Consider the following 55,510-nt stretch of genomic DNA (forward strand, 5'->3'; position numbering starts at 1 on the left):
GGCTTCTTTCACCGCCTTGACGGTGTCGGTGGGGATCGCCGTGAGCGGGAACTGTTCGGTCAGGCGCAGGCTGGGACGGGCGACTTGCAGCAATTCAAGCAGGCGATAGGAGCAGTTTTCGTCGAAGAAGAAATAGTCGAACTGGATCTGCTTGAGCTCCCACACATGCTCGACCATCCGTTCGGTTTCCGCCTGGCTCAGGTTCAGGCGGTATTCCCATAGGTCGCGATTCTCGAGGCTGCGGTATTCGGAGAGTTTTTCCTGGTACGGCACCAGGGCGAACAGGCCAGGGTAGCCGCCCATCAGGCCCTTCCAGGCGTAGAGGATGCTGTTATCCGAACCTTCAATGTAGGCGCCGAAGTTGATCGCGTAGCTGAGCAGCGCGGTCTTGTCGCTTTGCACATCGGCCTGGTCGATGCGCAGCAACGTATGGCCGAACATCGATGACGGGCTGTTCAGGTACGCGGCCGGGAAGATCATCACCGCGCTGTGGGGCGAAACGTCCTTGAACCATTGGGTGTAATCGCTGCAATTGACCGAGGGCAGGTCCGTCAGGTCGAGCTGCGCCTTCAGCCAGCGGGTACGCGCCGGGTACACGCACTGGGCATGCTGCTGGCCGGCACTGGCCGGGCCGTACAGGGCTTGCAGCGTGGCGGTCAGTTCGCGGTCGGGATGCTCGTTGCCGTCGGGTGCGAGGAAGAATTTCTTGTCGCTGATGTAGCTGCGCCAGCCGCCGAGCTTGGCGGTTTCGTAGTGGCCAAGGGAAATCCAGAAGCGGTCATTGGCCAGTTGCTGCAAACGTTGAGGGTCGACATGAGGCGCGGCGGATAGCGGGGCGCACACACAGAGCGCCAGCCAGGCAAGGCGTTTGAGCATAGTCGGCTACTTGGAAGATCGAAAAATAAAGACCGAGAGGGCCCCAGAAAGAAAACCCGCTCCCCGAAAGGAGCGAGTGGTGTCGAGCTTAAGCTTGAGTCGCGTACTTGGCCAGGCGAGGGTCGTTTTTCAGAATGGCCAGGGTGTTGGCATGCACGTCTTCTGCGGTCACATCAGCCTTGCTGAAGATCTGCTGGAAGTGCTCGTGGGTCACAGCGGAGAAGTGAGCGCGATCTTCCGGCGCCACACCCAGTACCACGGCGTAGGTGGTCAGCGCTTCGCCCTGACCCTTGGCCATGTCTTCGGACAGCTCGTTCATCATGCCATTCATGGCCAGCCAGGACTTACCACCGTAGGTCAGTGCTGCGTTGGTCGAGCAGCCGTTGGTGCCGGAGGTCATGCCGAAGGTGGCGTTGCCGGAGGTGCCGTTGGTGGTGGATGCGAGGAAGTGGGCCGGGGTGCCACGCTGACCTTCGAACAACATGTTGCCCCAACCGCAATCCGGGCCGCCCGGCGCCTGAGCCATGGCGTTGATGGATACAGCGGTGAAGAGAGTACCGAGAAGAATCCGTTTCATAGCTATGTTCTCTTTATGTGCATACCAATGGACAGGGTCTGGCCCCTACAGGAGCCAGTGGGCCGGTTATTGTTCCAGCCGCGCAGTTTGGAGTTTAGGCACGATCCGAGGGTTCCGTGACATTTTGCAAAAACATTACTGCAAACCCGTTGCTTGCGGGGCTCTGCGCTGGGTTTTTCCCTCGACTATGCTTTGGCCTGAGACGCTCCTTGCCAGTCAGGTATAGGCAGCGCCAGAATGCCGCTATCTGCCCCGCCTGATGTAAGGAAGCCCGATGCCTGATCCTGTTGCTGCCAGCTTGCGTCTAGCGCCCGAAGCGCTGACCCGTCCGTTTTCCGCTGAACAGTTCAGCTTCTCTACCACCAATGATCTGGAGCCCTTCCGCGGTGTGCTTGGCCAGGAGCGTGCGGTCGAAGCATTGCAGTTCGGTGTGGCGATGCCACGCCCCGGTTACAACGTATTCGTCATGGGTGAGCCCGGTACTGGCCGGTTCTCTTTCGTCAAGCGCTACCTCAAGGCCGAAGGCAAGCGCATGCAGACCCCGTCGGACTGGGTCTATGTCAATAACTTCGATGAGCCTCGCGAGCCACGCGCCCTGGAGCTGCCCTCGGGTACGGCGGGCACGTTCATTGGCGATATCAATGGCCTTATCGACAATCTGCTGGCGACTTTTCCGGCCGTGTTCGAGCACCCGTCCTACCAGCAGAAAAAAAGCGCCATCGACCGCGCCTTCAACCAGCGCTACGACCGCGCTCTCGATGTGATCGAGCGCCTGGCATTGGAAAAGGATGTCGCGCTGTACCGTGACAGCAGCAACATCGCGTTCACGCCGATGAGCGAGGGCAAGGCGCTGGACGAGGCGGAGTTCGCCCAACTGCCGGAGGCCGAGCGCGAGCGGTTCCACGAAGATATTTCCGGCTTGGAGGAGCGCCTGAACGAAGAGCTCGCCAGCCTCCCGCAGTGGAAACGCGAATCCAACAACCAGTTGCGTCAGCTCAACGAAGAAACCATCACCCTGGCCTTACAGCCTTTGCTGGCGCCGTTGTCGGAAAAGTACGCCGAGAACGCCGCGGTTTGTGGATATCTGCAAGCCATGCAGGTCTATCTGCTCAAGACCGTGGTCGAACAACTGGTGGACGACAGCAAGACCGACGCCGTCGCCCGCAAGCTGCTGGAAGAGCAATACGCGCCGAGCCTGGTCGTCGGCCATCCGGCGAGCGGTGGCGCGCCGGTGGTGTTCGAGCCGCACCCGACCTACGACAACCTGTTCGGGCGCATCGAGTACAGCACCGACCAGGGCGCGCTCTACACCACGTATCGGCAGTTGCGCCCAGGCGCCTTGCACCGTGCCAACGGCGGTTTTCTGATCCTGGAAGCGGAAAAGATGCTCGGCGAGCCGTTCGTGTGGGATGCGCTCAAGCGTGCCCTGCAGTCGCGCAAGCTGAAAATGGAGTCGCCACTGGGCGAGTTGGGGCGGCTGGCGACGGTCACCCTGACGCCGCAGCACATCCCGTTGCAGGTCAAGGTCGTGATCATCGGCGCGCGCCAGCTCTATTACGCCTTGCAGGACCTGGATTCGGATTTCCAGGAAATGTTTCGCGTACTGGTGGACTTCGATGAAGACATCCCGATGGGCGACGAGAGCCTGGAGCAGTTTGCCCAGTTGCTCAAGACACGCACCTCGGAAGAGGGCATGGCGCCGCTGACCGCCGATGCGGTGGCGCGCCTGGCGACTTACAGTGCGCGTCTGGCCGAACACCAGGGACGCCTTTCGGCGCGTATCGGTGACCTTTTCCAACTGGTCAGCGAGGCGGATTTCATCCGCCAACTGGCCGGTGACGAGATGACCGATGCCGGTCACATCGAGCGCGCCTTGAAGGCCAAGGCCACCCGCACCGGGCGTGTCTCGGCGCGAATCCTCGACGACATGCTGGCGGGGATCATCCTCATCGACACCGACGGCGCGGCCGTGGGCAAGTGCAACGGGTTGACGGTACTTGAGGTGGGCGACTCTGCGTTCGGTGTCCCGGCGCGCATTTCGGCCACGGTATATCCCGGCGGCAGCGGTATCGTCGACATCGAGCGAGAGGTCAACCTCGGCCAGCCGATCCACTCCAAGGGTGTGATGATTCTCACCGGCTACCTGGGAAGCCGGTATGCCCAGGAATTCCCGCTAGCGATCTCGGCCAGCATCGCCCTGGAACAGTCCTACGGCTATGTGGACGGCGACAGCGCATCCCTCGGCGAAGCTTGCACGCTGATCTCGGCCTTGTCGAAGACGCCATTGAAGCAGTGCTTCGCCATCACCGGCTCGATCAACCAATTTGGTGAAGTGCAGGCGGTGGGTGGGGTCAACGAGAAGATCGAAGGCTTCTTCCGCCTCTGTGAAGCCCGCGGGCTGACAGGCGAGCAGGGGGCGATCATTCCCCAGGCCAACGTTGCGACCCTGATGCTCGATGAAAAAGTGCTGGCCGCCGTGCGCGCCGGGCAATTCCACGTCTACGCCGTGCGCCAGGCCGACGAAGCCCTGAGCCTGCTGGTGGGCGAACCCGCGGGCGAGCCGGACGAGAACGGCGAGTTCCCGGAGGGCAGCGTCAATGCGCGCGTGGTGGAGCGGCTGCGGGTTATCGCGGAAATGATCAGCGAGGACGATATCAAGGAGGCGGAAAAGGAACTGGCGCAGCAGGCGCTGGCGGAGGCCAAGCCGGCTTGAGGTTTTTCTCGATATCGGAAACCTAATTGTGGGAGCGAGCCTGCTCGCGATAGCGGATGGACAGTCGACATCATTGTTGCTGTCCATCCGCCTTCGCGAGCAGGCTCGCTCCCACACTGTTTTGTTGTGGATCATTTTTTCTTAATGCGCCACCAGTTTGGCGTCAATATTCACACTGTGACCGCTCGGCGCATTCTGGTTTCAAAATCCTTCGCCGCCGGAACTTTTCTCCTATCCTCAGTTCAAGGATAACGAGAGCCATCATTGGATCGAAACAGCCCCGCCTGGGCTGAATACCGGATCTACCGAGGGGCGCCGCCATGTCGCGCAACCTTTGCCTTACCCGCCAGTGCCTGGGCCTGGTGACCCGCATTGAATGTGCTGTCCGTCCGCTCGCTGGAGACACGGGCATGTGGACCGTGCTCTTCGCCGCCGGAATGGCCGGCGAGCAACCTTCCGCCATCAAGGCCCAGGGGCCGTTTCCCGGGCCGACCGCCGCAGAAACCATACTCGACACCATCGTCCAGAGCCTGACAACCCACGGTTATGAACTGGCCGACGATCCGCAGATCTGGTCCCTGCACATGCAGGCGCAACTGCGGGAGATCAACGGAGGGCGTTGTCGCAACGTTGGCGGTTTCGAGTTTCGTCCGCTTCAGTGAGTCGTCCAAGGGCATGCTCAGCCAGTAGAACCGCAGGCCGGACCGGCGTTTGTCGGTAGGGGCGTGGCTGGTATACTCGCCGCGTTTTTTCAGCCCTGGTGTGAGACTCAATGGAACGCTTTATCGAAAATGCAATGTACGCCTCCCGTTGGCTGCTGGCGCCGATCTACTTCGGGCTGTCTCTGGGCTTGCTGGCCCTGGCGCTGAAATTCTTCCAGGAAGTCTTTCACGTCATCCCCAACGTGTTTTCCATGGCCGAGTCCGAGCTGATCCTGGTACTGCTGTCGCTGATCGACATGGCGCTGGTGGGCGGTTTGCTGGTCATGGTGATGATCTCCGGCTATGAGAATTTCGTCTCGCAACTGGACATCGATTCCGACAAGGAAAAGCTCAACTGGCTGGGCACCATGGACTCTTCATCCCTGAAGATGAAGGTGGCCGCGTCGATCGTAGCCATCTCTTCCATCCATTTGTTGCGTATCTTCATGGATGCCAAGAATGTCGATCCCGACCACCTGATGTGGTACGTGATCATCCACATGACGTTCGTGGTGTCGGCCTTCGCCATGGGGTATCTGGACAAGCTGACCAAGCACTGAGGTTCGTCACGCGCTGCGGCATCTGTGCTAGTCTGCTCGCCCTTTTGGTTCCGGGCGCTCCGGGAGGCGCTGTGTACGCACGGCAACTTCCCGGGCCGTCCGCACAGCGGAGCAGCATCATGTCCGAAGTTAACCTGTCCACCGACGAAACACGCGTCAGCTACGGCATTGGCCGTCAGTTGGGCGACCAACTGCGCGACAATCCGCCACCGGGCGTGAGCCTGGACGCGATCCTGGCCGGCCTGACCGACGCGTTCGCCGGCAAGCCAAGCCGCGTGGGCCAGGACGAGATGTCCGCCAGCTTCAAGGTCATCCGTGAAATCATGCAAGCGGAAGCCGCCGCCAAGGCTGAGGCCGCTGCGGGCGAAGGTCGTGCGTTCCTGGCTGAAAATGCCAAGCGCGATGGCATCACCACCCTGGCCTCCGGCCTGCAATTCGAAGTGCTGACCCAGGGTGAAGGCGCCAAGCCGACCCGTGAAGACCAGGTGCGCACCCATTACCACGGCACCCTGATCGACGGCACTGTGTTCGACAGTTCCTACGATCGTGGCCAGCCAGCCGAATTCCCGGTAGGCGGCGTGATTCCTGGCTGGACCGAGGCGCTGCAACTGATGAACGCCGGCAGTAAATGGCGTTTGTACGTGCCTAGCGAGCTGGCCTACGGCGCCCAGGGCGTTGGCAGCATCCCGCCGCACAGCGTGCTGGTGTTCGACGTCGAGCTGTTGGACGTATTGTAAGACCCTGTCCGGTTTTACAGCCGGACAAAAAACTGTGGGAGCGAGCCGCACCATCGCTCCCACAGGTTCTCCCACAGGTTATTTATGCTCATCCATGGAATCTGCCGCTGAAGTCACCCGTTGGGCGCAACGCCCGGGCGTAGCAGAACAGGAACAGGTTTCGCACCAACTCCTTTAGCACCAGCGGTTCGCTGGAGTTGAGGCTGTTGAGGTCCAGATCCCCCTGGTCCTGCAGCTCATTCAAGGCTTCTTCTTCAAGCACCGCACAGACTTCCCCGGTTTCCCGGTGCAGGATCCTCAGGTAGGGATGTGGACGGTCCAGCCAGGCATCGATCAAATAAGTCATGGTTCTCATCTCCTTGATGGGTTCGATGAGAATAATTCTTATTCGCTAAATAGCAAGTCTCTATTGGCGCAACGGTTTTTTTCTGACGATGGGTTGTGAAAGCCCAAGCGGGTGGAATCCCGTGGGGCCGCACAAAATAGGGTTGGGGAGGGGGAAGGCAAGCACCATCCCACGCGGGGCATGGGATGGGAAATACAACAGATTCAGACTTTTCTGACGAACTCGGATTTAAGCTTCATCGGGCCGATGCCGTCGATCTTGCAGTCGATATCGTGATCGCCATCGCATAGGCGGATGTTCTTGACCTTGGTGCCAACCTTGACCACCAAGGAAGTCCCCTTGACCTTGAGGTCCTTGATCACGGTAATGGTATCGCCGTCCTGCAGGACGTTGCCAACCGAATCCTTCTTCACGATGTCGTCGGACGGCGCTTGCGCTTCGCCGCCGGCGGACCATTCATGGGCGCACTCCGGGCAGACCAGCTGGGTACCGTCTTCGTAGGTGTATTCGGAATTGCATTTCGGGCAGGGAGGCAACGTGCTCACTAAGGTTCCTTGGTATCAGGAGGGCAAAAGGGCGCACATTGTATAGGGTTTTGTTGCCAGGAGGGTGATACGGGGCTTTTGTGGCGAGGGAGCTTGCTCCCGGTGGGCTGCGCAGCCGCCCCCTTATGGCACTTGCGGTCGCTGCGCAACCGAGCGGGAGCAAGCTCCCTCGCCACAAAAGCTCGCCGTTTTCATGCAATCAATGGGTGCGGGCGACCGCAAACTCGCTCAGTTCCACCAGCGCATCGCGGTACTCGCTGGCCGGTAGGGCGTCGAGGCACTTGATTGCGCGGGCGACGTAGTCCTGGGCCAATTTCGCGGTGTATTCCAGCGATCCGGAAGCTTCGACCGCGATCCTGATGCTCTCTAGGTCCTCGATCCCGCCTTTCTGGATCGCCTGGCGTACCAAAGCTGCCTGTTCAGGTGTGCCTTCACGCATGGTGTAGATCAGCGGCAGGGTCGGCTTGCCTTCGGCCAGGTCGTCACCGACGTTCTTGCCCAGGGTCTCGGCGTCGCCCTTGTAGTCCAGCAGGTCGTCCACCAGCTGGAAGGCCACGCCCAGGTGGTCGCCAAAGGTGCGCAGGGCTTCGCTCTGCTCGGCGGTGGCACCGGCCAGGGCGGCGGCGCTGTGGGTCGAGGCTTCGAAGAGCATCGCGGTCTTGCCGCGAATGACCTCCATGTAGGTTTCTTCGGTGGTGCTGGCATCGCGCACCTTGGACAACTGCAGCACTTCGCCTTCGGCGATGATGCGCGTGGCCTGGGACAGGATCTTCATTACCGGCATCGAGCCCAGCTCGACCATCATTTCGAACGAGCGCGAGTACAGGAAGTCACCCACCAGCACGCTCGGGGCGTTGCCCCACATGGCGTTGGCGGTCGAACGGCCACGGCGCATGCCGGACATGTCGACGACGTCGTCATGCAGCAGGGTCGCGGTGTGCAGGAATTCGATGGTGGCGGCGAGCAGGCGCATGTCGTCGCCTTCGCGACCCAGTGCCTTGCCGCACAATAGCACCAATAAAGGACGCAGGCGCTTGCCGCCGGCCGACGTGATGTAGTCGCCGATTTTCGATACCAGCGGCACGCGGGACGTCAGCTGCTTCTTGATGATACCGTCGACGGCACTAAAATCGTCCGCCACTGCGCGGTAGAAAGCTTGGGGTTGCATCAGCGACAGGCGCTCCAGAAGGGTTGCGCGGCATGCTAGGACCCACGTCCGCAGGTGTCAAGGCGCATGCTTCTACAGTGCGGGGCGGCCACTTGCAAGGCTCGGTCAGCTTGCGTACAATCGCGCACCCTGAACTTCCTGGGCAGCACCTGCCTTACGCAATTGCATCCGGGCCTTCCAGCCCATGCAGCCATGCCAGCCAATACCTCTTCTTATAAAGCGCTGGGTGAGCAGGATTATCGGAGAAATACCATGTCGTATGCAGTAATCGTTACTGGTGGCAAGCAATACAAGGTCGCCCCAGGTGAATACCTGAAGATCGAAAAACTGGAAATCGCTACCGGCGAATCCGTGACTTTTGATCGCGTTCTGTTGGTCGCCAATGGCGATGACGTGAATATCGGCGCTCCAGTCGTTGCTGGCGCTACCGTTGTGGCTGAAGTGATCTCCCAAGGTCGTCACGATAAAGTCCGCATCATCAAGTTCCGTCGTCGTAAGCACCACATGAAGCGTATGGGCCACCGCCAGTGGTACACCGAGATCAAAATCACCGGTATTCAGGCTTAATTTCAGCCTAATTCCTCACTAGGAGAATTGAACTCATGGCACACAAAAAAGCTGGTGGTAGTACCCGTAACGGTCGCGACTCAGAAGCCAAACGCCTTGGCGTGAAGATGTATGGCGGCCAGGCTATCAAAGCGGGCAACATCATCGTGCGTCAGCGCGGCACCCAATTCCACGCTGGCTACGGCGTTGGCATGGGTAAGGATCACACCCTCTTCGCTAAAATCGAAGGCGTGATCAAGTTCGAAGTAAAAGGCGCCTTCGGTCGTCGTTACGTAAGCGTTATCGCAGCTTAATTGCGAGACCGCTGGAAAAGCCCTGTCTTGCGACGGGGCTTTTTCGTTTGTGGGGTGAGTCTCTTGCAAAACTGTTTGTATGGGCTGTCGGCGCTGCGGTTGGGGCGTGTTTTGAGGTCGCTGCGCTCATTTTTGCAAGAGTCTTATGTCTTGTTTTTTTCGGCTCGTCCGTACGGCGAGAGGCGTGTGTCATGAAGTTTGTTGATGAAGTATCGATTCGAGTAAAGGCTGGCGACGGCGGCAATGGCTGCATGAGTTTCCGTCGGGAAAAATTCATTGAAAACGGTGGCCCCAACGGTGGTGACGGGGGCGACGGCGGCTCGATCTACATGCTCGCCGATGAAAACCTCAATACCCTGGTGGACTACCGTTACACCCGGCACTTCGATGCAGAGCGTGGCTCCAACGGTGGCAGCACCGACTGCACCGGCAAGAAGGGCGAAGACCTGATCCTGCGCGTGCCGGTCGGTACCACGGTGATCGATTCCGCCACCCAGGAAGTCATCGGCGACCTGACCAAGGCTGGCCAGCGTTTGCTGGTGGCCCATGGTGGCTGGCACGGTCTGGGCAACACCCGTTTCAAATCCAGTACCAACCGCGCGCCGCGCCAGACCACGCCAGGCAAGCCCGGCGAACAGCGTGACCTGAAGCTGGAAATGAAAGTGTTGGCCGATGTGGGTCTGTTAGGTCTGCCGAATGCCGGTAAAAGTACCTTCATTCGCTCGGTGTCGGCGGCCAAGCCTAAAGTGGCCGACTACCCGTTCACCACCCTGGTGCCAAACCTGGGCGTGGTCAGTGTCGACCGTTGGAAAAGCTTCGTGATCGCCGACATTCCGGGGCTGATCGAAGGCGCTTCCGAGGGTGCCGGCCTGGGCATTCGCTTCCTCAAGCACTTGTCCCGTACCCGCCTGTTGCTGCACCTCGTCGACATGGCGCCTCTGGATGAAACCAGTGCTGCCGATGCTGCCGAGGTCATCGTCAACGAGCTGACCAAGTTCAGCCCGGCCCTGGCCGAGCGCGACCGTTGGCTGGTGCTGAACAAGTGCGACCAGATCCTCGAGGAAGAGCACGAGGAGCGGGTCAAGGAGATCGTCGATCGCCTGGAGTGGGAAGGTCCGGTCTACGTGATCTCGGCCATCGCCAAGGAAAACACCGAGCGTCTGTGCCACGACATCATGCGTTACCTGGAAGATCGCGCCGATCGCCTGGCCAACGACCCGGCCTACAAGGAAAAGCTGGCCGAGCTCGACCAGCGCATCGAAGACGAGGCGCGCGCCCAGTTGCAGGCGCTGGACGACCAGCGTGCCTTGCGCCGCAGTGGCGTCAAGTCGGTCCATGACATCGGTGACGACGATTGGGACGAAGAAGATGTGGATGACGAGGACGGTCCGGAGATCATCTACGTCCGCGACTGATCTTGTGCTGATGCCGGCCGCTTGAAGGCAAAACCTGTGGGAGCGAGCAGGCTCGCTTGTATGGTAGGACTTGAAGGGAGGAGGAGGGACAAGGCTCGATTCTGACTGTTCGCGCAGTACAGACCGTGGGAGATTTCACCCCTCCTCCTTTCACCCAAGCGCCGATAAAGAATGCATCTGGCCTAGACCGACGATAGGAACAAGCCTGCGCCTCTGGGTGAACCCTTCAAGTGTTCAAACCTTAGCGCGGAGGATTTTCAATGGCAATGCCGGTTTCTGTCGCAAAGCCGATCGTGGGGGTTGATGTCGCCAAAGATGAGTTGGTGATTTATCACGCAGAAACAGATCGACTGGAAGCGATCCCCAACACCAAAGCTGCGATCCAGAAGTGGCTCAAGGAATTGCCTGCGCCAGTGGATGTCGCCATCGAGGCCACCAATATCTATCACCAGGACTTCGCCGACCTGGCTTATGCGCAGGGCTGTGTGATCTACATGATCGGCGGCTACGAACTCAGCCATTACCGCAAAGGTGTGAAAGTTCGCGCCAAAACCGATGCGCTGGATGCTCGGTTGTTGGCTCGCTACTTGAACAACGAAGGCCACCAGTTGCACCCGTGGACCCCGCCATCGCCCCTGTATTGCCGGCTTATAAGCCTTTTCCGGCGCCGGGCAGCCTTGGTTCAGGCGCGTGTCAGCCTCAAGCAAAGTTGGTCGAACGAACCGTTGCTCAAAACGGCCTTTGAGAACCAGATAAAGGCCATGCAGCGACTGGAAATCTTGCTTGAGAAAACAATCCAGACGCAATTGGATGCAGCCGGTCTGGGCAGTCAGCTCAAGCGCTGCATGAAAGTCGAAGGAATCGGGCTGTTGAGCGGTGCGCGTTTACTTACGTCGTTTCAGCGTGGAGATTTCAGAAATGCCGATGCCTTCATCGCTTTTCTAGGGCTGGACCTGCGCATATCGGACTCGGGAAAAAAGAAGGGACGCCGCTGCCTGTCTAAGCGAGGTGACCCGGAGGCGCGCCGATTGATGCACAACGCCGCGATGTCGGCGAGCCGCACAGCGGCGTGGAAGGGTTTTTATGGGGCTCTGCGGGCTCGAGGGCTAAGCACAACCGAAGCATTAGTGGCACTGGCCCGCAAGCTTGCCCGAGTGGTATTCGCTCTGTTGAAGAACCAGAGCGAATACCTACCAAAAGGCATCTAAGGCTAGCCATGCACCATAGAATCTCCCACAAGGATTCTCGTGTGGCTGGCATTAACTGGTCCAGGGCGGTGTTATCATCGCAGCCAGCCGGTTTCCAAGGCGCCGCTCAATCGAGCGGCGTTTTGGTATCTGTAAAACGCAAATACGAATAATCCCATGGGCGGCGCTGGGTCGCGCCGTTCGCTGGCAAAGGTTGAAGAAAATGCGGAGCAAGGTGACGGGTGCGCAGCGCTGGGTCGTCAAGATCGGCAGCGCACTGCTGACGGCGGATGGCAAGGGCCTGGATCGCACGGCTATGGCGGTGTGGGTCGAACAGATGGTGGCCTTGCATGAGGCGGGTGTCGAGTTGGTGTTGGTCTCTTCCGGGGCCGTGGCTGCCGGCATGAGTCGCCTGGGCTGGACGTCGCGACCCAGCGCGATGCATGAGCTGCAAGCTGCCGCCGCCATCGGCCAGATGGGCCTGGTCCAGGCTTGGGAGTCGAGCTTCGCCGAGCATGGTCGCCACACGGCGCAGATCCTGCTGACCCATGACGACCTGTCCGACCGCAAGCGCTACCTCAATGCCCGCAGTACGTTGCGGGCGTTGGTCGAGCTGAAGGTTATCCCGGTGATCAACGAGAACGACACGGTGGTCACCGACGAAATCCGTTTTGGCGACAACGACACCCTGGCCGCGCTGGTGGCGAACCTGGTGGAGGCGGATCTGCTGGTGATCCTCACGGATCGCGACGGCATGTTCGATGCCGATCCACGCAACAATCCCGACGCCAAGCTGATCTACGAGGCCCGCGCCGATGATCCGGCGCTGGATGCCGTGGCGGGTGGCACCGGCGGGGCTTTGGGGCGTGGCGGCATGCAGACCAAGCTGCGCGCGGCGCGCCTGGCGGCCCGCTCCGGGGCGCATACGATTATCGTGGGTGGTCGGCTGGAACGTGTATTGGATCGCCTGAAGGCTGGCGAGCGTATCGGAACATTGTTGTCGCCCGAGCGCGGCATGCTGGCGGCACGCAAGCAATGGCTGGCCGGGCATCTGCAAACCCGTGGCACCTTGGTGCTGGATGCGGGGGCGGTGTCGGCCTTGTCCCAGGGCAACAAGAGTTTGCTGCCAGTGGGCGTGAAGCTGGTCCAGGGCAGTTTTCGTCGCGGCGAGATGGTGGTATGCGTCGCGCCGGACGGTCGCGAAATCGCCCGCGGCCTGGCCAACTACAGCGCGTTGGAAGCGCAGAAAATCATCGGCCAGTCGTCTGATGCGATCGTCGGCTTGTTGGGTTACATGGCAGAGCCCGAATTGGTCCACCGTGACAACCTGATCCTCGTCTAAGGAAAAAACATGGGTATGGCAAAAGGATTGATCGGTTTGCTACTGGCACTGCCGCTGCTGGCTTCGGCCGAGGAAATCGGCCAGGTCTCGACGGTGTTCAAGTTTGTCGGGCCGAACGATCGGATCGTGGTCGAGGCGTTTGACGATCCCAAGGTGGACGGCGTGACCTGTTACCTGTCGCGAGCCAAGACCGGTGGTGTAAAAGGTGGTCTGGGCCTGGCCGAAGATCGCGCCGAGGCGTCCATCGCCTGTCGGCAGGTCGGGCCCATCAGCTTCAAGGGCGACCTCAAGGACGGCGAAGAGGTGTTCCGCGAGCGCACTTCGTTGGTGTTCAAGACCATGCAGGTGGTGCGGTTCCTCGACAAGAAGCGCAATACGCTGGTGTATCTGGTCTATAGCGATCGCGTGATCGAGGGCAGCCCGCAAAATGCGGTGACGGCGATTCCGATCCTGCCGTGGGCTCGGGCTCAATAACCTACGCTCAATGCCCCTGTGTGGGAGCGAGCCCGCTCGCGATACGGTGTGTCAGGTGGCATCAATGCTGCTGGCAGACAGCATTCGCGAGCAAGCTCGCTCCCACAGTTTTTTGCGGTGTGGCTGATAAATCCCAGGCAATAAAAAACCGACCCTGAGGTCGGTTTTTTAACGAGCGCGTCGCTTAGGCAGCAGCGGCAACGTTCAAGGCCTTTACGTGGCCATTCAGGCGGCTCTTATGGCGAGCAGCCTTGTTCTTGTGGATGATGCCTTTATCGGCCATGCGGTCGATAACTGGCACAGCCAGAACGTAAGCAGCTTGTGCTTTTTCAGCGTCTTTTGCGTCGATGGCCTTGACTACATTCTTGATGTAGGTACGGACCATGGAACGCAGGCTGGCGTTGTGGCTGCGACGCTTCTCAGCCTGTTTTGCACGTTTTTTGGCGGAAGGTGAGTTGGCCACCGTCGAGCTCCTCGAAAGACTTTTTAGGAAATAGCAAACAAAATAGGCCGCGAATCATGCCGATGAGTTGAGGTCTTGTCAAGGGCGGGTGACACGTTCCGCTGAATGGCAGGTGCGGCGCACCGAATGATTTCTTTCCGGCGTGCGACCTGTAAACTCGCGGGCTTTGGCGCTGTGCTGTTTAGCGGCGCGGAGTATCGCACAAGTGGGCGCATTGTTCGCCTGCTGTTTATCGACAGGCAAAAACTCTTTTCATGAATCTGCTTAAATCGTTGGCTGCCGTCAGCTCTATCACGATGCTTTCCCGTGTCCTGGGGTTCGTTCGCGATACGCTGATCGCCCGGATATTCGGTGCCGGAATGGCCACCGACGCCTTCTTCATTGCGTTCAAATTGCCCAACCTGCTGCGGCGAATCTTTGCCGAAGGGGCTTTTTCCCAGGCCTTCGTGCCGATCCTGGCGGAATATAAAAGCCAGAAGGGCGACGAGGCGACCCGCACCTTCATCGCCTATGTAACGGGGTTGCTGACGCTGGTGTTGGCACTTGTCACGGCCGCCGGCATGCTCGCCGCGCCTTGGGTGATCTGGGCCACCGCGCCAGGGTTCACCGACATGCCGGAAAAGTTCCAGCTCACCTCGGATCTGTTGCGGGTGACCTTTCCTTATATATTGCTGATTTCCCTGTCGTCGCTGGCCGGGGCGATCCTCAATACCTGGAACCGCTTTTCGGTGCCGGCCTTCGTGCCGACGCTGCTCAATGTCAGCATGATCGTGTTTGCGTTGTTCCTGACGCCGTATTTCGATCCACCGGTAATGGCTCTGGGATGGGCGGTATTGGTGGGTGGCCTGGCGCAGTTGCTCTATCAACTGCCGCACCTGAAGAGGATCGGCATGCTGGTGCTGCCGCGGCTGAACCTGCGCGACAGCGGCGTGTGGCGCGTCATGAAGCAGATGCTGCCGGCGATTCTCGGTGTCTCGGTGAGTCAGATCTCGCTGATCATCAACACCATTTTTGCCTCGTTTCTGGTGGCTGGCTCGGTGTCGTGGATGTACTACGCCGACCGCTTGATGGAGTTGCCGTCCGGCGTGCTGGGCGTGGCGCTGGGCACGATTCTGCTGCCGACCCTGGCCAAGACCTACGCCAGCCAGGATCGCCATGAGTACTCGCGGATCCTCGATTGGGGCCTGCGCCTGTGCTTCGTGCTGGTCCTGCCTTGCGCGCTGGCGTTGGGGATCCTCGCCGAGCCGCTGACCGTTTCCTTGTTCCAGTACGGTCAATTCAATGCATTTGATGCCCTGATGACGCAGCGGGCACTGATTGCCTATTCGGTGGGGCTGCTCGGGATCATCGTGATCAAGGTCCTTGCGCCAGGTTTCTATGCCCAGCAGAACATCCGCACGCCGGTGAAGATCGCGGTCTTCACGCTGGTGATGACCCAACTGTTCAACCTGCTGCTCATCGGTCCCCTGGCCCATGCCGGCCTGGCCTTGGCAATCAGTGCAGGGGCCTGCCTCAACGCTGGGCTGCTGTTCTATCAACTGCGCAAGCAGAAGATGTATCAACCGCTGCCGGGCTGGGGCAAGTTCGGCCTCAAGCTGCTGGTCGCCGTGGCGGTGATGTCGGCGGTATTGCTGGCTGGGATGCACTTCATGCCGGCTTGGGGCGAAGGGCAGATGCTCGAGCGTTTCCTGCGCCTGGGCGTGTTGGTCGTGGCGGGCGTGGTGGCGTATTTCGGCATGTTGCTGCTGATGGGGTTCCGTTTGCGCGACTTCAATCGCAAAGCCTTGAACTGAGCACCTGCTCTGTATGATCACGGGCCCGACGGCGGTTTTGTCGGTTCGATCACTTTGGGTTACGGTGTTGCCTGTCACCGACCGCCGGGTGTGGTTATAATCGGCCACTTTATGAGCAAGAAGCGCGTTATGCAGCTGGTTCGAGGCCTTCACAACCTGCGTCCCCGCCATCGGGGCTGTGTCGCCACCATTGGCAACTTCGACGGTGTCCACCGTGGTCACCAGGCTATCCTGGCGCGGCTGCGCGAGCGTGCGCTGGAATTGGGCCTGCCCAGCTGCGTGGTGATCTTCGAGCCGCAGCCCCGGGAGTTTTTCGCCCCGGACACCGCTCCGGCCCGCTTGGCGCGGCTGCGGGACAAGCTGCAGCTGCTGGCCGCCGAAGGCGTCGACCGGGTCCTGTGCCTGGCCTTCAACCAGCGCCTGAGCAAACTCAGTGCCGCCGAATTCGTCGATACCATCCTGGTGGATGGTCTCGATGTGAAACACTTGGAAGTCGGCGATGACTTCCGTTTTGGCTGTGATCGGTCCGGAGATTTTGATTACCTGCAACAGGCAGGTATCGCCCAGGGCTTCACGGTTGAAGCGGCGCAGACCGTCGAGATGGACGGTTTGCGCGTCAGCAGCACCCAGGTCCGCAACGCCTTGGCGGCCGCCGACTTCGAATTGGCCGAGCGCTTGCTCGGCCGGCCGTACCGGATTGCCGGGCGGATCCTGCATGGGCAGAAACTGGCGCGCCAATTAGGCACGCCAACGGCCAATGTGCAGCTCAAGCGCCGTCGTGTGCCGCTCACCGGGGTGTTCCTGGTGAGTGTCGACATCGATGGCAAGACCTGGCCCGGCGTCGCCAATATCGGTGTACGGCCGACGGTCCAGGGAGATGGCAAGGCCCATCTCGAAGTACACATTCTGGATTTTGCCGGCGATCTGTATGACCGGCGTTTGACGGTGGTTTTCCACCAGAAGCTGCGTGAAGAGCAGCGTTTTGCCTCTCTGGAGGCGCTCAAGACGGCGATCCATGCAGATATCGCCGCCGCCCGTGCCCTTGTCGCAACCAGCGCCAATCGCTAATGAAGAGCCTTAAATGACCGACTATAAAGCCACGCTAAACCTTCCGGACACCGCCTTCCCAATGAAGGCCGGCCTGCCTCAGCGCGAACCACAGATTCTGCAGCGTTGGGACAGCATTGGCCTGTACGGAAAGTTGCGCGAAATTGGCAAGGATCGTCCGAAGTTCGTCCTGCACGACGGCCCTCCGTACGCCAACGGCACCATCCACATCGGTCACGCGCTGAACAAGATTCTCAAGGACATGATCATCCGCTCCAAGACCCTGTCGGGTTTTGACGCGCCGTATGTCCCGGGCTGGGACTGCCACGGCCTGCCGATCGAGCACAAGGTCGAGGTGACCCACGGCAAGAACCTGGGCGCGGACAAGACCCGCGAGCTGTGCCGTGCCTATGCCACCGAGCAGATCGAAGGGCAGAAATCCGAATTCATCCGCCTCGGCGTGTTGGGCGACTTCGCCAACCCGTACAAGACCATGAACTTTGCGAACGAAGCCGGCGAAATCCGTGCCTTGGCGAAAATCGTCGAGGGTGGCTTCGTGTTCAAGGGCCTCAAGCCCGTGAACTGGTGCTTCGATTGCGGTTCGGCCCTGGCCGAGGCGGAAGTCGAGTACGAAAACAAGAAGTCCTCGACCATCGATGTCGCATTCCCGATCGCCGATGAAGACAAGCTCGCCGCCGCGTTCGGCCTGGGCAAGCTGGCCAAGCCGGCGGCTATCGTGATCTGGACCACCACCCCGTGGACCATCCCGGCCAACCAGGCGCTGAACGTCCACCCGGAATTCAACTACGCCCTGGTCGATGTCGGTGACAAGCTGCTGGTGTTGGCCGAAGAGCTGGTCGAATCCTGCCTGGCCCGTTACGGCCTCGAAGGTTCGGTGGTTGCCACCGCGCCAGGTTCGGCGTTGGAACTGATCAATTTCCGCCATCCGTTCTACGACCGTCTGTCGCCGGTGTACCTGGCCGACTACGTGGAACTGGGCGCGGGCACCGGCGTGGTTCACTCCGCGCCGGCCTATGGCGTTGACGACTTCGTGACCTGCAAGAAATACGGCATGGTCAACGATGACATCCTCAACCCGGTGCAGAGCAATGGCGTGTACGTGCCGTCGCTGGAATTCTTCGGCGGCCAGTTCATCTGGAAAGCGAACCCGGCCATCGTCGACAAGCTGACCGAAGTCGGCGCGCTGTTGCACACCACCGTCATCGAGCACAGCTACATGCACTGCTGGCGCCACAAGACCCCGCTGATCTACCGTGCCACGGCGCAGTGGTTCATCGGCATGGACAAGCAGCCCACCAGCGGCGACACCCTGCGCCAGCGTTCGCTCAAGGCTATCGAAGAGACCCAGTTCGTGCCGGCCTGGGGCCAGGCGCGCCTGCACTCGATGATCGCCAACCGTCCGGACTGGTGCATTTCTCGCCAGCGCAACTGGGGCGTGCCGATTCCGTTCTTCCTGAACAAGGAAAGCGGCGAGCTGCACCCGCGTACTGTCGAGCTGATGGAACAAGTTGCCCAGCGCGTCGAAGCCGAAGGCATCGAAGCCTGGTTCAAGCTGGACGCCGCCGAGCTGCTGGGCGACGAAGCGCCGCTGTACGACAAGATCAGCGACACCCTGGACGTCTGGTTCGACTCCGGCACTACCCACTGGCACGTGCTGCGCGGTTCACACCCGATGGGCCACGAGACCGGCCCGCGCGCCGACCTGTACCTGGAAGGTTCGGACCAGCATCGCGGCTGGTTCCACTCGTCCTTGCTGACCGGTTGCGCCATCGACAACCACGCGCCGTACCGCGAGCTGCTGACCCACGGCTTCACCGTCGACGAGTCCGGCCGCAAGATGTCCAAGTCCCTGGGCAACGTGATCGCGCCGCAGAAAGTCAACGACACCCTCGGCGCTGACATCATGCGCTTGTGGGTTGCGTCCACCGATTACTCCGGCGAGATGGCGGTTTCCGAGCAGATCCTGCAACGCAGCGCCGACGCCTACCGGCGAATCCGTAACACCGCGCGTTTCCTGCTCTCGAACCTGACCGGCTTCAACCCGGCCACCGACCTGTTACCGGCCGAAGACATGCTCGCCCTGGATCGCTGGGCCGTGGACCGTACCTTGCTGCTGCAACGCGAATTGCAGGAACACTACGGCGAATACCGTTTCTGGAACGTCTACTCCAAGATCCACAACTTCTGCGTGCAGGAGCTCGGTGGTTTCTACCTCGACATCATCAAGGATCGCCAGTACACCACCGGCGCCAACAGCAAGGCGCGCCGTTCCTGCCAGACCGCGCTGTTCCACATCAGCGAAGCGCTGGTGCGCTGGATCGCGCCGATCCTGGCGTTCACCGCCGATGAGCTGTGGGAATACCTGCCGGGCGAGCGCAACGAGTCGGTGATGCTCAACACCTGGTACGAAGGCCTGACCGAACTGCCGCAAGGCTTCGAGCTGGACCGTGCGTACTGGGATCGAGTGATGGCGGTCAAGGCAGCGGTCAACAAGGAAATGGAAATCCAGCGGGCGGCCAAGGCCGTCGGCGGCAACCTGCAGGCCGAAGTGACGCTCTACACCGAAGACGCCCTGGGCGCCGACCTGGCCAAGCTGGGCAACGAGCTGCGCTTCGTGCTGATCACCTCCACCGCCAGTGTCGCGCCGTTGGCGCAGGCGCCGGCCGATGCTGTGGTCACCGAAGTGAGTGGCCTGAAGCTCAAGGTGGTCAAGTCGAGCTTCGTCAAATGCGCCCGTTGCTGGCACTGCCGTGAAGACGTCGGCGTGAACCCGGAGCATCCGGAAATCTGCGGTCGTTGCGTCGACAACATCAGCGGCACAGGCGAGGTTCGCCACTATGCCTAATGTGGCGGGCCGTTTCGGGCGGCTGGGCTGGCTCTGGTTGAGCGTGCTGGTGCTGGTGATCGACCAGGCCAGCAAGTACTACTTCGAGGGTTCGTTGACCCTGTACCAGCAGATCGTGGTCATTCCTGACTACTTCAGCTGGACACTGGCCTACAACACCGGTGCAGCGTTCAGCTTCCTGGCCGACAGCTCGGGCTGGCAGCGCTGGCTTTTCGCGCTGATCGCCGTGGTGGTCAGCGCCGTGCTGGTGGTCTGGCTCAAGCGCCTGGGGCGTGACGAAACCTGGCTGGCGGTGGCGCTGGCCTTGGTCCTGGGTGGGGCGCTGGGCAATCTCTACGATCGGATTGCCTTGGGCCACGTCGTCGATTTCATCCTGGTGCATTGGCAGAATCGCTGGTACTTCCCCGCGTTCAACTTTGCCGACAGCGCCATCAGCGTGGGCGCCGTGATGCTCGCCCTGGATATGTTCAAGAGCAAGAAAACCGGAGAAGCCGTCCATGACTGAGCAGCGTATCGCTCAAAACACCGAAGTGAAGCTTCACTTCGCCCTGCACCTGGAAAACGGCGACACGGTCGACAGCACTTTCGACAAGGCGCCGGCGGTGTTCAAGGTCGGCGACGGCAACCTGCTGCCGGGCTTCGAGGCGGCGCTCTTCGGTTTCAAGGCCGGCGACAAGCGCACCGTGGTCGTTCCACCGGAAAATGCCTTTGGTCAGCCCAACCCGCAAAACGTGCAGACCATGCCACGCTCGCAATTCCAGGACATGGAACTGTCCGAGGGCTTGCTGGTGATTTTCAACGATGCGGCCAACGCCGAGCTGCCGGGTGTGGTGAAGGCTTTCGACGATGCCCAGGTGACGGTGGACTTCAACCATCCATTGGCGGGCAAGACCTTGAGTTTCGAAGTGGAAATTCTTGAGGTCAAGGCGGTTTAAGGTTTAACGGCAATTATCGCCCCCACAATACCTGTGGGAGCGAGCCTGCTCGCGAAAGCTGAGTCAAAGTCGCCATCGAGTTGACTGATCCACCGTATCGCGAGCAGGCTCGCTCCCACAGACACGAGGCACAGCATGCAAATCAAACTCGCCAACCCCCGTGGCTTCTGCGCTGGCGTGGACCGGGCGATCGAAATCGTCAACCGCGCCCTGGAAGTCTTCGGGCCTCCGATCTACGTGCGCCATGAAGTGGTGCACAACAAGTTCGTCGTCGAGGACCTGCGCAGTCGCGGGGCCATTTTCGTCGAGGAACTGGACCAGGTGCCGGACGACGTCATCGTGATCTTCAGTGCCCACGGCGTTTCCCAGGCGGTGCGTACCGAAGCCGCCGGTCGCGGCCTGAAGGTGTTCGACGCCACATGCCCATTGGTCACCAAGGTTCACATCGAGGTGGCCCGCTACAGTCGTGACGGCCGTGAATGCATCCTGATCGGGCATGAGGGCCATCCGGAAGTTGAAGGCACCATGGGCCAGTATGACGCCAGCAACGGCGGCGCCATCTATCTGGTCGAGGACGAGGAAGACGTGGCGGCCTTGCAGGTGCGCAATCCTGAAAAGCTCGCTTTCGTCACCCAGACCACTCTGTCCATGGACGACACCAGTCGGGTGATCGATGCCTTGCGTTCGCGCTTTCCGGCTATCGGCGGACCGCGCAAGGATGACATCTGCTACGCGACCCAAAACCGTCAGGACGCGGTCAAGCAACTGGCCAACGAATGCGATGTGGTCCTGGTGGTCGGCAGCCCGAACAGCTCCAACTCCAATCGCTTGCGCGAACTGGCCGAGCGCATGTCCACCCCGGCCTACCTGATCGATGGTGCCGAAGACATGCAGCGCAGCTGGTTCGACGGCGTCGAGCGGATCGGCATCACCGCCGGTGCTTCCGCGCCGGAAGTCCTGGTACGTGGCGTAATCGAACAGTTGCAGGCCTGGGGCGCCACCGGGGCTGACGAGCTGGCCGGTCGCGAGGAAAACATTACGTTTTCGATGCCGAAGGAACTGCGCGTCCGCTCCCTGCTTTAAGTCCTTTTGCGCACAGGGCCTGTTCGGCTTCGATACTTTCCAGACGGACGCGGCCGGAGGGCGCCAATATCACCTGGTGATGGCTGACCGGTTCGCGCTTGGCGCAGACATGCAGCGTGCCGGCCTGGAAAGAGCCATTGAGGTGCAGCGCTTCCCCCTGGCTGCCGAATCTCACCCTGCGTTTGACCGTCGAGTTGCCGATCACCCGAGCGTGTGCGCTGCGCTCCATCAGCAAGGTTTTCTCCTTGTTGTCCAGCGTGATCCGCCAGCCTTTGCCCCAATCGTTGTCTATTCCTTGTATCAGCACCCGGCGGTTGCGCGTGATGGCTTCGCTGCGGGCGCTGCGCAACCCGCTGAGCAGCAAATGCGCCGTGTCCTCGCGCTGCATGGATTCGATCAGCTCTTTGCAGCTTGTGCCGGCCCACGGCAGAACAATCGCGGCAATTGCCAGTCCCATGAGCAGTTCGAGCAGGCTGAAGCCTTGTTGGTACATGACGTCTCCTCCCTGGAGAGTATGAAGCGGCGCGATTGGCAGGAAGCATGTTGTGGCGAAGGCGCAAGCTCCCTCGCCACAAGCGGTGGTTTGTTCTAGCGTTGTAGAAGCAGGTATAGCCGACGGCAACGGAGGGCATCGATGGATCTTCGTACAAAAGGTTTCACGCTGATCGAGCTGCTGGTGGCCCTCGGTGTGCTGTTGATCCTGATCACCATGGCGGTGCCGTCGTTCACCGGGTCGCTGCAAAGCAGCAAGGCCGATACCGAGATCGGCGACTTGCGCCGTGCCTTGAACTTCGCGCGAATGGAAGCGATCAATCGTGGCATTACCACGCGAATTCGTCCCACCACGCAGGGTGGAGCCTGGAGTGGTGAGTTGACCGTGTATGACAGCACCGGCAATCCGGCCAATGTGTTGCGGGTTGTTCCAGCGATGGGCAGCGGCGTGACTCTGACGCTAACCTCAGATGTGACCAGTATCGATTTCAACAACCTGGGCGGATTATCGGCACCGGCCACGCCGGTGAGTTTCAGTTATGTACGGGGGGCGCAGAGCAGGACGCTCAGTGTTTGCCTCAATGGACGAATTGTATTGGATGGAAGTTGCGGATGAAGGGTTGCAGTAGACGGGCACAGGAGGGCATGACGCTGATCGAGGTGCTGGTGGCGGTGCTGATCCTTGGCGTGGGCCTGTTGGGGGCGGCGATGGTCCAGCTCAATGCGCTCAAGTACACCGACAGCTCGCGCATGACCAGCCAGGCCAGCTTCATCGCCTACGACCTGATGGACCGTATCCGCGCCAATTCAGCCGCCGACTACACCATCACGCCGCCCAGCTCACCCAATTTCAGCGTGGCCCGGGACCAGGACCTGTACGACTTCAAGACCAACATCGTCGCCTTCGGCGGCGCCACGGCCACGGGCACTGTCGCGCTGAATCAGCGGGTCTACACCATCACTGTTTCCTGGGACGATGCCCGGGCCGCCAACACGACAAACACAGCGCAGGCCAGGCGTAGCTTCGTATTGACCAGCCGTGTCGCCGTCGACCCGGTGGCGACGCCACCATGAATAGAAGCAACCGGGGATTCGGCCTGATTGAATTGATGATCGCGCTGGTGATCAGCCTGGTCGTGGTGTTGGGCGTCGTGCAGATTTTCATCTCGGCCAAGAACACCTATGCCAGCCAGAACGCTGCGGCGGTGATGCAGGAGGACGCACGGTTTGCCTTGAGCAAGATGATCCAGGAGATTCGCATGGTGGGCATGTTTGGCTGCCTGGCGACCATCACCGATGCCTCCTCGAACAATGATTTCGCCGCCAGCCAGCTCACCCCGATTCGCTGGGACAACGCCAACCGAAGGTTGACCCTGGTGACGGCCGACATCGGCAACAGCGGCGGCACGCCGGCCTGGACGATCATTTCCGACTGCCGTAACACGGCGACCGCCTACACCGGGGCGCGATTACCGGCGAGCGGGCAATTGGCTTTTCCGATTCGTCGTTTGATCTACGGTTTCAGCAACAATCAACTGCTCCTGGGCAGTGGCCGCGGCAACCCGACCATGGCGGTGCTGGTGGACAACGTGCGGGCGTTCGACGTGACCTTTGGCGTGGCCGACAGTGCGACGGATATCGCGGCCACCAACTACAGCGCCAACCCGACCGACCCGGCGCTGATTCGCAGCGTGCGCTTGACACTGACGCTGTTCGATCCGAGGAACAGCGTGCGCGATCAGACCTTCAACGTGGTTGCCGCCTTGCGCAACCGGCTGCCATGAGGGAGCGACCGATGACTTCGACAGGCCTCGGACATCGCCAGCGCGGCATGGCATTGCTGGTCAGCCTGGTTTTTTTGCTGCTATTGACGCTGATCGGCCTGTCGTCGATGCAGAGCGCCACGCTCCAGGAAAAAATGACCGGCAGCGTCATGCAGCGCAACCAGTCGTTCCAACTGGCCGAGGCTGCGCTGAGGGTGGGGGAAAGCGCTGTGCAGGTCGAGACGTATTCATTGCCGGTCTGTAGCACCCCTGCACAATGTGCTCCACCGGCCGAGTCGGCGACGGTGACAGGCGCGGGGCGTAATTCGTCGTCGGGGGTGCTCTGGGTGGCCGCCGCGGGCGGCTTTTATGGGGTGCAGAATATCGGCACGACCCTTGCGGCAGTCAACGTGCCGGTCAATACCTCGGCGACGTTGTATCGGATCACTGCGGTGGCTGTAGTGGGCAACAATCAGCGCAGCGTGGTGGAGAGCATCTATGCGAAGTATTAGGGCGCTGCTCGGTTCGTTGTGGGGGGCGTTGCTCAGCCTTTACCTGGCGGCGCCGGTCTATGGCTTCACGCCTTCGGAGTCGCCTCTGTTGAGCGCGGCGGCGGTGACGCCCAACGTGATGCTGCTGATCGATGATTCCGGGAGCATGAACAACATCATCTGGGCCGCCGGCTTTGATCCGGCGGCGACGCAGACGCGCACCTTTGCATGTAACTCCAGTAACAACTGCAACGACAGGTATGAGCTGGATCAGGACGATTCGAACATTCTGTTGGTGAGCCTGTTGCGGGGCGGCTGCTTGTCTGGCTGGTACGGCTTCTATCGGACCGGCATCGGGCGAATCTGCCTGCGACTGCCAGATCCGGTGGGCGGGGGTAATACCCGTTACGCGGGGAAGTACCTGGCCTATCTGGTAACCCTGGCCAACGGTGCCAGCCGGGACTTCACCACGGGGACGATTCCCAACGATTATCGCATCAACGTTGCACGGGATGTCTCGACCGACCTGGTCGCCAATAACCGCGCCCTGCGCATTGGCCTTGCCACCTTCAACCCGCCCAACAGCAGCAACTCCGGCCCGGGCGGCTACATTGCCCGGGCCATCAGCGATCTTTCTTCAGTCAGTGGCAGCGTGACCCAGGCCCAGGCCAACAATAACTACAGCGCCTTGATCAACGCCATCAACGGCTTGGGCGCCGTTGCCAACACGCCTTTGGCCGAAAGTTATTACGAAGTCACCCGCTATTTCCGAGGCATGGCGCCGTATTACAACGGTACACCCAGCACCTATACCAGCCCGATCCAATACCGATGCCAGAAGAACTTTGGCGTGGTGATCACGGATGGCCTGCCCACCTATGACCGCACGTTTCCAACCAACGACCCCCTAGGGGGCAACCGCTTGCCGAACTGGGATGGCATCAGTGCCAACGATGGTGCCAGCTCCAGCGGCGATGCGGAGGGCGACACGCTTTATCTGGATGACATCGCCAAGTTCGCCTTCGACATTGACATGCGCACCACAGGCACCGATGTCACGGGCAAGAGCTGGGATGGGGCCGAGTTTCGCCGGCAGTACCTCAACACTTATACCGTTGGGTTTGCCGTTACTAACCAGATGCTTTCCGACGCCGCTCGCTATGGTGCGGGCAAATATTATCCGGCCACCGACAGCGAGGGCTTGAACTCGGCGCTGTCATCGGCCCTCAGCGACATCACCTCCAAGGCCGGTTCGGGAGGCGGCGGCACCAGCAATGGCGCCACGCTCTCAAGCACCTCCAGTTACTACCAGACCACCTATGACCCCAGGGATTGGCGCGGGACCATCAAGGCGTTCGGTTTCAACACCACCGGGACGGTCAACACGGCGGCGGTTCAATGGACCACCGACACCGCTATCGTGCCCGGCGCGACGGCGCCGATCTATCAGTCCTGGAACACCGCCACCAACGTGCCGGTAACCCTGGCCTACGGGAACTTCTCCCCGGCTCAGCAGACCAGCCTGAGCCAGGGCCTGCCTACAGGGGTCACCGGCAACGATTTGGTGGAATGGAGCAAGGGCATCAACAAGACCGGGCTGAAAGCGCGCAGCGCCTTGCTCGGGGACATCATCAATTCACCGCTGCTGCTGGCTTCGCCCAACGACCAGACCGCCTCCGACCTGGTGAATGACACCAGCTACAGCGCCTACCTGACGACCAAGGCGGCGAACATGAACGCCAGCCTGGTGGTGAACGCCAACGATGGTTTCTTCAGCGTCATCAACAGTACGAACGGCACCCGGCGTTACGCTTACATGCCATCGAGCGTCCTCCCGTCGTTGCAGCTCATCGCCGACCCCAGCTACGTCAACGGCGTAAGCCACAAATTCCTGGTGGATGGGCAGCTCGGCGTTTTTGATGCACAACTGGGCTCCGTCTGGAAAACCCTTGCCCTGGGCGGAACCGGCGCGGGTGGCCGGGCTTTTTATGCGGTGCAACTGTTCGATGCATCGGCGGGCAACGCGATTCGGGCGTTGTGGGAAATCAGCGCGCCGACGGTCGCCAACACAGCGCACCCCTTCAATGACCTGGGCTACGCCTACGCACGCCCCGAAGTGGCACGGTTGGCGGATGGCCGTTGGGCCGCGTTCATTTCCAATGGTTACGGCAGCAACACCGGTGTGGCCGCGCTGTACGTGGTGGATATTCGCGACGGTTCGCTGATCCGGAAAATCATCGTCAACAGCAGCGAAACCAATAACGGGCTGTCGTCGGTCAAGCTTCGGGTCAATTCCCAGAATGTGGTTCAGGCCGCCTATGGCGGTGACCTGAGAGGACGGATGTGGAAGTTCGACCTCAGTGGCACCTCACCGAACACTTGGGGCCTGGCATTCGCCGGTCAGCCATTGTTCACCACCCCCGGCGGGACGACCCAGCCGATTACCGCCCAACCTTTGCTGGCGGAAAATCCCCAGGGCGGCATTCAGGTGTTTTTCGGCACGGGCAAATTCAACGAGTCCGTGGACAAGCTCAACAAGGATCTGCAGGGGTTCTATTCAATCTGGGACGCCACTGGCGGCACGGGGCAGATCACCGTCTCGAGCCTGCAAGCCCAGTCAATCACGGGTATCTTTTCCGGCGCTACGGGGCAGTTCATAACGACCAGCGAGACCGACGTGGCCTATCCCACGAAGAAAGGCTGGTATCTGCCGCTGACATACAACAATGCACTCACCGGCGAGCGTGTCATCAATCCGGCCAACCTGGTACTTGGTCGCGTTGTCTTCACCACGGCCGCCGTGGACACCACCGACCCATGCGCCAGCTTCGGTACCGGCAAATTGATCGAAGTGGATGCGTTCAACGGTAAGATGCTCAACTATGCGGTACTCGATACCAATAACGATGGTTCGCTCAACAGCCTCGACACGATTTCCGCCGGCGTGGTGTTCACGGGCGGGATCCCGACCCTAAGCGCGGTGGTCAGTGCCAACGGGGCTACTAATATGATCGTGAACGACTCCGGTGGTGGTATCACCGATCTGCTGGGCAAAGCCGTCGGCGGCAGCCGCCGCATCATGTGGCGACAAATACAGTGAGAGGCAAGGCATGCACAGATCCAACCGAGGTTTCACCTTGATCGAAATCATGATTGTCATCGCGATCATCGGTATCGTGATCACCATCGGCTACCCGAGCCTGACCGAATACATTAAAAAGGCCCGGCGTACCGAGATTGCCTCGCTGCTGTCGGAGCAGGCGCAGATCCTCGAGCGTCACTACTCGAAGAACAACGTCTATTCCAACGCGACCGGCCTGAGCACTGGGAATGACTTCTACACCATTATCCCTACGACCTTGACGGACCAGACCTTTACGTTGACGGCCGCGCGCAGGAGCGGCTCGTCCATGGCCGCGGACAAGTGCGGTGATTTCACGATCAACAACACGGGCAAGCGGGACATCACGAACGCCGCTGCCGGGGTGACCGTCAAGGACTGCTGGGGCCGCTGAGTTTTCTATTGATGGGCGCGGCGTTGCGCCCTTTGTCTAATGAGTCGAAACAGAACATGACCAGGCAACAGCAAGTGGTGATCATCGGCGGTGGGGTGATTGGCCTTCTGACCGCATTCAATCTGGCCTGCGAGGGGCAGCGCGTCGTGCTGCTGGATCGCTCCGGCGTTGGGCAGGAGTCATCCTGGGCGGGTGGCGGTATCGTTTCGCCGTTGTACCCGTGGCGTTATAGCCCGGCGGTCACCGCGCTGGCCCATTGGTCACAGGATTTTTATCCACAGCTGGGCGAGCGCTTGTTTGCCGCCACCGGGATTGATCCACAGGTGCATGTCACCGGGCTGTATTGGCTCGACCTCGATGACCAGGACGAAGCGCTGGCCTGGGCCGAGCGGGAAGGGCGTCCGTTGCGCGCCGTGGATATCTCGGCGGTTCACGACGCCGTGCCGGTGCTGGGCTCAGGGTTTTCCCGGGCGATCTACATGGCCGACGTGGCTAACGTGCGTAATCCCCGGCTGGTGAAATCCCTCAAGGCCGCGTTGGCAGCGCTGCCCAACGTCACGCTCCATGAGTACTGCGAAGTCCGGGGATTCATACGCGACGGTGAGCGCGTGGTGGGAGTGGACAGCTCGGCTGGAGCGATTCGCGGCGATCAAGTGGTATTGGCGGCTGGCGCCTGGAGTGGCGAGCTGCTCAAGACATTGGGCTTGAAGTTACCGGTCGAACCGGTGAAGGGGCAGATGATCCTGTACAAATGCGCGGAGGATTTTTTGTCGAGCATGGTCCTGGCCAAGGGGCGCTACGCGATTCCACGTCGTGATGGGCACATCTTGGTTGGAAGTACGCTGGAGCGTGAGGGCTTTGACAAGACGCCGACCGATGCCGCGCTGGAGAGTCTCAAGGCTTCGGCGGTGGCGCTTATTCCTGAGCTTGCCGATGCCGAGGTGGTTGGGCACTGGGCGGGGTTGCGACCTGGGTCGCCGAAAGGGATTCCCTATATTGGCGAAGTGCCAGGGTTTGCGGGGCTTTGGTTGAACTGTGGGCATTATCGCAATGGGCTGGTGCTGGCGCCGGCTTCGTGTCGGTTGTTTGTGGATTTGATGTTGGGGCGCGAGCCGGTGGTTGATCCTGTGCCTTATGCGCCGGCTGGGCGGTTGTAGTTGTGACCGGGTACATATCCATATCTGCGGTAATGGCTGCTTAGGGTTCCGCCCTTACGGCGGGTCACTTTTTTCAGACGCCAAAAAAGTAACCAAAAAGGCTTTGCCCCACCACTCGGTGCCTCGCCTAGGCTCGGCATGCCTTCACTCCGGCCTTGCTCAGCGGGCCGCCGCGAAGGGCCATCCATGGCCCAGCGCGGCTACCTCGGCATCCATGCCGAGATGCCCACTGCGCAAGGCCTGCGTTCAGCCATCGTGGTTAACGGGGCGCCTCAGATCAAAATCAAAATCAACGGCAGTCACACTCCAATCCAAATTGTGGGATTTGCGGTGGCCCACAAATCTGTAGATCGTCATCAAGCTAATGCGGGGCCGTCCGCTGTTGCTGTTGCTGTTGCTGTTGCTGTTGCTGTTGCTGTTGCTGTTGCTCTGCTTTTGATTTTGATCTATACGCCCCGTTAAACCACGCTGGCCGAACGCAGGCATTGTGTAGTGGGCATCCCGGCATGGATGCCGGGATAGCCGCGCTGGGCCATGGATGGCCCTTCGCGGCGGGCCCACGGAGCAATGCCGGAGTGAGGGAACACCTCGCCTAGGCGAGGTGCCGAGTGGTGGGGCAAAGCGCTTTTGGTTACTTTTGGCGCTCTTCCAAAAGTGACCCGCTGTAAGAGCGGAACCGCCCGTGGTCGTTACCGCAGAAACGGATATACACACCAGCGATGGAGGCCTAAACAACTGGCCAAAATTTGTCGGAATGGTCGGACAGCGTCCTCAATCAAGCCGAATTATCCGACAAGGTCTGGCGGTTGCCGGGTGGGAAGAACTCTCGCTAACCTATTCCCGTCGCTGCCAATTCAGCGTCCGGGCGTCGCGGCCCGCTAACTTGGTAATCCATTCCTCTTTGGAGTACCGCAATGTATGACAAGCCTTCTTCACCTTCAGAAAACAATAAAGCCTCTCCTGACGCCAGCCTTAACCCAGAAGGGCTCGATGAAGCCACCAAGCGCACCATCGACAAATCGCCCTGGGCGTACAGCAACTGATTGAACTGGGTGAATTGCTCGCCAATCGAGTGCTGGACGAGCAGGTGCCGGTGACCGGGCGGTAGACGGCGCCTCTGCGGTAATCACAACCCATGTGGCGAGGGAGCTTGCTCCCGCTGGGCAGCGCAGCAGCCCCAACAGCAACGACTCGGTCCGCCTGATACAGCGAGGTGCCAGATTAGGGCTGCGTTGCAGCCCAGCGGGAGCAAGCTCCTTCGCCACGGGATGAGCATGAACCCCAAGCTTTGAGCTAATCCAACCCCAACTTCTTCAACCGATATCGCATCGATCGAAACGACAACTTCAATCGTTGTGCCGCCGCCGTGCGATTCCAGCGGGTTTCCTCCAGCGCCTGGAGGATGACCTTGCGTTCAACGTCTTCGAGGTAGTCTTCCAGGTTGTCGACCCGCACCAGGTCGGCATTGGCCACGTCGCCACCCGCGTAGCTCTCGGCAAGGCGCAGGTCATCGGCCTCGATCTGATGGTGTTCGCAAAGGGTATAGGCCCTTTCCAGCATGTTTTCCAATTCCCGCACGTTGCCCGGAAAACGATAGTTGCGCAGAGCCTCGAGTGCTTGTGGGTGCAGCTTCGCCACAGGGTTGCCAGTGCTGGCGGCCAGGCGCTGGAGCATGTGGTTGGCCAGCGGTTCGATGTCTTCACGGCGTTCGCGCAGGGGCGGGACGCGCAGTTCGATGACGTTCAGTCGGTAGTACAAATCCTGGCGAAAGCGCCCGGCGGCGACTTCAGCGTCCAGGTCTTTATGGGTGGCACAGAGGATTCGTACGTCCACCACTTCTTCCTGCTGGCCTCCGACGGCGCGAACGGCTTTCTCCTGGATGGCGCGCAAGAGTTTGACCTGCATCGCCAGCGGCAGGTCGGCCACTTCATCGAGGAACAGCGTTCCGCCGTGCGCGGCCTGGAACAGTCCGGGTTTGTCTTCGATGGCGCCGGTAAAGCTGCCTTTTCGATGGCCGAAAAACTCGCTTTCCATTAGCTCATTGGGAATCGCCCCACAATTGACAGGCACGAAGTGCTGACTGGCACGGGGCCCTTGCTCGTGGATCAGGCGGGCGACCAGTTCCTTGCCGCAACCCGATTCGCCGCTGATGTACACCGGCGCCTGGCTGCGGGCCAGTTTTTCGATGTGCTTGCGCACGCTGCGCATCGGTGGCGAATCGCCCAATAGACAGCGTTCGACGGTGGCGGCGGGCGGGATGCCGGCTGAAAGGCGCAGGGCGCTGCCGACCAGTTCCCGCAGACGAGTCAGGTCTACGGGCTTGGTCAGGAAATCGAAGGCGCCGGCCTTGAGGGCGTCGATGGCGACGTCCAGGCTGCCGTAGGCGGTGATCATCGCCACGGGCAGTTGGGGATAACGTTTCTGGATATGTTTCACAAGTTCCAGGCCGGTGCCATCGGGCAGGCGCATGTCGGTCAGGCACAGGTCGAAGGCTTCGCCCGCCAGGGCGGATTGCGCCTCGGCCAGGTTCTTGGCGCTGCGGGTGTCGAGTTTCATCCTTCCCAGGGTCATTTCCAGGAGTTCGCGGATGTCCGGCTCGTCATCGACGACCAGGATTCGTTGCCGTGAGCGTGTATTCAAATCTGTTTCCGTCCGTGAGCAAAGGTGATGCGAAAGCAGCCGCCGCCTTGGCGTGGTTTGAAGTCTAGGCGGGCCTGGTTGCTTTCGCACAGCTCACGGGACAGATAGAGCCCAAGGCCGGTGCCCTGGTTGCTGGTGGTGAAGAACGGTTCGAACAGGTGTGTCTGCTGGTCAGGTGTCACGCCGGGGCCGTTGTCGCGGATGTCCAGTGTCGCCAGTTGACTGCGGGGATCGATGAATAGCTCCAGCCACGCCTCGGCCTGTTCATGGGCCATTGCGCTGTGGCGCCAGGCGTTGCGCAGCAGGTTATCCAGCACCTGGGCCAGCTGGCCGGGGTCCATCAGGGTGATGTAGTCGCCTGGAGCGATGTCCAGGTGCAACTGTTGGTGTTGCGCGGCGCTTTCCCTGGCCTGTTGGACGAATTGCTCCAACCAGGTGCGTAGATCCAGGCGTTGGGGCGCGGTTTGCTGGCGGCGTGACAGCTGCAGGACATTCTCGATGACGCGATTCATACGTTGGGAGTGATCTTGAATAATCTGCGTCAGACGCCGGTCCGCGTCGTTCAGTTCCTCGGACTCGCGCAGCAATTGCGCAGCGTGGCTGATCGCTCCCAGCGGGTTGCGGATTTCATGGGCGATACCGGCGGTGAGGCGACCGAGGGAAGCCAACTTCAGTTGCTGGGCGTGTTGGGCCACCTGGGCCAGATCTTCGAGAAATACCAGGATCTGCTGCTGATCCTGCGATCCCAGGGCGATAAAGCTGGGCTGCAACGTCAGGCCGCTGCCGCTGATGGTCAGGCTTTGCGGCCGCAGGCTGGGGTTGTTCAGCCATAGTTGCAGTCGTTCGACCAGGGCGCTCGATGAGTCGTCGATTCGCTGGCCGATCAGGTCATGCATGCCCAGCAGGTTCAAGGCGCTTTCATTGGCCAGTTGGACCCTGCGTTGACGATCCAGGACCAGGATGCCGGTGCGCATGCGTTGCAGGATCAATGCGTTGAGCGCTTCGAGGCTGAGCACTTCGCTGGCCCTTTGCTCGGCGAGGATCTCGCTCGCTTCCAGTCGTCGGGTCAGGCGCTGCACGAGCAACGCGGCGGCAAAGCACAAGGCGCCCAGGGTGCCCGCCTGCAAATAACTGCTGGGCCGGCTCGAATCGCTGAGGCCGAGCACGAAAGTCGAGCCGACGATTCCGAGGGTGGCCACGGCGGCGAGCAGAAGGCCGATTCGGCCGCGCAGCAAGGTGTTGCCGATCGCCACCGACACAATGATCAGGTTGCCGATGGCGCTGGGGGCGCCGCCCGCGACGAAGAACAGCCACGACAGCAGCAATATGTCGGTCAATGCCAGGCCAAACAGTCGCGGGGGGTGGCGAGTGTTCTCCAGGAACACTACCAGCAGGATGTTCAATATCAGGTATAACCAACTGCCACTGCGTAGCAGGTCGTCGTTGGCGAACTCCAGCAGGCGGTTGTCCATGTTGCTGGAGATCAACAGCACCAGGGTGATGCCGATGCTGAGGCGGTACAGGTGATAAAGGCGCAGCAGGCGCTGCGCCTGTTTGACGCGAGGGCGTTCGTCCTTAGCGATCACGAGTGCCCGGGCCTTGCTCGAGATGAGCCTGGCTGCAGTACCATTGTTGCTGGAGCTCCAGCGCCCGGTCCCGTGGCAAGTGAACGCCGCAATGGGCGCAGCGAACCATCGGCGGCGCGTCCTGCTCCCGGGGCGAGTTGGACGCGGAGGAGGCACCCTTGAACTTGCGCCACAGCCATATCGCGGCGGCAATCAGTACGATCCAGAACAATAGACGAAGCATGGTGGGCGACTTTTTGGCTAGAGATCAGGCAGTTTAGCCAAGGACAGGAACGGCGCACAGCGCAATAAAACCCAGGCACAAAAAAGGAGACTCGCGAGTCTCCTTTTTCATCGGGCCGTGTGTCAGTCGAACAGGCCGAAGGTCATGTAGCTGAACCAGGAGCGGTCGCTGGACTCGCTTTCAGGCTCTGGCTCTTCGATCACGTCGCCATTTTCATCCTTTGGCTTGAGCTCGTTCGGAATGGCTTCCTTGGCATCCTGGAACTGACGCTGTACGTCCTGGTTGGCGCGGGTTTCGCCCGGTGGCAGCGGAGGACGGGACTCGATCAGGCCAAGGGTCGCCTTGCTCAGCCACGAACGGTTGTCGGCTTCGTCGACGCGTGGGGTGAATTGGCCGTCGACCAGGGAAGGGTGGTCGGGGTAGTTCAGCTTCAGGGTTTCCAGGCTGGTGGCCGCAAGTTCGTCCAGGTGCAGGCGCTGGTAGGCTTCGGTCATCACCGCCAGGCCGTCGCCGACCGATGGGGTTTCCTGGAAGTTTTCCACCACGTATCGGCCACGGTTGGCGGCGGCGACGTAGGCCTGGCGAGTCAGGTAGTAATCAGCCACGTGGATTTCGTAGGACGCCAGCAGGTTGCGCAGGTAAATCATGCGCTGCTTGGCGTCGGGCGAATAACGGCTGTTGGGGAAGCGGCTGGTCAGCTGGGCGAACTCGTTGTAGGAGTCGCGCGCGGCGCCCGGGTCACGCTTGGTCATGTCCAGCGGCAGGAAGCGCGCCAGCAGTCCGACGTCCTGGTCGAAGGAGGTCAGGCCCTTGAGGTAGTAAGCGTAATCGACGTTCGGGTGCTGCGGGTGCAGACGAATGAAGCGCTCGGCGGCGGACTTGGCAGCTTCCGGCTCGGCGTTCTTGTAGTTGGCGTAGATCAGCTCCAACTGCGCCTGGTCGGCGTAGCGACCGAACGGATACCGCGACTCCAGCGCCTTCAGCTTGGCGGTGGCGCTGGTGTAGCTGTTGTTATCCAGGTCGTTCTGCGCCTGTTGGTACAGTTCGACTTCGCTCAGGTTTTCGTCTACGACTTCCTTCGACGAGCAAGCAGCAGTCAATGCGAGGATGGCGATCAGCAGCAGGTGTTTCACTTGCATGGCGGCTTGCGTCCCTATGACGGCCGCTGTCTTGGGCGGGGCCGTCCTGTTATGATGAGCGCCCCGTTGAAAGCCTCGGGGCAAAAGACGCCGTATTTAACCACAAGCGCGCAGCCGAAACCAAAGGCTGTGCCGACGCCCAGTCCGAGCATGTCCGATAAAATAGAACTTCGCGCAGAGGTGCCGTCCGAATTGGGCGGCCAACGCCTCGATCAAGTCGCCGCCCAACTCTTCGCCGAGCACTCGCGCTCGCGCCTTTCCGCCTGGATCAAGGACGGCCGCCTGACGGTGGACGGGGCGGTGATCCGCCCGCGCGACATCGTCCATGGCGGTGCCGTCCTCGAGCTGACCGCCGAGCAGGAGGCCCAGGGAGAATGGGTCGCCCAGGACATTGCCCTGGACATCGTCTATGAAGACGACGATATCCTGGTGATCAACAAGCCTGCGGGCCTGGTGGTCCACCCGGCGGCCGGTCATGCCGACGGCACGCTGCTCAACGCCTTGCTGCACCACGTGCCGGGCATCATCAATGTGCCGCGCGCCGGTATCGTCCATCGCCTGGACAAGGACACCACCGGCCTGATGGTGGTCGCCAAGACCATCCAGGCGCAGACGCAACTGGTGACACAGCTGCAAAGCCGGAGCGTCAGCCGCATCTATGAGTGCATCGTGATCGGGGTGGTCACCGCCGGTGGCAAGATCAACGCGCCGATCGGCCGTCACGGCCAGCAGCGCCAGCGCATGGCCGTGATGGAAGGCGGAAAGCAGGCCGTCAGCCACTACCGCGTGCTTGAACGCTTCCGTTCCCACACCCACGTGCGGGTCAAGCTGGAAACCGGCCGGACCCACCAGATCCGCGTGCACATGGCTCACATCAATTTCCCATTGGTGGGCGACCCGGCCTATGGCGGTCGTTTCCGTATTCCACCGGCTGCCAGCCAGACCATGGTGGAATCACTGAAGAATTTCCCTCGACAGGCGCTGCACGCGCGCTTCCTTGAGCTCGATCACCCGACGACCGGCAAGCGCATGAGCTGGGAATCGCCGCTGCCGGATGATTTTGTCTGGCTTTTGACGTTGCTCAAGCAGGACCGCGAGGCGTTCATCGGATGAATGACTGGCTGCTCCCCGACTGGCCCGCGCCAGCCCGGGTCAAAGCCTGCGTCACCACCCGCGAAGGCGGCGTCAGCCTGGCGCCGTTCGACAGCCTCAACCTGGGCGACCATGTCGGCGACGACCCCGCGGACGTCGCTGAAAATCGTCGCCGCCTCACCGACCGATTCGCGGTCACTCCAACCTGGCTGCAGCAAGTCCACGGTATTGACGTGGTCGAGGCTGATCCGACCCAGGTGGTTACCGCTGATGCGAGCTGGAGCGCCACGCCGGGTGTCGCTTGCACGGCAATGACGGCCGATTGCCTGCCGGTGTTGTTCTGCAACCGCGCCGCAACCCATGTCGCGGCGGCCCATGCCGGGTGGCGCGGACTGGCGAACGGTGTGCTGGAAGCCACCCTCGATAGCCTTGCCATGCCCGCGGATGAAATCCTTGCCTGGCTCGGCCCGGCCATCGGTCCGCAAGCGTTCGAAGTCGGGCCGGAAGTGCGCGAAGCCTTTATTACGCAACTGGCCGACGCAGAGCGAGCCTTCGTACCCAGCCACAACACCGGCAAGTTCCTGGCTGATATCTACGGGCTGGCGCGCCTGCGTCTGGCGGCACGGGGCGTTACCGCCGTGTACGGTGGCGGCTTGTGCACCGTGACCGACCCACGCTTCTTTTCCTATCGCCGCAACGCGCGCACCGGTCGCTTCGCTTCCTTGATCTGGCTCGAACGCTAGACTCTCCTGATCTGTATCAACAGTGCGCTGCTTGAATCTTCCAGAATCGGCCACATCTATAGCGGTATCTGGCAGGTTTCTTCATTCAGGATGTTTCTTAGGTCCGGCCTGCTCAAAAGGAAGGTGACCCATGCGTATTGACCGTTTAACCAGCAAATTACAATTGGCCTTGTCCGACGCCCAGTCCTTGGCCGTCGGGCTGGACCATCCCAGTATCGAACCGGCGCATTTGATGCAGGCCATGCTCGAACAGCAGGGCGGCTCGATCAAGCCGCTGCTGATGCAAGTGGGCTTTGACGTCAACAGCCTGCGCAAGGAACTGGCCAAAGAACTCGACCAGTTGCCCAAGATCCAGAATCCGACCGGTGATGTGAACATGTCCCAGGATCTGGCGCGGCTGCTCAACCAGGCCGACCGCCTGGCCCAGCAGAAGGGCGACCAGTTCATTTCCAGCGAACTGGTGTTCGCCGCGATGGACGAGAACAGCAAGCTTGGCAAGTTGCTGCTCGGTCAGGGCGTGAGCAAGAAAGCCTTGGAAAACGCCATCAACAACCTGCGCGGGGGCGATGCGGTCAACGACCCGAACCACGAGGAAGCGCGCCAAGCCCTGGATAAATACACCGTCGACCTGACCAAGCGCGCCGAAGAAGGCAAGCTCGACCCGGTGATCGGCCGTGACGATGAAATCCGTCGAACCATCCAGGTCCTGCAACGGCGCACGAAGAACAACCCGGTCCTGATCGGTGAGCCCGGCGTGGGTAAGACCGCCATCGCCGAAGGCTTGGCCCAGCGCATCATCAACGGCGAAGTGCCGGATGGGCTGAAGGGCAAGCGCCTGCTGTCTCTGGACATGGGGGCGCTGATCGCTGGCGCCAAGTATCGCGGTGAATTCGAAGAACGGCTCAAGGCCCTGCTCAATGAACTGTCGAAGCAGGAAGGCCAGATCATTCTATTCATCGATGAATTGCACACCATGGTTGGCGCCGGCAAGGGCGAAGGCTCGATGGACGCCGGCAACATGCTCAAGCCTGCGCTGGCCCGTGGTGAGCTGCATTGCGTCGGTGCGACCACGCTCAACGAATACCGCCAATACATCGAGAAAGACGCGGCGCTTGAGCGGCGATTCCAGAAAGTGCTGGTGGATGAGCCCAGCGAAGAAGACACCATCGCCATCTTGCGCGGCCTGAAGGAGCGCTATGAGGTCCACCACAAAGTGGCCATCACCGATGGCGCGATCATCGCGGCGGCCAAGCTCAGCCATCGCTATATCACCGACCGTCAGTTGCCGGACAAGGCCATCGACCTGATCGACGAGGCCGCCAGCCGTATCCGCATGGAAATCGACTCCAAGCCCGAAGTGCTGGATCGGTTGGAGCGACGCTTGATTCAACTCAAGGTCGAGTCCCAGGCGCTGAAAAAAGAAAGCGACGAAGCGGCGAAGAAACGTCTGGAAAGGTTGCAGGAAGAAATCGTTCGTCACGAGCGCGAATATTCCGATCTCGAAGAGATCTGGAATTCGGAAAAAGCTGAAGTCCAGGGTTCGGCTCAGATCCAGCAAAAGATCGAACAATCCCGCCAGGAGCTGGAAGCGGCTCGCCGCAAAGGTGACCTCAACCGCATGGCCGAGCTGCAGTACGGGGTCATCCCGGACCTGGAGCGCAGCCTGCAGATGGTCGACCAACACGGCAAAAGCGAAAACCAGCTGCTGCGCAGCAAGGTCACCGAGGAAGAAATCGCCGAAGTGGTGTCCAAGTGGACCGGCATTCCGGTCTCGAAGATGCTCGAAGGCGAGCGCGACAAGCTGCTGAAGATGGAAAGCCTGTTGCACCAGCGTGTGATCGGCCAGGAAGAAGCGGTGGTGGCGGTGTCCAACGCCGTGCGCCGGTCCCGTGCCGGGTTGTCGGACCCCAACCGTCCGAGCGGCTCGTTCATGTTCCTCGGCCCGACCGGTGTGGGTAAAACCGAGCTGTGCAAGGCGCTGGCCGAGTTCCTCTTCGATACCGAGGAAGCCATGGTGCGCATCGACATGTCCGAATTCATGGAGAAGCACTCCGTGGCCCGCTTGATCGGCGCACCGCCGGGCTATGTTGGATATGAAGAGGGCGGTTACCTGACCGAGGCCGTGCGTCGCAAGCCGTACTCGGTGATATTGCTCGATGAGGTCGAGAAAGCGCACCCGGATGTCTTTAACATCCTGCTGCAAGTGCTGGAGGACGGTCGCCTGACCGACAGTCATGGGCGCACGGTGGACTTTCGCAACACGGTGATCGTGATGACCTCCAACCTGGGCTCGACGCAGATCCAGGAGCTGGTCGGCGATCGCGAGGCGCAACGTGCCGCAGTGATGGATGCGATCTCCACGCACTTCCGGCCGGAGTTCATCAACCGTGTCGACGAAGTGGTGATCTTCGAGCCGTTGGCCCGGGATCAGATCGCCGGCATCACCGAGATCCAGCTGGGTCGCCTGCGCAGCCGCCTCACCGAGCGCGAGTTGAAGCTGCAACTGAGCGACGAGGCGTTGGACAAGCTGATCGCGGTGGGTTACGACCCGGTCTATGGCGCGCGGCCGCTCAAGCGAGCGATCCAGCGCTGGATCGAAAACCCGTTGGCGCAGTTGATTCTGTCCGGGCGGTTCATGCCGGGCGAAACCGTGACCGGTACCGTGGAAAACGACGAAATCGTCTTCAACTGAAGGCCGGCATCGCCGGATATTGGAATGGCCTTGCATTGCGAGGCCATTTTTTTCATCAGGCCGTTGAACTCAAAGGAAAAGACTTGTAAAGTGCGCCCCGCAGTACGTCACCCCAAGGGCGACTTCTCTTTGGGAAGGAACCTAAAATAAGTTGCAAATCATTGTCTTGAAAGCAATTTAAGGGGTTGACAGAGGTTACGAAGATTGTAGAATAGCGCGCCTCAGACACACGAACGCAGCGATGCTGACGGGTAGAAGAGGTTGAAGCTGGCTTCAATGTTGTAGCTTCAAATAGCAGTAACTTGAAATATCAGTTCCGTGATAGCTCAGTCGGTAGAGCAAATGACTGTTAATCATTGGGTCCCAGGTTCGAGTCCTGGTCACGGAGCCATTTCAATCGGGGTATAGCGCAGTCCGGTAGCGCGCCTGCTTTGGGAGCAGGATGTCAGGAGTTCGAATCCCCTTACCCCGACCATATTTGGGTCGTTAGCTCAGTTGGTAGAGCAGTTGGCTTTTAACCAATTGGTCGTAGGTTCGAATCCCACACGACCCACCATTTTTGAAACCAGTTCGCTGGAATCGAATCTTAAGATCAGAGGCCAAAAGCGCTGATCGAGGAAGGCGACTTGCGAAGGTCGCCTTTTTTTTACCGGGGTATAGCGCAGTCCGGTAGCGCGCCTGCTTTGGGAGCAGGATGTCAGGAGTTCGAATCCCCTTACCCCGACCATATTAAGAATCCCCGTATCGAAAGATACGGGGATTTTTTTTGCCTGCGGAAAAGCCGATGACTTCAAGTCGTCGTACAACCTGCCGATAACCCGCCAACAGGGCAAGCATCGATCGCCCACCTTCAGGCCAACAACAAGAAAAGGCGCCCGATATGTTCCTTCGCCAACTGAATATTGCCCGCCGCGCCGCGCTGGGTTTTGCCTTGATCGCCGTCCTGGTGGCGCTGCTCGGGGTCTTTGCGCTGGGACAGATGTCGAGCATTCGCGACAGTGAGGTCGCGGTGGAAACCCAGTGGTTGCCCAGCATCCGTGGCGGAGACGAGATCCGTGAATTGATGCTGCGCATTCGCACCATTTCCCTGCGCATGGCCTTGGACCAGGACCCGAAAAACATTGCGGTGTATCGCGGCCAGATGGATACCCGGGATAAAGAACTGAGCGAAAAAATCGCCAGTTACGACAAATTGGTCGTCACGCCGGAAGGCAAGGCGCTTTACGACCAGTTCAAACAGACTTTCGCCGCCTATCGCTCGGGTATCGCCCAGTCGTTTACCTTGGCGGAGCAGGGGCGTCGGGATGAGCTGATCAAGTTGTTGCTGGTGGACATGAAAACCGTGGTGGACGGTTCGGGCAAACAGCTCAATGATCTGGCGGAATTATTCTCCAAGCAGGTGTCGATCGAGAGCCAGAAGTCCCAGGAGCACTACGTCAATTCCCGCATGATCGTCAGCCTGTTCATTGTGCTTGCCGCCCTGGCTACGGTGGCCCTGGCCATGTTGCTCACCCGCAGCATCGTCAAGCCCCTGGGCGAGGCGCTGAATGCTGCGCAGAGCGTAGCCCGGGGTGACCTGACCCGGCCGATCGAGACCCACGGCAACGATGAAGTCAGCCGTTTGCTCATGGCGCTGGCGGCCATGCAGCAGAATCTGCGTGAGACGTTGCAGGGCATCAGCGGCTCGGCCGCGCAACTGGCCACGGCAGCCGATGAGCTGAACGCCGTCACGCTCGACAGCACCCACAGCCTGCAGCAGCAGAACAACGAAATTGAACAGGCTGCCACTGCCGTCACCGAGATGACCACCGCCGTGGAGGAAGTCGCGCGCAACGCCGTTTCAACCTCCGACGCCACCCGCCAATCCAGCGAATCGGCGACGTTGGGGCAGGAGCGGGTCAGCGACACCGTCGACGCCATCAGCGCGCTCGCCAACGATGTTCAGGTTACCGGCGGCCTGGTGCAGTCACTGGCCAGCCAATCCCAGGATATCGGCAAAGTGCTGGATGTGATTCGGGCCATTGCCGAGCAGACCAACTTGCTGGCCCTTAACGCGGCCATTGAAGCGGCCCGGGCGGGAGAGAGCGGGCGGGGGTTTGCGGTGGTTGCCGACGAGGTGCGGGCGCTGGCGTATCGCACGCAGCAATCGACCCAGGAGATCGAGCAGATGGTCCAGGGCATGCGCAGCGGTGCCACCCAGGCGCTGGATTCCATGCAAGCCAGTTCCAGCCGTGCGGCGAGCACCCTCGCGATGGCGGAGCGGGCAGGGGAAGCGCTGCAAACCATTACGGCATCGGTCAGCGAGATCCATGAGCGCAACCTGGTCATCGCCAGTGCCGCCGAAGAACAGGCGCAAGTGGCTCGCGAGGTTGATCGCAACCTGGTGAATATTCGCGATTTGTCCGTGCGCTCGGCTTCCGGCGCGGATCAGACCAGTGCCTCCAGCCATGAATTGTCGCAGCTTGCAAACTCGCTGCGCACGATGGTGCAGCGGTTTCAGGTTTGATTGACGACTAAGTGCTGGACGGGCGGTGTTCCCACGCGAAGCGTGGGAACGATCGTCATGTCAGTGCAGTTTCAACCGTGGCTCGGTCCCACGCCCGATCTTGCTACCCAGCATCAGCATCGCGGTACGGAACATCCCGTACAGCGCCATCTGGTGCATGCGGTACAACGACACATAGAACATCCGCGCCAGCCAGCCTTCAAGCATCACGCTGCCGGTCAGGTTGCCCATCAGGTTACCCACCGCCGAAAAGCGCGACAGCGAGATCAGCGAGCCGTAGTCAGTGTATTTGTATTCAGGCAAGGCCTTGCCCTCGATCCGCAACTTCAGCGATTTAGCCAGCAGCGAGGCTTGCTGATGCGCTGCCTGGGCGCGGGGTGGGACGTTGCGGTCGCTGTCCGGTTGCGGGCAGGCGGCGCAGTCGCCGAAGGCAAAGATGTTGTCGTCGCGAGTGGTCTGGAGTGTCGGCAGCACCTGCAGCTGGTTGATCCGGTTGGTCTCCAGTCCGTCGATGTCCTTGAGGAATTCTGGCGCGCGGATCCCGGCGGCCCAGACTTTCAGGCTCGCGTCGATCACTTTGCCGTCCGCCGTAATCAAGCTGTCGGCAGTCACCTGGCTGACGGAGGCGTTGGTCATGACATTCACCCCAAGTTTTTCCAGGGTTTTGTGCACTGGCCCGCCGATCCGCTCTGGCAGTGCCGGCAAGACCCGTGGGCCCGCCTCGATCAGGGTGATGTGCATGTTCTCCGGTTTGATCCGGTCCAGGCCGTAGGCATGCAGTTCGTGGGCGGCGTTGTGCAGCTCGGCCGCCAGTTCAACGCCGGTCGCACCGGCGCCGACGATCGCAACGCTGATGCGCTCGATGGTATCGGTCTGCCCGGCGTGAGCGCGCAGGTAGTGGTGAAGCAACTGCTGGTGGAAGCGCTCGGCCTGCTTGCGGGTATCGAGGAACAGGCAATGCTGCGCCGCGCCCTCGGTGCCGAAATCGTTGGTGGTGCTGCCCACCGCGATCACCAGCGTGTCGTAGCCCAGCTCCCGGGCTGGCAACAGCTCGACGCCCGCCTCGTCATAGGTGGCGGCCAGTTGGATTCTCTTGTTCTCGCGATCCAGGCCGCTCATGCGCCCGAGCTGGAACTCGAAGTGGTTCCATTTCGCCTGGGCCACATAGTTGAGTTCGTCTTCGGAGGAGTTGAGGGAGCCGGCCGCTACTTCGTGGAGCAACGGTTTCCAGATGTGGGTCAGGTTCGCGTCGACCAGCATCACACTGGCCGTGCCACGCTTGCCCAGGGTCTTACCCAGACGGGTAGCCAACTCCAGACCGCCGGCGCCGCCGCCAACGATGACAATACGATGAGTCATGGGGATATCTCGCAAGGCTAAAGGAATTCGGTGCCGTTACCTGCGCGAGCGTCAATGACAAATAGCGGCTCATAGCGTCAGGTAACTGATCAATCGGCTCAACAGGCCCAGGCCAATCGTGATGGCCAGTACCACCACCAGGAGCATCCACGGCCGGAAAGGCCGGCGCTCGACTCGGTGCTGGGACAGTTGCAGGTACTCTTCGACATGCTTCTGGTCATCTGGGTTCAGGCGGCTGGTCATAAAGGCCTCGTCAGGTAGACGTTGCGGAATGTGAAGACGTTACAGTGTCTGGCTATCCGGCGTATACAGCCCTGAGACGACAAGCGAATCACAGGCTGATCCCCACGTCGAAGACAATGCTGCGGCCCAGGTTGCCTCGCAGGAAGTCCGGCGCATCGGGGTGGGCGAACAGCACCCGGGCGAACGTCGGCCCCACCAGCGACAGCGAGCGCCAGCCCTGGCGCAGGTATTCGGTCGGCGGTGGGAAGTGGCTGTTGAGGTCCAGGACTTCGCGCTTGAGGCTGGCGAACGCGATGATGTCCAGTTCGCCCAGGTCCATGCCACGCTCGGTGTAGTTATGGGCTTTCTTGCGTAGGGTCGGTGCCAATCTCATCAGAAACTCATTGGCGGGAATTCGTCGGGGCTTGGCCTCGCGCCGCACCAGTTGGCTCAGTGAGAAGGCACTACGACGACGCTGCAGTTCATCGCGCCATTCGTCATTGAGACGACGGCCCTCGTCGAGCACAAAAAATACTTCGAAATTGGCGTCGCGAAACAGCACATCCGGCGGCTCTCCGGCCGGAGCGAATTCGTCGGCGCGATAAGGCACGTTGAGCCCTTGCAACAGGCGCTGGCAGACCCACCGCTCACGCTCCCATTTGCGGGCGTTGGAGAGAAAGGCGTTGGCCTGCTCGGCCGCGATGGTCAGCAGGCGTAAATAATCGGAATCATCCATGAACCCAAGCTTAGCGTTCAATTGCTACAAGCCCAAAGCGTTGCGTTGATTAATGGCGTCCCGTGGGGAGGTGTAGACTGCCAGCTTGAATCTCGGGGCGACCACGGGGTCTGTGTTGCACGGGCATGCCAAAGGAGTAGATCGATGATCGGAGCCGAATTGCTCTCGTCGCAGACCTTGGTGGCCGGCTGGCTGATCTATGTGCCGGCGCTGGCCTGGGCGGTGGCGCGTGCTCCGTGGGTCGAGCTGTTTACCGACGGTCGTCGCCAGCATCTGTTGTTCGGCACGGTGTTCGCGCTGTTCATGTTGTGGCTGGTGCGACGAGACTTCGACACGGGCGTTTCGTATCACTTCATCGGCCTGACCGCCGTGACTCTGCTGTTGGACTGGCCGCTGGCGATCCTTGGTGGCTTGTGCGCGCAGCTCGCGCTGGTGCTGCTGGGCCGTCAGGACATGATGGCGGTCGGCATCAACGGCGCGCTGTTGGTTCTCCTGCCAGTGCTGATCACCGAGTGTTGCGCGATCCTGGTGGAGCGTGCCCAGCCGCGCAACCTGTTTGTGTATATCTTCTGCTCGGGGTTCCTGGCTGCCGCGCTTTCGGCGCTGGTCTGCCTGCTGCTGGGGCTGGGCCTGCTCTGGCATGACGGCATATTTGCCATGCCTTACTGGCTGGGGGATTTCATCGGCTACCTCTGGCTGATCATTTTTCCCGAGGCTTTCATCAACGGCATGGTGGTCAGCGCGTTGGTGGTGTTCAGCCCCGAATGGCTGGAGACTTTCAACCGCACGCGCTACCTGTCGGCACCCTGGAACGACGACGACAAGCCTTGATTGCGCCGTTTAATGGTGGGAACGAGGGTTGAAGTCTTCGCTGAACAACTCATCCTCGGCATCCGGGGCCACGGGGATCTTGTGTTCTTCCGACGCCCAGGCGCCCAGGTCGATCAGCTTGCAGCGATCTGAGCAGAATGGCCGGAATTTACTTTCAGGGGTCCACTCGACCGGGGCGCCACAGGTTGGGCAATCGACGATGGGGGGTTGGCTCATGGTTGGCCTCCACGCAAGGTAAGGTAAAAGTGATGCAGGCGCTCGACCTCGCTGTGCAGCCAGGTGAGATCGCGGTCGTTGACCACCACATCGTCGGCATGGTTCAGGCGGTCCTGACGGCTGGATTGGGCCTTGAGGATCGCCTGGACCTGCTGTTCGCTGGTCTGGTCGCGCTGCAAGGTGCGTTCGATCTGCAGTTGTTCAGGCGCGTCGATCACCAGGATCCGCTGGGTCATTGCGTATTGTCCCGACTCGATCAACAGCGGTGACACCAGGATCGCGTAGGGCGATTGGGCCTGCCCCAGATGATGGGCAATTTCCTCGGCAATCAGCGGGTGCAGCAGCTTTTCCAGCCAACGACGCTCATCGGCATTCTCGAAGATCAGCGTGCGCAGCGCCGAGCGATCCAGCGCGCCGTCTGCCTGCAACACGCCAGGGCCGAAGTGCTCGGCAATGCTTGCCAGTGCCGGGCGTCCAGGTTCGACCACCCAGCGTGCCGCATGATCGGCATCGATCGCGTGCACGCCCAGGTCGATGAAATGCTGGGCGGCGGCGCTCTTGCCGCTGCCGATGCCGCCGGTCAGGCCGAGAATCCAGGGTTTTTTCGCAGGGCTGTTCATTAGAAACCGACTGACTGCCAATAGAAGTCGGTTATTTGACCACCCCAGAGCAGCGCAATCCAGCCGGCGATGGCCAGATAGGGGCCGAAGGGGATTTGTGTCGAGGCCGGCGCGTCCCGCATGCGCAGCACAATAATGCCAACGACGGCGCCCACCAGCGAAGACAGCAACAGCGTCAGCGGCAAGATTTGCCAGCCCCCCCAGGCGCCCAGCATCGCCAGCAACTTGAAATCGCCGTAGCCCATGCCTTCCTTGCCGGTGATCAGTTTGAAGACCCAGAACACCGACCACAGCGCCAGATAACCCGCCACCGCGCCCCACAATGCCTGGTTCAGCGAGACGAACAGCTCGAAGCTGTTGACGATCAGCCCCAGCCACAACAACGGCAGTACGAGGGTATCGGGCAGCAGCTGATGCTCGGCGTCGATCAGGCTCATGGACAGCAGGCCCCAGCTCAGCACCATCGCCATCGCGGCGTGCCAGCCGAAGCCGAAATGCCAGGCAACGAAAGCCGACAGCGCGCCGCAGGCCAGTTCGGTCAGTGGGTAGCGCTTGCCGATGGGCGCGGCGCAACTCGAACAACGGCCGCGCAACATGAGGTAGCTCAGCAGCGGAATATTTTCCCACGCCCGGATACGGTGGCCGCAATGAGGGCATTGGGAATGAGGCAGCATCAGGTTGTAGACCGGGCCAGGGGCCTGCGTCGGCAGGCCCAGCAGGTCCTGGGCTTGCAGGCGCCATTCACGGTCGAGCATCTTGGGCAGGCGCCACGCCAGCACATTGAGAAAGCTGCCGACGATCAGCCCGAGCAGCAATGCGGTCAGCACGAAAGCCAAGGGGTAAAGCACGAAGAATTCGCTCAGGGGCATGTCAGATCGCAGAGCCGAGTTGGAAGATGGGCATGTACATGGCAACCACAAGGCCACCGACCACCACCCCCAGGATTACCATGATGAAGGGTTCCATCAGGCTGGTGAGGTTGTCCACCAGATTATCCACCTCGGCTTCATAAAAACTCGCCACCTTGTCGAGCATGTCATCCAGCGCGCCTGATTCTTCGCCGATGGCGGTCATCTGAATCGCCAGGTTCGGGAAAACGCCGGAAGCGCGCATTGAAAAATTCAACTGCATGCCGGTCGAGACATCCTGCCGGATGCGTTGTACCGCGCGCTTGAACACTACGTTGCCGGTAGCGCCCGACACGGAATCGAGGGCTTCGACCAATGGTACGCCGGCCGCAAAGGTCGTCGACAGCGTACGGGCGTAGCGAGCCACGGCGGACTTGTACATCAAGGTGCCGATCAAGGGCAGCTTGAGCAGCCATTTGTCTCGCCAGTCACGAAATGCCTGGGAACGCTTGAGCGCATATTTCACGCCGAAGAACCCACCCACCAGCCCGCCCAGCAACATCCACCACCACTCTTGCAAGAACTCCGACAAGCCGATGACCATCAGCGTGAAGGCCGGCAGCTTTGCGCCAAAGCCTGCGAATACCGACTCGAACTGCGGCACGACCTTGATCAGCAGGATGCTTGTGACCACGGCGGCAACGGCGATCACCGCGGCAGGATAGGTCATGGCTTTCTTGATCTTGGCCTTGAGGGCCTCGCTTTTTTCCTTGTAGGTCGCGACGCGGTCCAGCAGCGTGTCCAGGGCACCGGCCTGCTCACCGGCATCTACCAGGTTGCAGTACAACTCGTCGAAATACTGGGGGCATTTGCGCAGCGAGGCGGCGAAGCTGTTACCGGCGGCGACCTCCTGCTTCACCTCGTCCACCAACTTGCGCATATTCGGGTTGTCGAAGCCCTCGCCAATGATGTCGAACGCCTGCAACAGCGGCACCCCGGCCTTGAGCATCGTCGCCATCTGGCGGGTGAACAGGGCGATGTCCAACGGCTTTATGCGCTTGCCCTTGCTGAATATTGAGGTGGACTTTTTGCGAACCTTGCCCGGGTTGATGCCCTGCTTGCGCAACTGTGCCTTGACCAGTGCCGGGCTTTGGCCGGTCAGTTCGCCGGACATTTTCGTGCCTTTGCGGTCTTTGCCTTCCCACGTGTAGACGTCGGTTTTTACTGCCTTGACCGCCATGTTCAATCCTTGGTGACCCGGTTGATTTCTTCGAGGCTGGTGATGCCTTGCATCACTTTGAACAGCCCCGAGGTGCGCAAGTCGTTAAAGCCGTCCTTGCGCATCTGCAGGTCGATTTCCAGGGAGTTGCCCTCGGCCATGATCAATCGTTGCAGCTCTGGCGTGTTCTTCACCACTTCGTATACCCCCACGCGACCTTTGTAACCGCTGTTGCACTGTTCGCAACCGACCGGCTCATAGATCGTGAATGAGCCGATGCGTTCCCGGGGGAAACCCTCTTTAAGCAGGGTTTCCTCGGGAATCTCGATGGCTCTCTTGCACTGTGCGCACAGCTTGCGCGCCAGGCGCTGGGCGATGATCAGGTGGACCGCCGTGGCAATGTTGAAGCCGGGGATGCCCATGTTCTGCAGGCGGATCAGTGTTTCGGCGGCGCTGTTGGTGTGTAGGGTGGACAGCACCAGATGCCCGGTCTGGGCGGCCTTGATGGCGATTTCGGCGGTTTCCAGGTCACGGATCTCGCCGACCATGATCACGTCCGGGTCCTGACGCAGGAACGAGCGCAGGGCATGGGCGAAATCCAAGCCCTGGCGCGGGTTCACGTTGACCTGGTTGATGCCTTCCATATTGATTTCCACCGGGTCCTCCGCCGTGGAGATATTGATATCCACGGTGTTGAGGATGTTCAGGCCGGTGTAGAGCGACACGGTCTTGCCCGAGCCGGTCGGCCCGGTCACCAGGATCAACCCTTGTGGTTGCTTCAAGGCTGTCATGTACAGGTCTTTCTGTTCCGGCTCATAGCCCAGGGCATCGATGCCCATTTGCGCGCTGGAGGGATCGAGGATCCGGATCACCACTTTTTCCCCCCACAGCGTGGGCAGGGTATTGACCCGGAAGTCGATGGACTTGGTCTTCGACAGGCGCATCTTCAGTCGACCGTCCTGGGGTTTGCGTCGCTCGGAAATGTCCAGGCTCGCCATGACTTTCAAGCGCGCGGCAATGCGGTTGGCTAGCTGGATGGGAGGCTTGGCGACCTCCCGCAGCATGCCGTCGGTACGCACCCGCACCCGGTAGGTTTTCTCATAAGGCTCGAAGTGCAGGTCGGAAGAGCCGCCCTTGATCGCGTCCAGCAGCATCTTGTTGACGAAACGCACGACCGGCGCATCGTCGCCGTCCTGCCCCGCGATAGTGTCCTGCTTGCGGTCGTCGATCGACTCGATGTCCAGGCCGTCGAGATCGACGTCGGCCATGCCCTCCAGGCCGGTGCTGCTGGATTCGAAGAATTTTTCGATGGCATCGCTGAGCTTGTCGTCTTCCACCAGGATGGCTTCGGTGGTCAGGCCGGTGCTGAACTGGATGTCGTTGATGGCTTGGTGATTGGTGGGGTCGGAAATGCCCACATAGAGCTTGTTGCCGCGCCGCCACAGCGGCAGCACGTGATGCTGGCGCACCAGTTTCTCGCTGACCAGGCCGGCGGGCTGGTTGTCTTTGTCTAGGCTGTTGAGGTCCAGCAGGGCGATACCAAAATGCTCGGAGGCGATTTCCGCCACCTGGCGGCTCTGGATCAGTTTGTTTTGCACCAGGTAGCTGACCAGGGGCACTCGGTTGCGCTGGGCCTGTTGAAAAGCCTGCTGCGCGCTTTGTTCGGTGATCAGTTCAGCCAACACCAATTGCTTGGCCAGGCCGCTGAGGGCGATGTCATTCATGGGGATACCGGACGCGAACTGTTCATGATTTATAGCCTAGTCAAGCATCGGTGGCTGACCAGCGGGCAGAGGTGACAAAAAGCGTCAGATAGTGCGGCTGTTGGGGTAGGACGTTGATCTCATGCGGCAGGGAAAGCCTGGGCTGGCGGGGCTTCCAGGGTTGGCATGTGCCCTGCAATGACCGTTTCAGGTCATGAGATTTCGACTCATGCACGGGAGATGTCTATGAATAAGCAAAAGGGTTTTACACTGATCGAGCTGCTGATCGTGGTGGCGATCATTGGGATCCTGGCGACGTTTGCGTTGCCGCAGTACTCGAAGTACCAGGCGCGGGCGAAGGTGACGGTCGGGCTGGCGGAAGCTTCTTCATTGAAGGTGCCGGTTGAAGACCTTCTGAATAAAGGTACAACGCCAACCGCTGCCAACACGGGCGTACCGGCGTCGAGCAATAACTGCACGATGACCATTGGGGGTGACGCGGCCGCTGGGACGGCCAGCATCACTTGCACTATCAAAGAGGCACCTGCCTCCATCATAGGCAAGACGATCATTCTCAGCCGTGCCGGGACAGGTGCCTGGACATGTACTTCTAACGTTGCGGAAGAGTTCTTGCCTGCGGGCGGTTGCACAGCAGCGGCTGGCGCGGTACCGGGTTGACAGTTGTTGCGAGACTAACCAAAGCCCCGCATCAGCGGGGCTTTGTCATTTAGCGGGGGTAAATCTCCAATATCGAAATAACCTCGGTAATTCATGAGCTTAGCAATCCGGCAAAACCCGCATGTTGCATGTACCAAATCCCTCGGTCATGCAATTTGCATGATTATGAAAATAGCCGCTTCGCTTAACTGATTGATTAATAACGACTTTCTTGTTGTTTCAAAACTGGCACAGCCTTCGCACTACTCCTGACAACCTGCCGCGATGCAATTTCGGCAGTTTCTGAGAAAAACAGGAGTTACTCGTATGAAGAAGTTCGCTATCACTGCCGCTGCTGCCACTGCACTGACCCTGACCATGGCTAGCGCTTTCGCCGAGACCACCCAAGCAACTCAGGCCCCGATGATGCTGGCTGCGGGCGAAGTGACAGAGGCTAAGGAAGACGTTTCCGATACCTGGATCACCACCAAGGTCAAGGCCGACCTGGTGACCGAGAAAGGCATTCCAGGCTCCGACATCAAGGTTGAAACCAACAAGGGCGTCGTGTCCCTGTCTTCGACCGCTGTGTTGAGCGATGCCCAGAAAGACACCGCCGTCGCGATCGCCAAAAAAATCAAAGGCGTACGTGATGTGTCGGCCGATGGCCTGAAATCCGAGTAAGGCAAGGCTTCTCGCCTGGACGGGAGAAGGCGTGGCAAGCGGGCTGTGTTTTACGCTTGCCGATGCTTTGGAGTTCATGCGAAAGGCCACATGGACGTGGCCATTACAGGCCCCCGGCATTCGTGCCGGGGGCCTGTTCTATTCTGGGAGAGGAAATGTGAGCCAGTCAGGGAGACCGAGTTGCCCCCATCGCGAGCAAGCTCGCTCCCACGGCGGACCGAGTTTCTTCAGGTAGAAATGCAATCAAATGCGGGAGCGAGCCTGCTCGCGAAGGCGTAGGCACTGTCGCTGCAGATACCCTGGAATAGCCCAACCAATCACCGCCCACGCTTGCTGGTAATCTCCACCAGCCGATTCCTCTCGAAGCGCAAGTACTGGTACATCCCGCTACGGGGTCCGTAAGTCCATTCCTCCACCGGATACTCCTCCCGGCGGTTGACGCTGCGTTTGTAGCCAAGATCATCACGCGCTGCAGGCTGTCCACATTTTTGCAGCACCTCGCTCGTACGATCACCGATGCTGATCAAATGGCTGCCACAGCGCAACGTATTGGCGGCTGTGGCCTGGCCGGCTGCCAATAGCAGCAGACTCAGGCTGAATCCGTACCAATACTTCATTTCACTCCGCATCCAGATGCATTGGCGTAATGACGGTGCCGTCCTTTTCGGCCTGGCCCAGGCTGGCGTCAATGAAGTACACGCGGTCATCGGCCAGCTTGCCCTTGTCCACGAGGAAATCCTTGATGCTGCTGGCCCGCTCCTGGCCCAGTTCGCGCAACAGTACATCACTGCCGCTCCAGAACTTGATGACGCCTTCACGGAGCTTGTCGATGCGGGCCTGTTTGTCCAGTTGCGTCCATTCAGCCGGTGGCTGGGTCTTCAGGCGGGTGCGGTAGATACCTTCCAGCAGCGGGGCTTTTTCGTCTTCCGGTACTTGCAACAGGGAAGCCTTGGCCGGGACTTTATCGCCCCGGCGCTGCAGTATCTTGTAGTAGTTGTACTGATATTCGCGTTCCAGGCGCTGGGCGGCGAGCAGTGGGCCGTCGCTGCTCTGGGCGGCGGTACCCTCGATCTCCAGGCGCAGTTCCGGACGTTTGCCCAAGGCCTCGGACAACTTCAACAACACGCTTTCGTTGTCCTGGCTCAGGTCGCTTGACCCGGGGGCGAACGCCACGCTGCCCAAGTCTTCCGAACCGCCGCCGGCCACCAGCCCGCCGATGAGCTTGAACGGTGCCTGGGCAGCGCGGACCACCAGGTTGCGCAGGGTTTGCCAGACGATTGGCATCACGCTGAACTGCGGGTCGTTGAGGTTGCCGGAGACCGGCAGTTCAATGGAGATCCTCCCCTCGGAGTCCTTGAGCAGGGCGACGGCCAGCTTCAGCGGCAGGCTCACGGCGTCCGGGCTGTCGACCTTTTCGCCCAATTGCAATTGCTCGACCACGACTTTGTTGTCGGCCTGGAGCTGGCCCTTGGTGATCCGGTAATGCAGGTCGAGGTTGAGCCGGCCCTTGCGGATGCGATAGCCGGCGAACTTGCCGGAGTAGGGCGTCAGGGTCGTCAATTCGACCCGCTTGAAACTGGTGGCGATATCGAGACTGGCCATCGGGTCGAAGGGGTTGACCGCGCCCTTTATGGTCACCGGTGCGTAGCGGTCGACCTTGCCTTTTACGTCCACGGTGGCGGGCTTGGCCTGGCGGCTGTCGATGGTGCCGATCTCTCCGTTGAGCTGCTGGATGGCCGTGGCGAAGTTCGGCGTCAGGCTGAAGTCGGCAAAATTGGCCGAACCGTCATTGATCGCAATGGCTCCGACGTGAATGCCCAGCGGCTTTTCCTTCGATGCCGGTTTGGCCCCGCTGTCCTTGGCCGTGCCGTCGGCGGGTTGCGGGATCAACAGGTCGTCGACGTTGGTGGTGCGATCGTCATTGATCATGAACCGCGCGTAGGGTTGGAGCAGATTGACCTTGGCGATCGACAGGCTGTCGCCATGTTGGTAGTTGAGGCCCTGGAGTTCAAGGCGTTGCCATTTGAGGAAGTCGCGGGTCTTGAGCGTATCGAGGGTGTGCAACTGGTCGACCTGGGCGCGGCCGGTGACGGCCAATGCCAACGGCTCGGTGCTCTTGAGATCCACCACCAGGTCGCTGCCGAGCATCCCGGAGCGTAGCTCCAGGCGAATGAACGGGTTGATGTAGGCCTGGGCGACTCGCAGGTCGATGTCCTGGGTCTTGACGTTGAGCTTCGCGGTGACCGGGTTGAGGTTGACAACGCCATCGGCGAGTACCTTGCCCTGCTTGCCCAGCCCGGTATCCAGCTTCAGGTTGAAGGGCGAGCCGTTGAGGGTGTCGTAGTTTTGCAGGTCGAGGTTCAGTGGGCCAACCTCCAAGGCTACGGGCGGCTGTGCCTGACGGTCGGCCAGGTGCACCTGGTAATCGCGCAACTGCACGTCTTTGAGCAGCACTTGCCACGGTTTGCTGGGTGCTGTCGGCTCAGGCTTGGGCGAGTCGGCGGCTGCCGGGGCCGAGGCGGGTTCGGCCTTGACCTGCGGTTTGGCTGGCTGGCTGGCGAATAGCTTCTGCCAGTCCAATTGTCCGTCCGCTTCCCGAGCGGCCCAGGTTTCCAGCTTTTGACTGCGGATCTTGCCGACGATGACCTGCTGCTTGGCCAGGTCCACGGAGGTTTCGCTTACGTCCAGGCGCTCCAGCCGTGCCAATGGACGGCCGTCAGGCGCCTTCATGGCGAACGGCGCGACGCTGACCGCTGCGTTGCTGAGCAGCAATTGCGTGCCCTGGGCGAGGTTGAGCTTGTAGTCGGTGCTGAGGTTCAGCACGCCGTTTTCCAACACCAGGGGCACCGCGTCACGCACGTAGGGCCACCAGGCTTTCATCTGTCCATCGGTAATTTTCAGTGTGCCCTCGGAGGCAATTGGCGCGAGGCTGAAATTGCCCGTCCAGTCGATCTGCCCACCCTCGGGGCCCGCGGCCACCAATGTCATGTCTGCACTGTCGTCGGGCAGGGTGCTGAGGTTTTTCAGCTCGAAATCGAGGGCGTCGTACAGGAACTCGATGGGCTCGCTGGGGCGCAAGTCCTGGAAATGCACGTAGCCGCCGGCAAGCCTGACCCGATCCACCCGCAGGGGAAACGGCTTGGCATCCGGATCGGCCGGGGTCGGCTCGCTGGGTGGCAGTTTGAACAGGCCCAGCAGGTTCAATTGGCCGTCCTTGGCGAACAACACTTCGGTCTTGGGCTTGTCCAGTTCGATGTCCGCCAGGTGCAGGGCGCCCGTCCACAGGCTGTCGACTTGCAGGTTGGCGTAGAGGCGTTCGAAGCCGACCTGCTCCTTGCCCGGCTCGCCGACGATCAGGCCCCACAAGGTCAATTCAAGGCTGAAGGGATTGAGTTCGATACGCTGGATCTGGGCCGGCACCGTGGCGTGGGCGGCCAGTTGCTGATTGACGATGCGCAGGGCGATGCCCGGCAAGATCAGGAAACCCATCAGGCTGTAGAGGGCCAGTGCGGTCAACAGGGCGCCGAAAGCGCGAATCAATCCTTTGGGCATGTGTGGCTTCGTCTGGTATGAATCGGAGTGCCTTGGAGTATGGCATGCGTTTACGGTTCCGAAGCCACTGTGTTTTATGAGATTTGTCCGTTTTTTTGGTGGGATCGCTGAGGCGTGCTCAGAATTGAAGAATCAGCGTTTTGAGCGGTGGCTGCTGGTCCCGCGACGGGAAATCGTCGCCGGGCGCCAGCACGCTCCACTCGCGGACCGGGCGACCAGCCTTTTGCGCACAACGCAGGACTTGTTCACGCCAGTCCTCCATGGGCACTTTCGCCAGGTTGTTGCAGCAGATCAGCACCCCATCGTCGGCGGTAGCGAGCAGTGCCGGCTTGAGCAGGCTCTGGTAGTCGCGCAATAAATCGACGGTGCCGAATGCGCTCTTGGCCCACGCGGGTGGGTCGAGGAGCACCAGATCGTACTGGCGCTGTTCCAGGCGCACGTAACTTGGAAGTTTCTGTCCGCGCCGTTGGCTGACGGGCAGGCCGGCCAGCTGGCGGATTGCTGGAAAATAATCCGATTGTACGAATTCCATCGTCGGCAGCTCGGGATTGAGCAGGCCATTCTCGCGGCCCACCGCCAGATTGCCTTCGGCAAAATCCAGGTTGCAGACCTCCCGCGCCCCGCCGGCCGCCGCGCTGAGCCCTACACCACAGGTGTAGGCAAACAGGTTCAGCACGCTTTTGTTCCGGCTGTGCGCCTTGACCCAGCCGCGGGCGTTGCGCAAGTCGAGAAACAACAACGGATCCTGCCCGGCATGGCGGCCGCGGACGCGGTAGTTCAAACCCCACTCATGCCCGACGAGGTCTTGCAGGGCGGCCTCATCGGCCTGGTAGACGCTGTCCTGACGGTCGATACGCGAATTGCCCCGGGAGCGGTCGTTATAGACCAGCAGGGTGTCGAGGTGCAGGTGTTCATTGACGATGCCGTGCAGCTGCAGCAAGGGTTCCAGTTCCAGCGACTGATGGAAACTCTGCACCAGCAGTTGCGGGCCATAGCGGTCGACGGTGAGGCCCGGCGCGCCTTCCTGGCTGCCGTGGAACAGGCGATAGCAATCGGTGCCTTGCTGGTGCAGTTGGTCGAGCAGGGCCTGGCGCTGGTCGAGGGCGGCGCGCAGCGCCAGATTCAAGGAAGACATGCCG

General features: G+C 60.6%; 54 protein-coding genes, 4 tRNA genes and 1 pseudogene (1 of these 59 running past the window's edge). 37 read left to right on the plus strand and 22 right to left on the minus strand.

The window, feature by feature from the left end; translation table 11 throughout:
* Both J3P92_RS04215 and J3P92_RS04220 read right to left on the minus strand, forming a co-directional pair.
* Positions 1 to 876, minus strand: the 5' end (the start) of a protein-coding gene (locus J3P92_RS04215; protein ID WP_420767655.1) for an Lnb N-terminal periplasmic domain-containing protein. The gene continues 978 nt to the left of window position 1, outside the view; only the first 876 of its 1,854 coding nucleotides appear in the window; its start codon is at positions 874 to 876; its stop codon lies off the left edge, out of view.
* Positions 877 to 964: 88 nt separating this feature from the next.
* The gene (locus J3P92_RS04220; protein WP_420767654.1) at positions 965 to 1,453 is read right to left on the minus strand and encodes a DUF3015 domain-containing protein; all 489 of its coding nucleotides are present in this window, start codon (positions 1,451 to 1,453) and stop codon (positions 965 to 967) included.
* A 274-nt stretch (positions 1,454 to 1,727) separates the two neighbouring features.
* On the opposite strand from J3P92_RS04220, the gene J3P92_RS04225 reads away from it, so the two are divergent.
* The 4 genes from J3P92_RS04225 to J3P92_RS04240 all read left to right on the plus strand — a co-directional run bounded on the left by J3P92_RS04225 (position 1,728) and on the right by J3P92_RS04240 (position 6,164).
* On the plus strand, positions 1,728 to 4,166 hold the full coding sequence (locus J3P92_RS04225; RefSeq protein WP_434562228.1) for a Lon protease family protein: 2,439 nt from the start codon (positions 1,728 to 1,730) through the stop codon (positions 4,164 to 4,166).
* Positions 4,167 to 4,486: 320 nt separating this feature from the next.
* Entirely contained in the window at positions 4,487 to 4,828 is a 342-nt protein-coding gene (locus J3P92_RS04230) for a hypothetical protein (protein WP_420767652.1), read from the plus strand.
* A 110-nt stretch (positions 4,829 to 4,938) separates the two neighbouring features.
* A complete protein-coding gene (locus J3P92_RS04235; protein ID WP_420767651.1) occupies positions 4,939 to 5,427 on the plus strand; it encodes a TIGR00645 family protein in 489 nt (162 codons plus the stop codon).
* 119 nt (positions 5,428 to 5,546) lie between these two features.
* Positions 5,547 to 6,164 (plus strand): FKBP-type peptidyl-prolyl cis-trans isomerase, encoded by a 618-nt coding sequence (locus J3P92_RS04240; RefSeq protein WP_122564948.1) that lies wholly within the window; start codon positions 5,547 to 5,549, stop codon positions 6,162 to 6,164.
* 88 nt (positions 6,165 to 6,252) lie between these two features.
* Here J3P92_RS04240 and J3P92_RS04245 read toward each other — a convergent pair whose 3' ends face one another.
* The 3 genes from J3P92_RS04245 to J3P92_RS04255 form a co-directional block, all read right to left on the minus strand.
* Positions 6,253 to 6,510: a PA4570 family protein gene (locus J3P92_RS04245; protein ID WP_003205743.1), complete on the minus strand. Its 258-nt coding sequence runs from the start codon at positions 6,508 to 6,510 to the stop codon at positions 6,253 to 6,255.
* Positions 6,511 to 6,713: 203 nt separating this feature from the next.
* A complete protein-coding gene (locus J3P92_RS04250; RefSeq protein ID WP_420767650.1) occupies positions 6,714 to 7,055 on the minus strand; it encodes a zinc ribbon domain-containing protein YjdM in 342 nt (113 codons plus the stop codon).
* A 199-nt stretch (positions 7,056 to 7,254) separates the two neighbouring features.
* Positions 7,255 to 8,223, minus strand: a complete 969-nt coding sequence (locus J3P92_RS04255; RefSeq protein WP_420767649.1) for a polyprenyl synthetase family protein — start codon at positions 8,221 to 8,223, stop codon at positions 7,255 to 7,257.
* Between the two features lie 252 nt (positions 8,224 to 8,475).
* On the opposite strand from J3P92_RS04255, the gene rplU reads away from it, so the two are divergent.
* The 6 genes from rplU to J3P92_RS04285 all read left to right on the plus strand — a co-directional run bounded on the left by rplU (position 8,476) and on the right by J3P92_RS04285 (position 13,501).
* Positions 8,476 to 8,790: a 50S ribosomal protein L21 gene (gene rplU, locus J3P92_RS04260; RefSeq protein WP_003176051.1), complete on the plus strand. Its 315-nt coding sequence runs from the start codon at positions 8,476 to 8,478 to the stop codon at positions 8,788 to 8,790.
* A gap of 35 nt (positions 8,791 to 8,825) precedes the next feature.
* Entirely contained in the window at positions 8,826 to 9,083 is a 258-nt protein-coding gene (gene rpmA, locus J3P92_RS04265; RefSeq protein WP_053153633.1) for a 50S ribosomal protein L27, read from the plus strand.
* Between the two features lie 191 nt (positions 9,084 to 9,274).
* On the plus strand, positions 9,275 to 10,498 hold the full coding sequence (gene cgtA / locus J3P92_RS04270) for an Obg family GTPase CgtA (RefSeq protein WP_434649984.1): 1,224 nt from the start codon (positions 9,275 to 9,277) through the stop codon (positions 10,496 to 10,498).
* A 260-nt stretch (positions 10,499 to 10,758) separates the two neighbouring features.
* Positions 10,759 to 11,706, plus strand: coding sequence for an IS110 family transposase (locus J3P92_RS04275; RefSeq protein WP_434649985.1), 948 nt, complete (start codon positions 10,759 to 10,761; stop codon positions 11,704 to 11,706).
* 202 nt (positions 11,707 to 11,908) lie between these two features.
* A complete protein-coding gene (gene proB / locus J3P92_RS04280; protein WP_420767648.1) occupies positions 11,909 to 13,027 on the plus strand; it encodes a glutamate 5-kinase in 1,119 nt (372 codons plus the stop codon).
* Positions 13,028 to 13,036: 9 nt separating this feature from the next.
* A complete protein-coding gene (locus J3P92_RS04285) occupies positions 13,037 to 13,501 on the plus strand; it encodes a CreA family protein (protein ID WP_420767647.1) in 465 nt (154 codons plus the stop codon).
* A gap of 184 nt (positions 13,502 to 13,685) precedes the next feature.
* On the opposite strand, the gene rpsT is transcribed toward J3P92_RS04285, so the two are convergent.
* The gene (gene rpsT / locus J3P92_RS04290; RefSeq protein ID WP_020798646.1) at positions 13,686 to 13,964 is read right to left on the minus strand and encodes a 30S ribosomal protein S20; all 279 of its coding nucleotides are present in this window, start codon (positions 13,962 to 13,964) and stop codon (positions 13,686 to 13,688) included.
* A gap of 254 nt (positions 13,965 to 14,218) precedes the next feature.
* Between rpsT and murJ the strand changes: the two genes are divergently transcribed.
* From murJ to ispH, 6 genes are all read left to right on the plus strand, one after another.
* Positions 14,219 to 15,757: a murein biosynthesis integral membrane protein MurJ gene (murJ, locus tag J3P92_RS04295; RefSeq protein ID WP_434649986.1), complete on the plus strand. Its 1,539-nt coding sequence runs from the start codon at positions 14,219 to 14,221 to the stop codon at positions 15,755 to 15,757.
* 129 nt (positions 15,758 to 15,886) lie between these two features.
* Entirely contained in the window at positions 15,887 to 16,825 is a 939-nt protein-coding gene (ribF, locus tag J3P92_RS04300; protein ID WP_420767645.1) for a bifunctional riboflavin kinase/FAD synthetase, read from the plus strand.
* Positions 16,826 to 16,838: 13 nt separating this feature from the next.
* Positions 16,839 to 19,670 (plus strand): isoleucine--tRNA ligase, encoded by a 2,832-nt coding sequence (gene ileS, locus J3P92_RS04305; protein ID WP_420767644.1) that lies wholly within the window; start codon positions 16,839 to 16,841, stop codon positions 19,668 to 19,670.
* On the plus strand, positions 19,663 to 20,175 hold the full coding sequence (gene lspA / locus J3P92_RS04310; protein WP_420767643.1) for a signal peptidase II: 513 nt from the start codon (positions 19,663 to 19,665) through the stop codon (positions 20,173 to 20,175). Before ileS ends, lspA begins: the two co-directional genes overlap by 8 nt.
* The gene (gene fkpB / locus J3P92_RS04315; RefSeq protein ID WP_420767642.1) at positions 20,168 to 20,605 is read left to right on the plus strand and encodes an FKBP-type peptidyl-prolyl cis-trans isomerase; all 438 of its coding nucleotides are present in this window, start codon (positions 20,168 to 20,170) and stop codon (positions 20,603 to 20,605) included. Before lspA ends, fkpB begins: the two co-directional genes overlap by 8 nt.
* A gap of 135 nt (positions 20,606 to 20,740) precedes the next feature.
* A complete protein-coding gene (gene ispH, locus J3P92_RS04320) occupies positions 20,741 to 21,688 on the plus strand; it encodes a 4-hydroxy-3-methylbut-2-enyl diphosphate reductase (protein ID WP_420767641.1) in 948 nt (315 codons plus the stop codon).
* Here ispH and J3P92_RS04325 read toward each other — a convergent pair.
* The gene (locus J3P92_RS04325; protein WP_434611514.1) at positions 21,642 to 22,181 is read right to left on the minus strand and encodes a GspH/FimT family pseudopilin; all 540 of its coding nucleotides are present in this window, start codon (positions 22,179 to 22,181) and stop codon (positions 21,642 to 21,644) included. The genes ispH and J3P92_RS04325 overlap by 47 nt on opposite strands.
* 141 nt (positions 22,182 to 22,322) lie before the next feature.
* Between J3P92_RS04325 and J3P92_RS04330 the strand changes: the two genes are divergently transcribed.
* The 10 genes and pseudogenes from J3P92_RS04330 to J3P92_RS04375 all read left to right on the plus strand — a co-directional run bounded on the left by J3P92_RS04330 (position 22,323) and on the right by J3P92_RS04375 (position 30,214).
* Positions 22,323 to 22,796, plus strand: a complete 474-nt coding sequence (locus J3P92_RS04330; RefSeq protein ID WP_420767639.1) for a GspH/FimT family pseudopilin — start codon at positions 22,323 to 22,325, stop codon at positions 22,794 to 22,796.
* Positions 22,793 to 23,254, plus strand: coding sequence for a type IV pilus modification protein PilV (gene pilV / locus J3P92_RS04335; RefSeq protein WP_434562238.1), 462 nt, complete (start codon positions 22,793 to 22,795; stop codon positions 23,252 to 23,254). Before J3P92_RS04330 ends, pilV begins: the two co-directional genes overlap by 4 nt.
* Positions 23,251 to 23,964: a PilW family protein gene (locus J3P92_RS04340; RefSeq protein ID WP_434649988.1), complete on the plus strand. Its 714-nt coding sequence runs from the start codon at positions 23,251 to 23,253 to the stop codon at positions 23,962 to 23,964. Before pilV ends, J3P92_RS04340 begins: the two co-directional genes overlap by 4 nt.
* Positions 23,961 to 24,455, plus strand: coding sequence for a pilus assembly PilX family protein (locus J3P92_RS04345; protein ID WP_420767636.1), 495 nt, complete (start codon positions 23,961 to 23,963; stop codon positions 24,453 to 24,455). The genes J3P92_RS04340 and J3P92_RS04345 overlap by 4 nt, the downstream gene beginning before the upstream one ends.
* Complete coding sequence (locus tag J3P92_RS04350; protein ID WP_434649989.1) at positions 24,442 to 27,534, plus strand: pilus assembly protein; 3,093 nt, start codon at positions 24,442 to 24,444, stop codon at positions 27,532 to 27,534. Before J3P92_RS04345 ends, J3P92_RS04350 begins: the two co-directional genes overlap by 14 nt.
* Positions 27,535 to 27,544: 10 nt before the next feature.
* The gene (locus J3P92_RS04355; protein ID WP_434562242.1) at positions 27,545 to 27,949 is read left to right on the plus strand and encodes a type IV pilin protein; all 405 of its coding nucleotides are present in this window, start codon (positions 27,545 to 27,547) and stop codon (positions 27,947 to 27,949) included.
* A 56-nt stretch (positions 27,950 to 28,005) separates the two neighbouring features.
* Entirely contained in the window at positions 28,006 to 29,106 is a 1,101-nt protein-coding gene (gene thiO / locus J3P92_RS04360; protein ID WP_434649990.1) for a glycine oxidase ThiO, read from the plus strand.
* Between the two features lie 186 nt (positions 29,107 to 29,292).
* Positions 29,293 to 29,394 (plus strand): annotated as a pseudogene (locus tag J3P92_RS04365) (nucleoid-structuring protein H-NS); the annotation flags it as partial.
* A gap of 626 nt (positions 29,395 to 30,020) precedes the next feature.
* Positions 30,021 to 30,149: a hypothetical protein gene (locus tag J3P92_RS04370; protein WP_434609496.1), complete on the plus strand. Its 129-nt coding sequence runs from the start codon at positions 30,021 to 30,023 to the stop codon at positions 30,147 to 30,149.
* The gene (locus tag J3P92_RS04375) at positions 30,146 to 30,214 is read left to right on the plus strand and encodes a hypothetical protein (RefSeq protein ID WP_434564077.1); all 69 of its coding nucleotides are present in this window, start codon (positions 30,146 to 30,148) and stop codon (positions 30,212 to 30,214) included. The genes J3P92_RS04370 and J3P92_RS04375 overlap by 4 nt, the downstream gene beginning before the upstream one ends.
* 185 nt (positions 30,215 to 30,399) lie before the next feature.
* Here the strand turns inward: J3P92_RS04375 and J3P92_RS04380 are convergent, their stop codons facing one another.
* From J3P92_RS04380 to J3P92_RS04395, 4 genes are all read right to left on the minus strand, one after another.
* A complete protein-coding gene (locus tag J3P92_RS04380) occupies positions 30,400 to 31,677 on the minus strand; it encodes a sigma-54-dependent transcriptional regulator (protein WP_434651097.1) in 1,278 nt (425 codons plus the stop codon).
* A gap of 65 nt (positions 31,678 to 31,742) precedes the next feature.
* On the minus strand, positions 31,743 to 33,332 hold the full coding sequence (locus tag J3P92_RS04385) for a two-component system sensor histidine kinase NtrB (RefSeq protein WP_434649991.1): 1,590 nt from the start codon (positions 33,330 to 33,332) through the stop codon (positions 31,743 to 31,745).
* Entirely contained in the window at positions 33,322 to 33,555 is a 234-nt protein-coding gene (locus J3P92_RS04390; protein ID WP_420767629.1) for a PP0621 family protein, read from the minus strand. The genes J3P92_RS04385 and J3P92_RS04390 overlap by 11 nt, the downstream gene beginning before the upstream one ends.
* Before the next feature lie 122 nt (positions 33,556 to 33,677).
* A complete protein-coding gene (locus J3P92_RS04395) occupies positions 33,678 to 34,694 on the minus strand; it encodes an outer membrane protein assembly factor BamD (protein WP_420767628.1) in 1,017 nt (338 codons plus the stop codon).
* Positions 34,695 to 34,844: 150 nt separating this feature from the next.
* Here J3P92_RS04395 and rluD point away from each other — a divergent pair, with 150 nt between their 5' ends.
* From rluD to J3P92_RS04435, 8 genes are all read left to right on the plus strand, one after another.
* Positions 34,845 to 35,807: a 23S rRNA pseudouridine(1911/1915/1917) synthase RluD gene (gene rluD, locus J3P92_RS04400; protein WP_420767627.1), complete on the plus strand. Its 963-nt coding sequence runs from the start codon at positions 34,845 to 34,847 to the stop codon at positions 35,805 to 35,807.
* A complete protein-coding gene (pgeF, locus tag J3P92_RS04405; RefSeq protein WP_434649992.1) occupies positions 35,804 to 36,529 on the plus strand; it encodes a peptidoglycan editing factor PgeF in 726 nt (241 codons plus the stop codon). The genes rluD and pgeF overlap by 4 nt, the downstream gene beginning before the upstream one ends.
* Positions 36,530 to 36,659: 130 nt before the next feature.
* Positions 36,660 to 39,221 (plus strand): ATP-dependent chaperone ClpB, encoded by a 2,562-nt coding sequence (gene clpB, locus J3P92_RS04410; RefSeq protein WP_434711769.1) that lies wholly within the window; start codon positions 36,660 to 36,662, stop codon positions 39,219 to 39,221.
* A gap of 315 nt (positions 39,222 to 39,536) precedes the next feature.
* A tRNA-Asn gene (locus J3P92_RS04415) sits at positions 39,537 to 39,612 on the plus strand.
* 7 nt (positions 39,613 to 39,619) lie between these two features.
* Positions 39,620 to 39,696: transfer RNA gene (locus J3P92_RS04420), tRNA-Pro, on the plus strand.
* Positions 39,697 to 39,701: 5 nt separating this feature from the next.
* Positions 39,702 to 39,777, plus strand: a tRNA-Lys gene (locus J3P92_RS04425).
* A 94-nt stretch (positions 39,778 to 39,871) separates the two neighbouring features.
* A tRNA-Pro gene (locus J3P92_RS04430) sits at positions 39,872 to 39,948 on the plus strand.
* Between the two features lie 153 nt (positions 39,949 to 40,101).
* Positions 40,102 to 41,727: a methyl-accepting chemotaxis protein gene (locus J3P92_RS04435; protein ID WP_434701217.1), complete on the plus strand. Its 1,626-nt coding sequence runs from the start codon at positions 40,102 to 40,104 to the stop codon at positions 41,725 to 41,727.
* Between the two features lie 60 nt (positions 41,728 to 41,787).
* On the opposite strand, the gene J3P92_RS04440 is transcribed toward J3P92_RS04435, so the two are convergent.
* The 3 genes from J3P92_RS04440 to J3P92_RS04450 all read right to left on the minus strand — a co-directional run bounded on the left by J3P92_RS04440 (position 41,788) and on the right by J3P92_RS04450 (position 44,044).
* Entirely contained in the window at positions 41,788 to 43,086 is a 1,299-nt protein-coding gene (locus tag J3P92_RS04440; RefSeq protein WP_420767624.1) for an NAD(P)/FAD-dependent oxidoreductase, read from the minus strand.
* 69 nt (positions 43,087 to 43,155) lie between these two features.
* Complete coding sequence (locus tag J3P92_RS04445; protein ID WP_039593877.1) at positions 43,156 to 43,329, minus strand: DUF3094 family protein; 174 nt, start codon at positions 43,327 to 43,329, stop codon at positions 43,156 to 43,158.
* Positions 43,330 to 43,417: 88 nt separating this feature from the next.
* A complete protein-coding gene (locus J3P92_RS04450; protein WP_030140261.1) occupies positions 43,418 to 44,044 on the minus strand; it encodes a DUF1780 domain-containing protein in 627 nt (208 codons plus the stop codon).
* A gap of 144 nt (positions 44,045 to 44,188) precedes the next feature.
* Between J3P92_RS04450 and J3P92_RS04455 the strand changes: the two genes are divergently transcribed.
* Positions 44,189 to 44,875, plus strand: coding sequence for an energy-coupling factor ABC transporter permease (locus tag J3P92_RS04455; RefSeq protein WP_420767623.1), 687 nt, complete (start codon positions 44,189 to 44,191; stop codon positions 44,873 to 44,875).
* Positions 44,876 to 44,884: 9 nt separating this feature from the next.
* Here the strand turns inward: J3P92_RS04455 and yacG are convergent, their stop codons facing one another.
* From yacG to pilB, 5 genes are read right to left on the minus strand one after another with little or no spacing between them, the layout of a single operon-like run.
* Positions 44,885 to 45,091, minus strand: a complete 207-nt coding sequence (gene yacG, locus J3P92_RS04460) for a DNA gyrase inhibitor YacG (RefSeq protein WP_030140256.1) — start codon at positions 45,089 to 45,091, stop codon at positions 44,885 to 44,887.
* A complete protein-coding gene (gene coaE, locus J3P92_RS04465) occupies positions 45,088 to 45,711 on the minus strand; it encodes a dephospho-CoA kinase (RefSeq protein WP_420767622.1) in 624 nt (207 codons plus the stop codon). The genes yacG and coaE overlap by 4 nt, the downstream gene beginning before the upstream one ends.
* Positions 45,711 to 46,580 (minus strand): prepilin peptidase, encoded by an 870-nt coding sequence (locus J3P92_RS04470; RefSeq protein WP_434649993.1) that lies wholly within the window; start codon positions 46,578 to 46,580, stop codon positions 45,711 to 45,713. Before J3P92_RS04470 ends, coaE begins: the two co-directional genes overlap by 1 nt.
* Position 46,581: 1 nt before the next feature.
* Positions 46,582 to 47,799, minus strand: coding sequence for a type II secretion system F family protein (locus tag J3P92_RS04475; protein ID WP_420767620.1), 1,218 nt, complete (start codon positions 47,797 to 47,799; stop codon positions 46,582 to 46,584).
* A 2-nt stretch (positions 47,800 to 47,801) separates the two neighbouring features.
* Positions 47,802 to 49,502: a type IV-A pilus assembly ATPase PilB gene (pilB, locus tag J3P92_RS04480; protein WP_434649994.1), complete on the minus strand. Its 1,701-nt coding sequence runs from the start codon at positions 49,500 to 49,502 to the stop codon at positions 47,802 to 47,804.
* Positions 49,503 to 49,727: 225 nt separating this feature from the next.
* Here pilB and J3P92_RS04485 point away from each other — a divergent pair, with 225 nt between their 5' ends.
* Positions 49,728 to 50,159 carry a pilin gene (locus J3P92_RS04485; RefSeq protein ID WP_434649995.1) on the plus strand — a complete coding sequence of 144 codons (432 nt, stop codon included), beginning with the start codon at positions 49,728 to 49,730 and terminating at the stop codon, positions 50,157 to 50,159.
* Positions 50,160 to 50,465: 306 nt separating this feature from the next.
* Positions 50,466 to 50,819 carry a BON domain-containing protein gene (locus J3P92_RS04490; RefSeq protein ID WP_420767617.1) on the plus strand — a complete coding sequence of 118 codons (354 nt, stop codon included), beginning with the start codon at positions 50,466 to 50,468 and terminating at the stop codon, positions 50,817 to 50,819.
* Positions 50,820 to 51,136: 317 nt separating this feature from the next.
* Here the strand turns inward: J3P92_RS04490 and J3P92_RS04495 are convergent, their stop codons facing one another.
* The 3 genes from J3P92_RS04495 to J3P92_RS04505 form a co-directional block, all read right to left on the minus strand.
* On the minus strand, positions 51,137 to 51,436 hold the full coding sequence (locus tag J3P92_RS04495) for a DUF2845 domain-containing protein (protein ID WP_420767616.1): 300 nt from the start codon (positions 51,434 to 51,436) through the stop codon (positions 51,137 to 51,139).
* A 1-nt stretch (position 51,437) separates the two neighbouring features.
* A complete protein-coding gene (locus J3P92_RS04500) occupies positions 51,438 to 54,371 on the minus strand; it encodes a DUF748 domain-containing protein (RefSeq protein ID WP_434649996.1) in 2,934 nt (977 codons plus the stop codon).
* Positions 54,372 to 54,489: 118 nt separating this feature from the next.
* A complete protein-coding gene (locus J3P92_RS04505) occupies positions 54,490 to 55,506 on the minus strand; it encodes a class I SAM-dependent rRNA methyltransferase (protein WP_434649997.1) in 1,017 nt (338 codons plus the stop codon).
* Between the last annotated feature and the right edge of the window lie 4 nt (positions 55,507 to 55,510).

This window comes from Pseudomonas sp. D3-27 (genome assembly GCF_051132165.1).
Classification (GTDB): Bacteria; Pseudomonadota; Gammaproteobacteria; order Pseudomonadales; family Pseudomonadaceae; genus Aquipseudomonas.

Bases quoted from the DNA above. Each gene is read 5' to 3' on its own strand.
- J3P92_RS04220 (WP_420767654.1), bottom strand. From the start codon at position 1,453: ATGAAACGGATTCTTCTCGGTACTCTCTTCACCGCTGTATCCATCAAC.
- J3P92_RS04225 (WP_434562228.1), top strand. From the start codon at position 1,728: ATGCCTGATCCTGTTGCTGCCAGCTTGCGTCTAGCGCCCGAAGCGCTG.
- J3P92_RS04230 (WP_420767652.1), top strand. From the start codon at position 4,487: ATGTCGCGCAACCTTTGCCTTACCCGCCAGTGCCTGGGCCTGGTGACC.
- J3P92_RS04235 (WP_420767651.1), top strand. From the start codon at position 4,939: ATGGAACGCTTTATCGAAAATGCAATGTACGCCTCCCGTTGGCTGCTG.
- J3P92_RS04240 (WP_122564948.1), top strand. From the start codon at position 5,547: ATGTCCGAAGTTAACCTGTCCACCGACGAAACACGCGTCAGCTACGGC.
- J3P92_RS04245 (WP_003205743.1), bottom strand. From the start codon at position 6,510: ATGACTTATTTGATCGATGCCTGGCTGGACCGTCCACATCCCTACCTG.
- J3P92_RS04255 (WP_420767649.1), bottom strand. From the start codon at position 8,223: ATGCAACCCCAAGCTTTCTACCGCGCAGTGGCGGACGATTTTAGTGCC.
- rplU (WP_003176051.1), top strand. From the start codon at position 8,476: ATGTCGTATGCAGTAATCGTTACTGGTGGCAAGCAATACAAGGTCGCC.
- rpmA (WP_053153633.1), top strand. From the start codon at position 8,826: ATGGCACACAAAAAAGCTGGTGGTAGTACCCGTAACGGTCGCGACTCA.
- cgtA (WP_434649984.1), top strand. From the start codon at position 9,275: ATGAAGTTTGTTGATGAAGTATCGATTCGAGTAAAGGCTGGCGACGGC.
- J3P92_RS04275 (WP_434649985.1), top strand. From the start codon at position 10,759: ATGGCAATGCCGGTTTCTGTCGCAAAGCCGATCGTGGGGGTTGATGTC.
- proB (WP_420767648.1), top strand. From the start codon at position 11,909: ATGCGGAGCAAGGTGACGGGTGCGCAGCGCTGGGTCGTCAAGATCGGC.
- J3P92_RS04285 (WP_420767647.1), top strand. From the start codon at position 13,037: ATGGGTATGGCAAAAGGATTGATCGGTTTGCTACTGGCACTGCCGCTG.
- murJ (WP_434649986.1), top strand. From the start codon at position 14,219: ATGAATCTGCTTAAATCGTTGGCTGCCGTCAGCTCTATCACGATGCTT.
- ribF (WP_420767645.1), top strand. From the start codon at position 15,887: ATGCAGCTGGTTCGAGGCCTTCACAACCTGCGTCCCCGCCATCGGGGC.
- ileS (WP_420767644.1), top strand. From the start codon at position 16,839: ATGACCGACTATAAAGCCACGCTAAACCTTCCGGACACCGCCTTCCCA.
- lspA (WP_420767643.1), top strand. From the start codon at position 19,663: ATGCCTAATGTGGCGGGCCGTTTCGGGCGGCTGGGCTGGCTCTGGTTG.
- fkpB (WP_420767642.1), top strand. From the start codon at position 20,168: ATGACTGAGCAGCGTATCGCTCAAAACACCGAAGTGAAGCTTCACTTC.
- ispH (WP_420767641.1), top strand. From the start codon at position 20,741: ATGCAAATCAAACTCGCCAACCCCCGTGGCTTCTGCGCTGGCGTGGAC.
- J3P92_RS04325 (WP_434611514.1), bottom strand. From the start codon at position 22,181: ATGTACCAACAAGGCTTCAGCCTGCTCGAACTGCTCATGGGACTGGCA.
- J3P92_RS04330 (WP_420767639.1), top strand. From the start codon at position 22,323: ATGGATCTTCGTACAAAAGGTTTCACGCTGATCGAGCTGCTGGTGGCC.
- pilV (WP_434562238.1), top strand. From the start codon at position 22,793: ATGAAGGGTTGCAGTAGACGGGCACAGGAGGGCATGACGCTGATCGAG.
- J3P92_RS04340 (WP_434649988.1), top strand. From the start codon at position 23,251: ATGAATAGAAGCAACCGGGGATTCGGCCTGATTGAATTGATGATCGCG.
- J3P92_RS04345 (WP_420767636.1), top strand. From the start codon at position 23,961: ATGAGGGAGCGACCGATGACTTCGACAGGCCTCGGACATCGCCAGCGC.
- J3P92_RS04350 (WP_434649989.1), top strand. From the start codon at position 24,442: ATGCGAAGTATTAGGGCGCTGCTCGGTTCGTTGTGGGGGGCGTTGCTC.
- J3P92_RS04355 (WP_434562242.1), top strand. From the start codon at position 27,545: ATGCACAGATCCAACCGAGGTTTCACCTTGATCGAAATCATGATTGTC.
- thiO (WP_434649990.1), top strand. From the start codon at position 28,006: ATGACCAGGCAACAGCAAGTGGTGATCATCGGCGGTGGGGTGATTGGC.
- J3P92_RS04370 (WP_434609496.1), top strand. From the start codon at position 30,021: ATGTATGACAAGCCTTCTTCACCTTCAGAAAACAATAAAGCCTCTCCT.
- J3P92_RS04380 (WP_434651097.1), bottom strand. From the start codon at position 31,677: ATGACCCTGGGAAGGATGAAACTCGACACCCGCAGCGCCAAGAACCTG.
- J3P92_RS04390 (WP_420767629.1), bottom strand. From the start codon at position 33,555: ATGCTTCGTCTATTGTTCTGGATCGTACTGATTGCCGCCGCGATATGG.
- J3P92_RS04395 (WP_420767628.1), bottom strand. From the start codon at position 34,694: ATGCAAGTGAAACACCTGCTGCTGATCGCCATCCTCGCATTGACTGCT.
- rluD (WP_420767627.1), top strand. From the start codon at position 34,845: ATGTCCGATAAAATAGAACTTCGCGCAGAGGTGCCGTCCGAATTGGGC.
- pgeF (WP_434649992.1), top strand. From the start codon at position 35,804: ATGAATGACTGGCTGCTCCCCGACTGGCCCGCGCCAGCCCGGGTCAAA.
- clpB (WP_434711769.1), top strand. From the start codon at position 36,660: ATGCGTATTGACCGTTTAACCAGCAAATTACAATTGGCCTTGTCCGAC.
- J3P92_RS04435 (WP_434701217.1), top strand. From the start codon at position 40,102: ATGTTCCTTCGCCAACTGAATATTGCCCGCCGCGCCGCGCTGGGTTTT.
- J3P92_RS04440 (WP_420767624.1), bottom strand. From the start codon at position 43,086: ATGACTCATCGTATTGTCATCGTTGGCGGCGGCGCCGGCGGTCTGGAG.
- J3P92_RS04445 (WP_039593877.1), bottom strand. From the start codon at position 43,329: ATGACCAGCCGCCTGAACCCAGATGACCAGAAGCATGTCGAAGAGTAC.
- J3P92_RS04450 (WP_030140261.1), bottom strand. From the start codon at position 44,044: ATGGATGATTCCGATTATTTACGCCTGCTGACCATCGCGGCCGAGCAG.
- J3P92_RS04455 (WP_420767623.1), top strand. From the start codon at position 44,189: ATGATCGGAGCCGAATTGCTCTCGTCGCAGACCTTGGTGGCCGGCTGG.
- yacG (WP_030140256.1), bottom strand. From the start codon at position 45,091: ATGAGCCAACCCCCCATCGTCGATTGCCCAACCTGTGGCGCCCCGGTC.
- coaE (WP_420767622.1), bottom strand. From the start codon at position 45,711: ATGAACAGCCCTGCGAAAAAACCCTGGATTCTCGGCCTGACCGGCGGC.
- J3P92_RS04470 (WP_434649993.1), bottom strand. From the start codon at position 46,580: ATGCCCCTGAGCGAATTCTTCGTGCTTTACCCCTTGGCTTTCGTGCTG.
- J3P92_RS04475 (WP_420767620.1), bottom strand. From the start codon at position 47,799: ATGGCGGTCAAGGCAGTAAAAACCGACGTCTACACGTGGGAAGGCAAA.
- pilB (WP_434649994.1), bottom strand. From the start codon at position 49,502: ATGAATGACATCGCCCTCAGCGGCCTGGCCAAGCAATTGGTGTTGGCT.
- J3P92_RS04485 (WP_434649995.1), top strand. From the start codon at position 49,728: ATGAATAAGCAAAAGGGTTTTACACTGATCGAGCTGCTGATCGTGGTG.
- J3P92_RS04490 (WP_420767617.1), top strand. From the start codon at position 50,466: ATGAAGAAGTTCGCTATCACTGCCGCTGCTGCCACTGCACTGACCCTG.
- J3P92_RS04495 (WP_420767616.1), bottom strand. From the start codon at position 51,436: ATGAAGTATTGGTACGGATTCAGCCTGAGTCTGCTGCTATTGGCAGCC.
- J3P92_RS04500 (WP_434649996.1), bottom strand. From the start codon at position 54,371: ATGCCCAAAGGATTGATTCGCGCTTTCGGCGCCCTGTTGACCGCACTG.
- J3P92_RS04505 (WP_434649997.1), bottom strand. From the start codon at position 55,506: ATGTCTTCCTTGAATCTGGCGCTGCGCGCCGCCCTCGACCAGCGCCAG.